This window comes from Nocardia amamiensis NBRC 102102, assembly GCF_001612745.1.
Lineage (GTDB): Bacteria > Actinomycetota > Actinomycetes > Mycobacteriales > Mycobacteriaceae > Nocardia > Nocardia amamiensis.
Map to the genome: position 1 here is coordinate 1 of NZ_BDBA01000029.1, position 55195 is coordinate 55195.

Sequence of the window (55195 nt, forward strand, 5' to 3'; positions counted from 1 at the left end):
CGTCGATCGCGCCGAGCAGAGCGCCGGTGAGGGCGGCGGCGTGCAGGTCGTCGACGTCGTCGGGGTAAGCCGTCTGCAGTGCGGCGGCCAAACGCTGTTGCAGAGCGGCGGTGCGCACCAGCGCCGCGGCGCGCAACGCGGGTACGTCGGCGATCAGACGGGCCCGCATGCCGGAAAGTTCGTGGTCGAGCGGAAAGCTCCAGGCGGGGGCGGTGCTCAGTTCGCGGATTACCCGCAGCAGCAGGTCGGCGGGTCGTTCCTGTGGGGTGCGGCTGTCGAACGCCCTGTCCAACAGCTCGTCGTAGAGGTCGTCGTCAGCGAAGATCACCTCGTCTTTGGCGGTGAAGTAGTTGAAGAATGTCGCGTAGGACACCTCGGCCGCGGCGGCGATCTCCGCGACAGTCGTCTGGTCGTAGCCCTTCTCGTCGAACAAACGCAGCGCCGCTTCCACCAGGGCCTGTTTCGTGCGCCTCTTCTTCTGTTCGCGCAAACCTGGCTGCTTGCCCATGGTGACCATTGTTACACACCATCTAAACTTAGATACTGTCTAACTTTCTGCTACGGTCGCGGCATGGCCGAAGTAACACAGTGCTGCGTCGTCGGCGGCGGTCCCGCCGGGATGATGATGGGTCTGCTGCTGGCCCGCGCCGGTATCGAGGTGACGGTGCTGGAGAAGCACCATGATTTCCTCCGGGACTTCCGTGGCGACACGGTGCACCCCGCGACGCTGCGTCTGCTCGACGAACTGGGGTTGGGTGAGCGCTTCGCCGAACTCCCCGCCCGGCGGCTCGAGCAAATGCGCATCCAGATCGGCGATGCGACCGTGGTGATGGCCGACTTCCGCCGAATCCCCGGGCCACACAAATACATCGCCATGGTCCCCCAGTGGGACTTCCTCGATCTGCTCGCCGACGCCGCGAGCCGTGAGCCCTCGTTCACCCTGCGCATGGGCAGCACGGTCACCGGGCTGCGGACCGACGACGCGGGACGCACGGTCGGTGTGCGCTACCGCGACGGCACGGGCGCCGACCGCGAACTCACGGCCACACTCACCATCGGCTGCGACGGCCGGTGGTCGCGCGTCCGCCGCGAAGCAGGGCTCCCGACCATCGTGTTCGAGACACCGATGGACGTGTGGCAAGTCCGCATTCCCAAGAGCGACAGCGCCCGGGACGGGGAGGTGTTCGGCCGGTTCGGCGACGGGCAGGTCGCGGTCACCATGGACCGGGGCGACTACTACCAGACCTCCTACCTGATCGAAAAAGGCGCCGACACCCGACTACGCGCCGAGGACATCGCCGTCTTTCGCGCACGCTTGGCCGCGCTGTTCGACTGGCCGCCACGCCAAGTGGAATCGATACGATCCTGGGACGAGGTGAAGCTCTTGCGGGTCGAGATGAACCGGCTGCGCCGCTGGTACGGCGACGGTGTGTTGTGCATCGGCGACGCCGCCCACGCGATGTCGCCGGTCGGCGGCGTCGGCGTCAACCTCGCCGTGCAAGACGCCGTCGCGGCCGCGCGGATCCTCGCCGAACCGCTGCGCCGCGGGCGGATCACCCGCCGCGAGCTGGCCAGGGTGCAGCGGCGCAGGTCGCTGCCCACAGTGGTGGCGCAGCGGTCGCAACACGGCGAACACGAGATGCTGCTGCGACCGGCCTTGGCCGGAGTGCTCGACGAGCATCGTCTCCCGGTCCCACTGCGCGCCTTGCGGCGCGCCCCATTCCTGCGTGGGTTCACCGCCCAGGTCGGCGGTGTCGGCCTCCGCCCGGAGCATGCGCCCGCCTTCGCGCGGCGATCACCGGCGCAGGTGTGAGCGGATCCCACGGCACCGACGAATGCCACTGTGTCACAGACGATTTGCGGCGCAGCGCGGACGGTGGCGCACGCCGCGACCGGACCACGCACAGTGACGCCGCCACAAACACGCGTGACGGTAGCGCTGTCGATTACCTGCGAGGTAATCGCCCGGCCGGGCGGGCGTTCGTAGGATCGGGGGAGTGAGTACCCCAACGGCTGGTGACCTGCTGCGGCATTGGCGACTGGAACGCCGACTGAGCCAGCTGGAGCTGGCCGGGCGGGCCGAGACCTCGGCGCGACACCTGAGTTTCATCGAGACCGGACGCGCCACACCCAGCCGGACGATGATCGTGCACTTGTCCGAGCACTTGGAGATCCCCCTGCGCGAACGCAATCGCTTACTGCTCGCCGCTGGCTATGCACCCGCCTATGCCCAACCGGCTCTCGACACACCCGCCATGGACGCGGTCCGCGGCGCCATGCGCCAGATCCTCGCCGGTCACGAGCCGTATCCGGCGCTGGCCATCGACCAGAACTGGACCATGATCGACGCCAACGGCGGGGTGGCGGTGCTGATCGCGGGCATCGACCCCGCTCTGGCGACGCCACCGGTGAACGCGCTGCGGCTGAGCCTGCACCCTGACGGCATGGCGGGCCGCATCCGCAACCTCGCCGAATGGCGCGGCCATATCTTCGCGCGGCTGGCGCGACAGGCCGAGGTCACCGGCTCGAAGGACCTGGCGGATCTGCTCGAGGAGTTGCGGTCCTATCCGGGCGGCGAGGTGGAGCAGGCGCTCCCCGAACCCGATCAGGCGGTGGTCCCGCTGCGGATCGAGCACCAGGGGGATGAGCTGTCTCTGCTCAGCGTGACGACGGTTTTCGGTACCCCGATGAACGTCACCGTCGCCGAACTGGCCATCGAGTCGTTCTTCCCCGCCGACGAGGACACCATGAAGCGACTCACCGCGCGCGCCCGATGACCCGCATCGAGCGGCTGCGCGCCTTGCTCGGCGCACCGGTCCGCGCGATCACCGACCTCGGCGCGAGCCACGCCTGGACGCTGCACCGCGCCGAATTGGCCGATGGCCGCCGGGTTTTCGTCAAGGATTCGGCCGAGCCGACGCCGGTCTTCGCGTCCGAAGCGGCGGGGCTGGCCTGGCTGGGCCGGGCGGACACCGGCGCATTGGTGCCGCCGGTGCTGGCCGCCGATGACTGGATGCTGGTGCTGCCCTGGCTGGACGAGACCCGTCCCACCCCTGCGGCCGCCGACCGTTTCGGCCGCGAACTGGCCGCACTGCACGCCGACCGGCCCGAACTGTTCGGCGCGCTGTGGGCGGGCTGGATCGCGAGCCTCCCGCTGCCGAACGACCCGGCGAACGGTCCGTGGTCGCAGTGGTACGCCGAGCACCGCCTTGTGCCCTACCTGCCGCGCGCGGCCGCTCACCTCGGCGCCGACGGAATTCGCTTGGTGGAGCGCGTCATCGACCGCCTCGACGACCTCGCCGGTCCCGCCGAACCCCCGGCTCGCATCCACGGCGACCTGTGGTCGGGCAACATCCTATGGACCCGGGAACGCGCGATGCTCATCGATCCCGCCGCGCACGGCGGTCACCGCGAAACGGACCTGGCCATGCTCGCCCTCTTCGGCGCCCCGCACCTGGATCGCATCCGCGCCGCCTACCACGAGACCCATCCGCTCGCCGACGGATGGCAAGCCCGCACGCCGCTGCACCAGTTGCATCCCCTGCTGGTGCACGTTGCGTTGTTCGGCGCCGGTTATCGTGCGCAGACACTGGCCGCGGCCACCGCGGCGCTCGGGTCCTGACAGCTCAGCCGTTCACCCGCGCGATGACTGTGGGTGATAGCCGCCTCGGGCAACCGGCGATCATCGGCGCCCCCAGATGCGGCTCATCAGGCTCGGAAACCACCGGTAGGCGGCGACTACCGCCCGGTTGTAGCGCGGAAACACGATGAACTGCTTGTTCTTGCGCATGCCCTGCAGCACGTACTCGGCGGCCCGCTCGGAACTGATCATCCCGATCGGCATGCGGCGCGACGGCCCCCGATACGAATAGCCCGGCAGGTCGATCCCGGAATCGACGATGTCGGTCGCGACTCGGCCCGGTACGGCGACACTCACCTTCACCCCTACCGTGGCCGCCTCCGCGCGCAGCGAGGTACTCAATCCGACCACCGCGTGCTCGGTCATCGCGTACGCCGCCGACGGCGTCACCGGTGTCACTCCCGCGAGCGACGCCATGTTCACGATGTGCCCGAAACCCTGCGCCCGCATCACCGGGTAGGCGTGCCGAGTCCCGTGCACCACGCCCCACAGGTTCACATCCACGATCCGCTGCCACTGCGGCAACGGAATCCGGTCCGCGGCGCCGCCGAGGCGGATGCCCGCGTTGTTGAACAAGTAGTCGATGCGTCCCAGTTCGGTCGCTGCGCCGTGGATCAGCCTGCGCACCTGCTCGTCGTCAGAGACGTCGACGACCTGCGTGTGGATCCCGGTGTCCGCGGCAAGCGCCACCAGCCCGGCGGCGTCGATATCGGCAGCCACGACCGCGACGCCCTGCGCGGCCAGGCTGCGGCACAAGGCGGCGCCCAGACCGGACGCGGCGCCGGTGACCACCGCCACAGTATCCACGCCGTACAATTAAGCATCTGTGTTTAACATCGTCAATACTCATGTTTAGTACAGTGCGAATATGCCGAGCGACGATTCGCGCACCGCTTTGCTCGACGCCGGAGAACGCCTCATCGCCGAGCGCGGCGTCGACGTGCCGCTGCGCGACATCGCCGCTGCGGCGGGCCAGCGCAACAACTCGGCCGTGCACTACTACTTCGATTCCCGCAACGGACTGATCGAAGCGATCGTCCAGCGGCGGATGAACTGGCTGGAGCAGCGGCGCATGCAATTGCTGGCCGCCAACGAAGCCGACGGTGGCGCCAACGACCTGTCCACGCTCGTCGCCCAGCTCGCGACCCCGATCCTCGAACTGCTCGGCGAAGACCGGGTAACCCACCTGGGCCGGTTTCTGGAAGTGGTGCGAACCCATCCCGCAGTGGCGGACGCGCGCCGCCTCGCCGGAGCCGACCGCTCGGCGGTCCGGATCATCGCCACCCGGCTCGACGCGGCACTGCACGACCTGCCCCGCCGCCTGCGCAGACAGCGCCTGGAGACCATGGCCACGGTCATGTTCGCCTTGATCGCCGACTACGAGCGCACCCTCGAATCCGGCGTCCGCACCGCCCGCCCCGAGGATGCGGCGGAGATCGTGGACATGATCGTCGCCATGCTCACCGCGCCCGTCCGCGCCCACGCAGCGTCCGCGCAGGAGAACTGACAGCACCGTGAGCAGGACGCGGCCGCCGCTGCCCGCAGCCGACAGCGCGGCACAAGCGGCCGACAAGTCGCGGCGTGCGTGTGCCGCTCCGATACCCCTCACTCCGGCGATCCCTGGTAACGGCTGTGGCTCAACCCGCTGTTCGCTGCACCGGTATGCCGTACCCGTGAGCTCGGGTGAGCGGCCGATTGCCTTGTGCCCCGGTTGTTTCCGGAAATCTGAGGTGCAAACGGTCGATATAGCGACGCACGGCGGATAGTTCGGTCTGCAATTGCTGTCGCACGGCGGGATCACCGCGATGCGCGAATCCGATTTCCCGCGCCAGCGTTCGGGCTCGCACGGTGAGCAACTCCAGGAACACCCGCGCCTGCGCGAGGTTGGCGTCTTCTTCCATCCCGTAGGCCGATCTGTCGTCCGGTTCATATTGTGTCGCCCGGTGCTCCCCGCCCCGTGGTCCTCGGTCGATCGGGAGTAGGTCACGATGGTAGCCGAGCGGGCGCCCTGCGGTGCCGAAAACAAAACCGGCCCTTCGGCCCGTGTGGCGGATGCCGGCAGTACGGACACCTGCCGGGCGTATCGTGACGGTATGGGCGTCATCGGGGAACTGTTTCCGGGCAAGAAACTGACCCACGAGGGCAGTGAAGCCGGCGATGGGCAGGCACACATTCCCCGGTTCGACATCGATCTCGACACCGGGGTGGTGCGGGTGCCGCGTGCGGCCGATCCGGCCGTTGACAAGCGCCCGGACGACGGACCGCACAAAGCGTAGGTCCACGCCGTCGGTTTCTGTTCGCCGCGTTCGAACAGTCCGGCGCGATCCTTTGCCGTGGCCGCAGCAACTCGCTACCCACGATGGTGAGCGTGAGCACTCGCGGATCTGATCATGCGTACCTATACAGCGGCGAATGCCGCCCCGGCGCCGGAATCGGCACCGGGGCGGCAATATCACGCAGCTAGCGGGTGAGCACCGGCTCGGGGGCCGTCGAACGGTGCCCGGAGCTGTTGCCTTCCAGCGGGTTCGCCGGATTCCGAACCCAAGTCACATTCGCGACCAGGTCATCGTCGAACACCAGCTCATCCCACAGCAGCTGATCGCTCTTCGCTGCGGTGGGCTGCGGAGCCGGCTGCGGCTCCGCGGCGACGGCCTCGGGTTGCGCCGGCGCTTCGGGTTCCGGAGTGGCCCACCGCCACAACGCCTGCATCGGGCTGATGCCGTAGCGGCGGGTACCGTGGGCGAGCGCGGCCACCGCGGCGCCGGAGGTCAGCACGCCCACGGCCAAGGCCACCGGCGTCAAGTTGGCACTGCTGATCCGGCGCCCGTCCGCCCCCGGCCTGGACGCCTCCTTGCCTTCGAGAAGACGGAGTAGCCCGGAACCGAAGCCTTCGCCCTCATCGATCAGGATGCGCAGTTCGGCCCCTTTGCCGTCGAGGTACATCAGCGTGATGAGCACCAGAATCGCTACCGCCGCACTGGAACCTATCACCAGGCACGCGAGTGCCTTCGTGCGCAGCCGCGCATGCGCCACGACCGCGAACACGGTCGTGACCATCGCGGCGCTCGCCACCAAGCCCCAGCCACCGACGATATTCACCTCATGCAGTTTCGACACCGACCACGCGTCGAAGCCATCGGTGAACCCGTCGATCCGGCCGAACGCGTTGGAGCCCACTTTTCCACCAGCTCCGGAAGCCACGATCCACGGTTGGAACAACAGGGCGAAACTAACCGCGCTCGCGACGGCGGCACAGATAAAGCCCCAGCTCGATCGAAGACCCAGCCCCCGTCGTCGTGTCGCGCCGCGTGCCTGCTGATCGGCGCCGCGGCTGCGGCGGTCTCGCGCTTCGGACACTTGCCAGGGGGTTGGTTGAACCATTGCTCCAGTTTCGCCATGTCGCGTGAATTGCCCTGCCGCCCAAGGCGATAACGCACAAATAGCCCTGAGGGAGGAAAAATCGCGACTTCTCGATGAGGTGGAATTCGAATGGGCGCCATCGGCCATCGACAAAATCACCGTAAGCATCTCGCCCAAAGGGGGCAAGCGTGATCGATATCCCACGCGTTGTCGCAGCTCCCGGCGATGTGAGCAACGGATGTGATCCAACCCGTGGGTAACATTTCTCGACCGGCGATATCCCGACTTTTGCCACCCATTCCGCTTCCGGGCCGGTGAATTTCCGGTTCGTCGACGCTTCGCCAGGCACGGCCGATCGTCATTACTGTGACGGGCTTAACAGCACGGGTCTGGGACTTCGATCACTATTCCCGGCGCTGAGAAGACGCTGCGAGCAACGGTTTTCACGGCGACAGCAGCCGTCAAGAGGCCAAGCCTCAGTGCCCTTCCGCCGCCGCCCGGGCGTCCACGACCGTGCGGGCGATCTCCGCGAGACGCTCGAGCGGAACCTCGACCGCCCCCTCCTCATCGACCACCACCGCCGTGGGATAGATGTCGCGCAGCAGATCAGGGCCGCCCGTCGCGGTATCGTCCTCGGCGGCATCGAACAGCGCCTCCACCGCCATCCGCAGCGCCTCCTGCTCCTCGATGCCGCGACGGTAGGTCTTCTTCAGCGACGACTTCGCGAACACCGAACCCGAACCCACCGCGGTATAGCCGAAACGCTCCTCGAAACGACCCCCCGCCGCGTCGTACGACACGATCCGCCCCGCCCGCTCCGGATCGGCCACGTCCGCGTCGTAGCCAACCAGCAGCGGAATCACCGCCATATCCTGCAGGGCCGCAGGCAGATTGGCGCGCACCATCGCCGACAACTTCGTGGCCTTGCCGTCGAACGTCAGCGACGCCCCCTCGATCTTCTCGTAATGCTCGAGCTCGACCGCGAACAACCGGATCATCTCCAACGCCATCCCCACCGTGCCCGCGAAACCCGCCGCCGAATAGGTATCGGTGATGACGACCTTCTGCATATCGCGCGTCGCCACCATGTGCGCCATCGTGCCCCTGCGGTCACCGGCCAGCAGCACACCACCGCGATAACCGACCGCGACGATCGTCGTCCCGTGCGGCGCGATGTCCGCATCGCCCCCACCGCCCACACCGGGGTCCGGCAGCAGTTGCGGCGCGTACCGGCGCAGGCACTCCGAAAACGAGGCCGCCGGATACCGCAGGCCGAGCGGGAGGTGACTGTCGGACGTCATGGATCACCTTTCCGGATGGAGCGCGCACCACCCGCGAACGCGACAGGACTCCCGCCGACGTTACCGCAACCCCACCACCCCACGCCGCGCATCGAACATGGCCCACCCCACCAGGAGTGAAGACCCTTGGGGACCCATCACCCCTCGGCAAGCCCCTCTCCGGCGCAAGCGTCCGGCGCGTCGATCTCTATACAGGGGACCGGTGCGCGCGTCGGGCGATAGTTCGGTTCCACACCGCCCTGGCGGATCAGCCGGGTATACGCATCGACCGCGTCGGTCGGCCGGCGGTCCAACGCCGGATCGGTCAGCACATCGACCGTGTAGAGCCCGAACCGCGGCGCGTAGGAACCCCACTCGTAGTTGTCGGTGAGGCTCCAATAGTTGTAGCCGATCACGTTCATTCCGTCGGCCTTCGCGCGTTGTAACCAATACACCGTGTCCCGCAGGTGGTCCGCACGCGTATAGCCGTCCGGACGAACCTGCCCGTTCTCCGTCGGAAGACCGTTCTCCACCACATGCAACGGACGATCCGGAAACTGACGCGCGTAATGCCGCAAGGCGTAGTAGATACCCTCCGGATGCACCGGCAACTCCCACATCGGGACCCCGCCCACCGCACCGCCCTGCGCCGACTCCCCGGTCTGCGGCAGGGGAGCGAAATAGTAGTCGACCCCGATGAAGTCCAGCTTCGCCGAGATCCGATCGACAATCGGCTGATTGACCTCAGTCTCCGCACCCGCGACGTAGCCGAGATTGCTGGTCACCATCGCATCCGGCCGATACCGATGGATGGCGTCGTAGATCTCGTTGTGCGCCTGCGCGATCCGATCGACCATCGCAGGCGCCTCCTCGACGCTGATCCCGCCCGTACGCAACTCGGTGCCGACATACGCGGCAGGCTCGTTGAACGTCACCCACAACGGACCCCGGGAGGAATACCGCTCTACCACCTTGCGCATATTCGCCAGCCAGTCCTCGACCATCCCCGGATTGCGCCACCCGCCACGGTCCAACGCCCATCCCGGATACACCCAGTGATCCAAGGTCAGCATCGGCCGCATGCCCGCCGCCAGAATCCGTGCGATCACATTGTCGTAGAAGCCGAACGCCGCCTCGTCCCACGTGTCCGGCGTCGGCTGCAACCGCGCCCACTCGATGCCAACCCGGTAGACCCGCACACCCAGCCGCGCCGCCAGAGCGATATCGTTCATGTAGCGGCGGGTGAAGTCCACCGAGTCGCGGTACGGGTCGGCCGTCGCACCCGACGCGATGTAGCGCGACCAGTTGCTGTCCGGCGCATGACCTTCCGATTGGAACCCCGACGACGCCACGCCCCACAAAAAGTCCCCCTCGAACGGCGCCACCTCCCGAGGCGGATGAGCAGCGGAAACGCCGGACACCATGAGCATGGCCGCCGCGGTGGACAGCGCGGCCAACCCGCTCCGGGAACTGCGTGTACCCATCGCCGTAGGGTAACTGGATGGTTGCCGTGTTCTGATGCAGCCTTCCGCGTGTCGCCGGTCGCGAAACCGACACGATTCGCCCTCGATACGGCCGCGCCAACTCCACGCAGCCCCGGGGACATCCGCCCAGCCCTCGGGCCTGCCGACTCAACGTTCCATCGCGAAGCGCAACCGCGCTTCCCGCCACCGGCCGACGCTCGTCGTATCCGACCCCGCCGCAATACTTCTCACCCGTCCAAGCGACGCCGCGGGCAGCTCCAGCACCGAGGCTGCCACGCGGGTTCTCATGAACGAAGCCGAACCCTCCTCTCCTGCGCGTCCTCGCGAAACGCCGCACGCCATCACAGGAGCGCAGCAATTGACCGCGCACATCCGCCGCCGATCGACCAGACTTGCCGGGTGACCAGATACGCATTCGATGCCGACCGCACCGCCCTCGTCGCCACCTGGGCGACCGGACGAGGTGACCTCGCCCAAGCGGTGGCCGCACTGCCCCCGCAGGTGAGCACCGACCAGGCCACCGATCTGGCCTCGAACCTGACCACCCTGTCGCGGTTCCAGTGGCGCACCTACACCCATCCGGCCAGTGCCGCGGGCGACCCCGACGTCCCCAACAGCGAAGCGTGGCGGCGCGCCGAGGAACGAAGGAACTTCAAACAAGTCGAAGCCGCGCTGCGCAGCCCCAACCTGCCCACCGACGAAGGCCTCCTGGTCTCCTACAGCGGAGTCGTCGAATCCGCCCACCGCATCGGACGCACCCTGCACGAGATCGGCGACGACGCCCTGCGCGACACCCTCCTCGCCGAAGTGCGCGCGGAACAGGCAGCCATCGAATCCGCCGAACGCGGCGACCTCTCCGGCCGGGCCCGCCAAGCCGTCGAACTGTCCCGCCCCGACGTGTCCCCGGCCCAAGTCCACGCCGCCGACGCACTTCTGCGCGCCGACCCGCTCGGCACCATCGAGCTGTTCACCGAACTCGACCCGGCCTCGGCTTCGGTCGCCGCCGCACACTGGCTCTACGCCGCGGCCGAAGTCGCCGGCGAGGCCGCGAACGTACCCACCACCGACGTCGTCGCCGAAGCAGACGATATCGAAGCGCTCCAAGTCGAAACCCCCACCCTCGTCCTCGAACGACTCGCCGCGGGCGACACCCCCACCGAGGTCGTCCTCGACCTGATCGCCGAAGCCATGGCCGTGCACGAAGGCCGCGTCCCGGCACCATGGAGCCTCGTCGCCCGGGTAGCCGAAATCGAAACGCAGGCACACCGATTCGGCGTCGACGCCGACACACGCGAGGCGATGCTCACCGGCTTCCGCATCAGCCGCCTCGACCCCGCGCGCCCCGCGCTCGACCTCCTGGAAGACCTCCTCGACGGCATCCGCGGCTGCCTGCTGCTCTACGCCGCGCACACCGACGGTGACGACCCCGAAGCCCGGTTCGCCGCCGACGTCCGTCTCGAAGCCGACGCCGACCCCGAAGATCTCCTCTAGTTTGCTGAGCGGGGTATGTCACGCCATGCCCCGCTCCACCCGGCACGCCGTCGCTACGGCACCTGCGACACGGCCACCGCCGACTCGGTGAGACTGCCCAGATACAGCACGCCGTCCTGCTCGACCACACCGGTCACCATCGAGTAAGCCGTTCCTTCGACTTGCAGATCGCGCACGACCCTGCCGTCGAAATCGACCGCCATCACCCACACCGTTCGCGCCGGCTTCGGCTGCACCCACTCCGGCAACGTCCACACGACCCGCCGCAGGATGCCCGGCAACGGAAGAAGGCGGTCCAACAAGGGGTTTCGTGGCGAAGGAAGCGTGATCCACACCAGGCCGTCGCTGCCGAGACCCATATTGTCCGGGAATCCGGGCAAGTTCTCGATCAACCGGTCCCGCGTTCCCGCCTTCGGGCCGGTCAGCCAGGACCGCGTCACCCGGTAGCCACCGGTCTCGGCGACCAGCACGCAGGAACGGTCGGGCGCGAGGACCACGCCGTTGGCGAACTGGAGGTCATCGATCAGCGTCTCCACCGAGCCCGAGGGATCGCGGCGGAACAGGCGGCCCGTGCCGGAGTGTTCCAGGATGTCGCCCATGTACTCGGCAAGGGAGTATCGGCTCGACGACGCCGAGAAGTAGATCGTGCCGTCGGTATCGCGGACGACGTTGCTGGCGAACCGGAGAGGCTCACCGTCGACCTCGTCGACCAGCACCGTGAGCGTTCCGTCGGGGTCCAACTCCAGCAGTCCGGCCTCGAAATCGCAGATCAGCACGCGACCATCGGGGTCGGCGTGCAGACCCAGCGGACGGCCTCCGGTGTTCACGAGCTCGCGAACGTCACCGGTCGCCGGATCGATGCTGAGGATCGCGCCGTCGTCGGTGCCCGCCACGATCCTGCCGTCGGGGGAGAGGACCACGTCCTCTGGGCCGGTTCCGGGCAGCTCGATCCTTCTGACCTCGGGAAGGGGTGGAACGCTGCGGGTTTGACGGGCGCGAGCCGGCGCGGGAGGGGGCGTCCAGCGCTGCGGCTGCATGGTCGAGGCGAGCATGGGATCAGGCTAGCCGGGGGAGTGCGGAATTCCGCGAGGAAACGACGCCACCGGGGAGCGCGGTTCTGGTCGAGGCGAGCAGGCCGGAAGCGAAATGGGCCTTCGTTGATGATCGACGGCGCGGAGTGACAGATAAACATGCTCTTACGTAGATATTCGCATCTAACTATAGATCTATTCGGTCAAAGGCTCAGAACAGAAATTCACCACTTCCAATCAGCAAGGACTCCGGGGGTCTGAAATGTCGGGTTCCGTGGGCGGATCGCCCTCGGAGAACGCGTATGGGACCACGGCTGGTCCGCCTGCTAGCGGGATCGATTCGGCAAGGATCCGGTAGCGGCGGACATGGTGTTCCGATGCTGTACGTCAGGGCTGGTGGGTGAGGGTGTACCAAAGGATGGCGAGCGTGCCGATCGTGAAAAGCGGTGAAACGATCCAGGTTTCGACCTTGTTGCCGGTTCGATCGATGATCGGGAAGCTGACGCGGATGTCGAAGGGCCAGAACAGGCGGCAACCCCGGTCGGTGAGGCAGTCGCCGAGCAAGTGGGCCAACGCGCCCAATCCCACCGCGAAGGGCAGCCAGACCGGCTTGTCGGCGATCCAGTGCTGCATCGCGAAGGTGCCTCCCGCGGCGAGAACCACGATCGGCCCCCACGACTTGACGCCGTTGCCGGACGGGCACAGGTGCAGCGCGCGCACGGCCAAGGCCAGCAGGAAGAAAACGAGGCTCAGGGTGAACCAACGGCCGAGCCAATGCTCGCCAGCCCAGGTCCCGAACGCGACGGCCGCGACGAACGCGAGGGAATGTGTTGCGCGGCGATGGCCGCCTGAGATCCACGAAATGAGCTGGCATGCGGTATGCGTAATCGGACCCAACGCGTGCGCGATTGTGCCGTCGGGATGGTCCGCATCCGGGAGCAGCGCGGCTCCCGCAGTGAGAAACACCCCTAGCAGCAGATCGACCGTCCCGAGATGCCCTGTCGCATCCTGCAGAGCCGGATAGGTCAGTACCGTCACCGGCAGCACCGCTGCCGCTGCCGACCAAGCCAGCGCGCCGCTGGTCGCATGTGAATGTCCGAGCACCGCTCGAACATTAGTTCAGCTCCGGATCTGGACGCGAATAGCGTTGTCCGGTAGGGCAGATGGGCTCGATGAGGTGCTGAACCGAATCGTTGGGGCCGCAACTGCGCGCATTTCGCCAGTGAACCGGTCGCTGGTTGTTTCCCAGACGTGGGGAATCGGGCCTTCTGTCCGCGCTTACGCTGCATCGCATAGCGCGACCTGATCGATTGCCTCGCCGTCGATCCGAGCTTGGCGACGGTGCGTGGCAACTGGCTGGTTTCGGCCAGGTCGGCTCGAGTAGCGGTAGGCCACGTGTAGGAGGTTGCGGTGGGTAGGGGTCGCGGAGTCCATCTGTGCGGCAGTGTGCCGTTGGCGGATGCGCGAACGGTTTTCTCGGAAGCGGCGCGGCGGATCGGGACCCGGTTGACGCGCATTCCGGACGGGGAAACCGGTGTGCGGGACAACTGGGTGGTCTGGCAGTTGCCCAAGATGCAAGCGCATCCGGACCTGGAAACCGTTCCGCCGCCGAGCCCGGAATACGGGCCCAGCGAACGAGTGCAACCCAAGCCGGGCGTGGATGCGGCATCAATCGACTTCGGTCCCTTGGGGTACGCAGAGGCCGCGCTCGAGTCCTGGCACGTGTTCCGGCAGCTGCGCGAGGACGGCACGATCCCGGAGGGCACCCGATTCCAGGTGTGCCTGCCGACACCGATCGCGGTGATCGGGGCCTTCGTCGCGGGACCGCAGGGGGAGTTGGAGCGCAGATACGAGGCGCAACTGCTCGCCGAACTCGCCATCATCCTGGATGGCATTCCGAACGATGAGCTTGCGGTGCAATGGGATACCGCGGTCGAGTTCGCGATTTTCGAGGGTGTGTTCCCGTCCTGGTTCGGAACCGATTATCCGACCCAGCTCGAGGAAGTGGGGCAGCGGCTCGTCCGGCTGGGTGCCGCGGTACCCGAGCCGGTCGAAGTCGGCTATCACCTCTGCTACGGCGACTTCGGCCACCGCCACTTCGCCGAACCCGTCGACACCGGCCGGCTGGCCGCGGTAGCGGGACGCATCCTGGCCGGGCTGGACCGGCCCGTCCAGTGGATCCATCTGCCGGTTCCGCGCTCGCGTACCGATGCGGAATACTTCAAACCCCTTGCCGACCTTGCCCTTCCATTCGACACCGTCCTCTATCTCGGCCTGGTCCACGCTACCGACGGCCGAGCGGGGGCGTTGCAACGCATCGAAGCCGCCCGCACAGCCGTAACCAACTTCGGCATCGCCACCGAGTGCGGCATGGGCCGCCGCCCAGCGGACCAGATTCCCGCGTTGTTCGACCTGCACGCCGAGCTGGCCGAAACACTGTCCTGAACCGATGGTCTCGGTGCCGGACCATCATGTGGGGTTGGTCCGGTCGTCAGTTCCGGAGCGCCGCATTCGTCAAGTGACGATTTCGGGGCGGTACAGGACACCTCGAAAGCCCCTTTCCCGCATCGAATTCCTTCGCGCAACCGGACGGCTGAGCAGACAGAACATTCAGTCGGGGAGGAGGGGGACGGACAGGCCCTCGCCGCGGTTGAGGAGGGCGGCGCGGGTGACGGCGCTGGAGCCGAAGCGGTTGCGCAGGTCGTCGAGGGTCGCGTCGAGGGTGTTGCGGGCGCGGGCCTCGAAGGGCAGGGTCAGCTGGACGGTGTCGGCGTCGTCCAGGTTGGTCAGCGCGAGGCCGATCAGCGTCAGTCCGCGCTCCTGGATCATCGGCATGGCCGCGGACAGGAGGGTGCGGGCCGCGTGCAGGATCGTCTCGGTGTGGTCGGTGGCCTCGGCGAGGGTGTGTGAGCGGGTGGCTCGGGTGAAATCGTCGAAACGCAAGCGCAGCACCACGGTTCGGCACACTCGGTCGGCGGCGCGCAGGCGCCTGCCCAGCCGATCGGCCAGGCCGTGCAGGTAGGCCTCGATCTCGTCGGGCGGACGGTGGCGGCGGCCGAGAGCGCGCTGGGCGCCGATCGACCGGCGGCGCCTGCCGGTCTCTACGCGGCGCGGGTCGCGTGCCCAGGACAGCGCGTAGAGGTGGCGGGCAGCGGCGGGCCCGAGGATCGCCCGCAGCGGGCTCTCGCCCAGCTCGGCCAGTTGACCGACCCGCGTGATGCCGTGCTCGTGCAGCGTGCGGGCGGTGACATCGCCGACGCCCCAGAGTCTTTCGACCGGCAGCGGGTGCAGGAAGTCCAGTTCGCCGTCCGGTGGTACCAGCCGCAATCCGTCGGGTTTCGCGACGGCGCTTGCCACCTTGGCGAGGAACTTCGTGCGAGCGATGCCCACCGAAATGGGCAAGCCGACGCGCTCGCGAACCTCGGCGCGCAGTTTTGTCGCGATGGTTACCGGCTCACCCGCGATCCGTCGCAGCCCGCCGACGTCGAGGAACGCCTCATCGATGGAGATGCCCTCCACAGCGGGAGTCGTGTCGCGGAATATCTCGAAGACCGCTTTGCTCGCCTCGGCGTAGGCGGACATGCGCGGCGGCACCACGATCGCCTGCGGACACAACCGCCGCGCCTGACCGCCGTTCATCGGCGTGCGAACCCCGAAAGCCTTCGCCTCGTAGCTGGCCGCCAGCACCACACCGCCCCCGACGATCACCGGCCTGCCGCGCAATCTCGGGTCGTCGCGCTGCTCGACCGAGGCGTAGAACGAGTCGAGATCGGCATGCAGGATCGATGCCTCCGCACGCGCGAGGATCCGGGGCCTGCCGGATCGGGGGTCGCGCGTATCGGACACGAACATATGTTCGCATAGACATCTGACACGTCAAGATCCGCAGCCCTCGCTGGGGCGGCACGCCGCGTTGTCGCCATCGGCAAACACCTGCGACGCCGACGCCCTGATGGTCACAGCATGCGTGGACGAGGCGTTCGTATGGTGCAGATGTGGACCAGGCGCGCGCCGTCCGCGGCGCATGGATCTACTACTTACCTACGTAGTAATCGGCCTTGGCCGGTACCCTGTCCCCACGACAGGGCACAGCGCGGATGAGGGAGTCGGTATGGTGCGAGGATTCGGGGACTTAGAGGCGGTGATCATGGACCGCATCTGGGATCAGGACGCAGAGGACACAACGGTGCGCGAGATCTTCGACGAACTGTCGGCTCAGCGGGACATCGCCTACACCACGGTCATGTCGACCATGGACAACCTCCATCGCAAGGGCTGGCTGGCGCGCGAGCGCGCGGGCAAGGCCTATCGCTATTGGCCCACCCTCACCAGGGAGGAGCACAGCGCCCGGCTCATGCTGGAGGCGCTCGGCTCCGGCGGACGCTCGGACCTGGTGCTCAGTCATTTCGTCGATCGGATCAGCGCCGAGGAGTCGGCCGGGTTGCGTGCCGCACTGCGCAGACTGGCGGCCCGCAAAACACCAGAAGTACCGTGAGCCTGGTCATTGCGCTGATGCTGTACGGCAGCGCCGTGGCGACGCTCGGTCCGCCCGTGCTGCGCAGCCTGACCCATCGCGGCAACGCACCGCGCTTGGGCGTGCTCGCCTGGCTGGTCGCGATTTTCGGCGCGCTGTGCGCGTGGGGAATCGCGGCGATGCTGGTGACCGTCGAATTCGCCACCTACTGGGGACATCCGAAGGACGCGCTGCGTGCCTGCTTCGCGTTCCTGTGGACGCCGATGCACCTGCACGGCGCCGCGGCCACGCGGGCGGCCACCTTCGCGGCGGCGGCGCTGGTGGCAACCGGCACGGTCGCGCTGGTCGTGCGTGCGGCGCGGGTGGCGGTGCAGATGCGCAGGCGGACCAGTGTGCACGCGCGTGCGGTACGCCTCGTCGGCAGGCAGGTGCCGGGCATCGGCGCCGTCGTGCTGGATTCCCCTGAGCGCCAAGTGTATTGCGTGCCCGGTCCCGACACCATTGTGGTCACCACGGCCGCGCTCGATGCGTTGAGCGCGGATCAGCTCGCCGCGGTTTTGGCCCATGAACGCGCGCATCTGTCCGGCAGGCACGCGGCGTTGACCGCGGTGCTGCGGGCGATCGCCACCACTCTGCCCGGCCTGCGGATCTTCACCGGCGGCGCAGCGGAGATCGCCCGGCTGCTGGAGATGTGCGCCGACGACAAAGCCGCCGACGAGCACGGCTCACTCTCGCTGCTGGGCGGGCTGCTGGCGATCGTCGGCATCGCCGAGCCCGCACCTTCGGGCGCGCTGGCCGCCGCGGGCACGGCGGTGCTGGCACGGGCCGAGCGACTGGCCGACCCGGTCGGTGCGCTCCGGTGGGTCACGACGAGCACCGCGCTGGTCGGGGTGATCGCGCTGACGGTGACGGGGTCCGCGCTGACGGCGGCGGTCGTCGGCGGTTTCGGTGCGCTGTTGAGCTGAGTGGAAGAGGGACACGAGTGCGGGTCACCTGGGACCAAGTCTTCGCGTGGCGGCTGAGCCGTCAATACGTGGAGTCCCGTGCGGACGAGGGCGCGGCCGAGATCGCCGATCGGTTGTGCGGGCTGCAGGCGCAGGTCACCTCCGCCGCGGAACTGGCGGTGGCGCTGCGCAGTACGAAGCCGGAGCCGGGCGCGCTGGTTCGCGCCCTCGACGACGGCGTGCTGATGAAGACGTGGGCGATGCGCGGCACCCTGCACGCGCTCACCCCCGCGCTGACCGCCGCCTGCCTGTCACTCATCGGCTCGGCACGCACCTGGGAAAAGCCGTCCTGGCAGAAGCACTTCGGCGCCTCGCCCGCGGAGGTCGCCGCGCTGACCGAGGCGGTCGCCGAGGTGCTCGACGGTGCGGTGCTCACCCGCGAGGAACTCGTGGAGGCCCTGGTGGCCGATCCCGGCTTCGACCGGCTCGGTGCGGAATTGCGTTCGGGCTGGGGCGCATTGCTCAAACCGCTGGCCTGGCAGGGCGCGCTGTGTCACGGCCCCGCACGGGGCACCAAGGTGACGTTCGCCAACCCGGCGGGTCTGGTCCGCGACTGGCCGGGCTTACCGGAGCCGGACGCCGCGGCGCCCTTGGCGATTCTCGCCTACCTCGGTGCCTACGGCCCGGCGACCCCGGAGGCCTTCGACGCCTGGCTCAGCCGCAACAGCCTGCGCAAGACCACGGTGCGGCGGTGGTTCGCCGACTTGGGCGACCAGCTCACCGAGGTCGACGTGGAGGGCCGCCACGCATTCCTGCCGACCGACCAGGTGGACGCGCTCGCGGCCGCCGCGCCGGACACCTCGGTGCACCTGCTCGGCGCCTTCGATCAGTACGTGCTGGGGCCGGGGACCGGCGACACGGCGCTGCTGCCGCCCGCGCACCGGCCGAAAGTGAGCCGGACCGCGGGGTGGATCTCACCGATCGTCGTCGTGGGCGGACGCATCGCCGGCACCTGGGAACTCGCCGAAGACGCCGTCGAAATCGCCATGTTCGACGGCGCGCCGCTGCCGAGAACGGGGCTCGACGCGGCCGTCGCGCACATGGGGGTCGCGGCGGGACTCGAGTCGCTCACAGTGCGTGCGGTGTAGCCCCGGCTTCCAGCCGCCGCGCGTTCGCGACAAGGGTGCCGCCACCAGGCGACAGATCGAGGAAGGGCCGATCGGCCCAAGCGCCGGATAAGTTGCCATAAGGAGCGACAGTGACCGGCCCACCTCGAGGTGATTCAGATGGACAACCGGGCAGACTCCATCCAGATCATCGCCGCCGTATCGAGGGGGACAACAAATCGGTGCGCGCCCGGCCGCCACAGCGAAGCGGCGGTTCGGAGTCTTCACTACCTTTCATGGTGTCCGGAGTCGGGTTATGGCGCCGCGGTTGGCGTGCGGGTCGAGTGTTATCGCCGCTGCCCACGCGTGCGCGGCGATGACACGCTGATCGAACAGCTTGATCCAGGTGTCGGTGTCGGCGCGGGTGTCGTTCACCCAGGTGGGCGTTGGTCCGAGTTCCGGTAGGTGGGTGTAGGTGAGTGCCGTGTAGGCGCGTGCGCGGGCATCGAAAATGGTTGCCGCGCACATTTCGTCGGCTGCGTCTCGTTCGTGGAGATTCCCCGCTTTCGCTGCTTGTATCACGTCGTTGGGGATCCCCTCGAGGCCGGTGAACACCTCGCCGACTGTCCGGTAGGCGAGACCGAATCCCCAGAGCCGGCCGGTGAACCTGCGGATGAGCCATTCGGCCGAATCCAGGATGGGGGAGCGCTCGGCGTCAGGGTCGAGCACTATCGCGGTGTGGGCGGCTTCTTGTGCGGTGGGGTGGTCGGTGTTGGCGAATCCCCAGAAGTGAACGGTGTCGACGCTGGGGCCGGCGGTGTCGGCGCTGCGTTCGGCCATCATGGTCGTGAGTAGCGCGTCGATCACGGCGTCCGATGGGTAGCGGATCGTCGAGCCCGTCGTTGGTGGTCTCCGCGGCGCTTTCGGCTTGTGCCGAGGCCGGTTTCGTCGTTTGGACATTTCCCCTCTTCGATCGATTGGTGAACTCGCCCGGCACGTGCGGGGGCCGGGCTGGGGTCGGTAGGTCTGCAATTCGCGAGTGGCACACCATGGAGGGGCCTACTCGCGTTTTGCCGCAGCCGTGTGCCACTCGTCGGGCGGGCGTGGGCTGCTCGTGGAGAGCAGGGCGTCCCAGTACTGTGTTCGCACCGCGTCCCAGAGGCGAAAGTGGCGCGGGAACCATTCGCGCACCTGCGCCAGGTCCGGCAATGCGCGCTCGTCGAAGGCGACCAACCCGCACTGTCCCAGCGGGATCGGGACGGTGTTGCCGTCATTCCGTAGCCGGTAGGCAGGCGTGGTGTCGGCGTTGTCGCACAGGTACAGGATTTCGATGCGATGCCCCACCAGTCGCCAGCCAGTGTGGGTGGTTCCGATCGTGGTCTTGTGCAACCGTTGTCACCGCCCCGACGGTTCCGGTGGGGTAGCCAACTCCGCGAGCCTCTCTAGCACCTCCCGCAGTGTGCTCGCGGTCGGATGCCGGTCGGCGAAACCGGACTCGTCATCGGGCGGGAACCGAAGGCCCCGTGCGGCAGCACGTTCACGCGGACTCACCATCTGCGGTGTCAGCCTTCCCGCTGACACCAACGTCTGATACGCCGCCGCTTTCCACGCACACCACTGCACCCGGCAGGCCCGATGCGCCCGCATCTGCTCATGCGCCACAAGCACATCGGCGCGGGCGCAAACCTCGGGCAGTGTGAAAAGAACATCCCGGTTCATCGCCCCGTCGCGCTCTCGAGAGTTTGCGCCGACGCGGCAACCCACATCGCACGTTCGGCCCTGTGCTGCAAGGTGATTCGGGCATACCCCGGCAATCGTCGCGTCGGGAAGCGCGCTGCGCTGTGATCAGTCAATCGTGGGCGAAACACGGAGTCTCCAAAAGAGGTGTGACAGTGGTGGTCTGGCGGCAAGTTGAAGCAGGTCTTGCGTTTCGGAACTCGCGCCTGATGGGTTGCAGGCGGGGCGGGACGGTGCTGGCTCGGCTGCCAGGCGCACGTTCAGTGAAGCACCGATCAAGAGAGATTTGGAGTACTACAGATCGACTTGCTCTAAAGTGAAATCGCTACAAATCGACTGTTAAGACTCTTAGTGCAGCGAAGGACGGTAGCTTCGATGGCAACAGGCTCGACCCTTCCCCGGCGGATCTTGGCGCGGCGTCTGACCGAGATGCGGGAGCGGTCCAAGCTGTCCAGGACCAAGGCTGCCGCCGCGGTCGAGATGAACGGACAGACGTTGTGGCGCTTGGAATCCGGTCAGAACTCACAGATCAAGCGGATGGTGATCAACGCGCTGTGCGACCTGTACGGAGCAAGTGCCGATGATCGCGCACTGATGATCTGGCTGGCCGAGGAATCTCGGAAGACAGGATGGTGGCAGTCCTACAGCGATGCGATTTCGGCGGACGTCGAGTTATTCGTCGGGCTCGAGCAATCTGCCCGGCACATCACGTCCTTTCAGTTGACGCTGTTGCCAGGGCTCGTGCAGACGCACGCGTATCGACGTTCGATTGCGCGGACCTACCAGCCACCGCTGAGTGAAGACGAGATCGACCGTCGCATGGAGCTGCTGGCGAAACGGCAAGCCCGCCTTGAAGAGCCGCCTGACAAGTTTGCGCTCGAAGTGCTGCTCAGTGAGGCGGCGTTGGCTCATCACGTCGGCGGCGCTGTGGTAATGGCGGAGCAACTACGGTACCTTGCCGAGCTGGCGGAACTGCCGAGTGTATCCATCCGCATCATCCCGCTCGACGCTGGCAGCCACCTGGGGTTGCAGGTAGGCCCGTTTGTGCTGCTCGAGTTTCCGGAGCATACGAACCCGGTTCTGACCGAGCCGCCGGTGGTCTATGTCGAGGGCTACACTGGGGCTTTGTACCTGGACAAGGCTGATGAGATTGATCAGTATCGCACAGCGCGCTCAGCCATTCGAGCTGTTGCACTTGACGAGACCGAGTCCAGGAAGCTATTGCTGAAGATGGCGAAGGAGTACGGCACGTGATCGACCTGTCCAATGCGACATGGTTCAAGAGCAGCAGATCTAAAGACGCTGCCGCATGTGTTGAGGTTGCGTACCTCGACAGGGGCATGGTCGGTGTCCGTGATTCGAAGAACCCGGTCGGTCCTGCCCTGGTCTTCACGTCGAGCGCGTGGGATGCCTTTACCGCAGGCGTGACGGACGGAGAATTCGACCGGCGCGCCTGACGGGCGAACCGCACAGACAGCAGATTGCGGCCTCGAGTCCAGTCCGCCAGGGACAGGATCGGGGTCTTCGTCGCTTGACCCGAACTGCAGCGCGTGCCTGGGCACGATGGCACCGTCGTGCGCAAGTGAGATCAGTAGGTCGTCTGCTAGAGTTGGCTTATTCTGAGCCGTCGCAGGTGGAGAGGGTGGGGATGGGGCGCCGAATCACGTTGATGCTGCTTGGTTTTCTGCTTGCATCGAGTTCTGTTGGCTGCGGTACCACCACGAACGATTCGCCCACCACAACCACCTCCGCAGCCAAGGCCCTGTTCAACCCGTGCACGGAAATTCCCGATGATGCGTTGCGGGCGGCAAGGGTCGATCCGGCAACCGAGGAGACCGGCATTGGCGGGGTGCACCAGTCCGGATGGGAGATCTGCAGCTGGAAGGACCCGAGGGGTACGAGCTATTCCATCACGGTGTTTTCGACTGCGCGCACAGCGGCGGAATTCGAGAAGAAGCCCGGAAACGTTGAATTCCAGGACGTCACGGTTGCTGGCCGTGAAGGTCGGCAATTCAAGGTCGAAGGGGCATCAAAGGATCTGCAGTGCGATGTTCTGTTCCCTGCCTCTCAAGGCGTCGTACAGTTGCGGATTCACAACAGGGCGGCAATTCTGACGGGCCAGTCGGAGGACACTTGCGCGATCTTGTATCGCGTTGGCGAGGCGCTGGTACCTACTTTTCCGCACTGAGTGGGAGGCCAAAATGAATCAGGAAACTGCATCGCTGTGGTCCAGGCTGGTAGAGCAAGCGCGTAGCGGAGAGCTCTATCTTGATGACCAACAGGCTGCCTACCATTGTGCAAAGGCATGCGATCAACGCATTGCCGATCTCATGAGCATCTGGGAGATGGCGCAGAACACCCAAAATGTTTCCGGTTTCGGCGACTTCAAGATGGCGGATGACTTGCGCAAGAAGTTTCTGAAACAGGCCACCGGTGACGCTAATTCGATCGACAGCGTCATCCTCGAAGAGATCGAGACCGTGAAGAACATGCGTGAGGTCATGGCGATCTCGTTCAAGCGCATCACCGGTCAGGATATCGAGAACGCGGCACAGATCGCGAATTCCACCGATCAGATGGGCGGATGAGTGCCCGTTCTAGAGGATGGAGACCCTGAACCGGTCCTGCGCTGATGTTCGCGCTGAGCGTGTGGGATTTCTTCACCACGGGCATTCGGCATTACGGCCCGCGCCGGCCACGTCAAGTCGACACTGCTCCGAGAGCGAGACCGACAAGCAATCCCGGGATGTTTCGGTGGCCTTGACCGCGGCCCACTGCCGCATGCCCGGCCGTAGGCGCAGCTCGGCGACGGTGGCGGGCGTGACGTCGGCGAGCACGGGTGGGATCCCGTAGCCAGCAGAAATCCGGCAAACGAGAAGGGTAACTCGGCACCGGTACGGCGAAGGCTATCACTGAGCGGAAGTCCGGAAGCGCTGAGGGCGATGAGGAGGATTCCAGCGAGAGGAGGTCCCGCTATGAGCCAGATAGCCTCTCGCGCAACCAGACCCGTGTAGGGCAGCGAAATACAGACCATACCGACGACTACGGCTATGAAGGACTCGGGACCGAACCAGTCCTGCCGTACATACCTTCGACGGTAATCCGCTCATGCCGTCGCCAACCACACGAATACGACCAGCAAGCCAACTGTCGATACACCGGCCGTCGTGCCCAGAGCCCTAGCAGCGTTCGTACTGACGCACGTAGGGCTGCGACTCCGGTAAGACATTGTGCCCGGATATCTGGCAGCCGCCGACCAGGACCTCGAAAAAGGGGCCGTAGGAGTAGACGGGGCCGTTGGGTGTGTGGATCGTGTAGTCGACTGCCGCGCCGGAGCCAGCAAGGTAGGGAAGATGCAGATCGGCGAGTTGTGTGGTCTGCGCGGCGCTGAATTCCGTACCCACGGGAGGGAATACGGTGACGCTCAGTGTGCGGCCTTCGGAGGGCGGGTCGTAGACCGACACCCGAACGAAGAACGGGATGGGTTGATCGGTCAGGAACCACTGCCACAGGTCGAGTTCATCATTGGACGGGAAGCGAGGGGTGGGCTCTTGGTGGGGGGTGACGCGATCATGGGGCCATGGATACGACCGGGGCGCCGTTCCGAGTGATTGGTGAACCCGCGCTCCCGCTCATGAACGGTGGATACGGTCCAATGGTTGGATGCCAGTTCGGGGAAGTCCCGGATGATTCGGCGCATCGCCGCGGTGGCGCGGTGAGGTTCGCTCTCGGAGCCCGCTCGGATGTCGATGGCGTTGGTAATGCGGCTCGCGTCGCCGCCGCGCGAGGACCAGTGCACTTCGGTGCCGGCGGCCCATAGTCGCGCCCAGGTGTCTGCGGCGTTCGCTTCAGTGCTCACGTCACGGCCGAAAAGCCAGTACGCGGAATAGGAGTCCGCCATCCGGTCGATGGTGACCTCTGTCGGGTCGCCTTGGAAACGCCGCGGAAGCTGTTGAGCGCCCATGGCACTCACCACAGACGCGGCCTCGGCCGGTGTGGCGTCGTCCCCGAGCCGCACGTCGAGTTCGGCGTTGAAATGTCTGCCCTTGTAGTGCTCGAACCGGTGTGACGCGTCGGTCACCCCCGGAAGGGCCCGGATGGCAGTCTCGATCTTGCGTGACCAGCTGTCACGCTCGGCCTGGTCGCGTCCTTGTTCGATATAGCCACATCCGATCAGCAGGACTGCGGTACCTGCCATCGCCACAGCCAGCACGACTGCCAATCCCGCTATTGTTGCCAGCAGCGGCACTACGCGTTCGCGCAAGATGGCGCGCTGGGCACGCGCCGACAGCCGCCGATCGGAGTGCTGGGAGGTCCCTCGCTTCGGTGTGTCCGGATTGAAGCGGCCGGGGTCAACGACCTTGCGGCCGGTGCGTTCGGCATCCATGGTCCTCCTCGCGGCGCCTTCGTGTTCGTCTGAAACCTATAGCAGACCATCAGTTCCGGCGCTTTGCCGCATCGTTCCGCAGCGTAGTCGGCCGCGAACTGCGACCTACCGCACGCGAGCGTTGCTCGATACCGACGTGTGGAGCCGGGATGAACAACCGATCGCACGGCCGACTCGAGTGGGCTTGATGGCCTGCACGAATTGCCATACTCGTTGAAGGGGCGTGTTCGCTGCGATCTGGGCTACCGCGAAATGAAAGGCAATCCTGATGCTCCAACAGCAGATCCTTTCGACTTGATCGAGGCGGGCTGCTTGCGTGGGCGCGGCAAATCGGACCGACACCGCGGTGGATCCGGGGCTCGTAGGCGCCACGTGGTCGATGTTCGAGCTCAGCCTTGGCGGGCTTTGCGTTTCCGATATGCCTGCTGGCGGCAAGACGCTGAACAGTACATCCGTGGTCGTCCGGAGGCGGAGCGGTCTACCGGTGTCCCGCACGCGACGCAGACCTCATTATTGTCACCAGTTTCGTAACGCTGACGGATCAGTAGGTCGATGCCGTCCAGTAGCCGTGCGAGGCCGAACTCGAAAGGGTTCTCCGGTAGGTCGAAACCGCCCTCTTCCCACAGACGAGTGAGCGTGGGGTACTCGTCCAGTTGCTCGAACAGGGTGTCACGGCTGGCCCACCAGTCCTCGTCGCTGATTCCGCTGTGTCGTTCGGCCTCGGACGATTCTTGGAGTAGCAGCGCTTCGGAGTCGACGAACCGACCGACGAGGCCGACCACGGCGATCACCTCGGTAGGAAGCAGCCCCGTATCGGCGACTGCGTCCAGCATCTGCTCATAGCGCGCGACTGTGTGCGGTCCGGGCACGCGCCGGCCGCGCACCTGCGCCAGCCAGGGATGGCGCCGGCGCAGCTCCCAGGCATTTCTCGCGCACGCCTCCAGCCGTATCCGCCAGCTATTTCCTTCGGGCGGGGCTTGATCGGTCTGCGTCTCGCCCGCCACCGCATCGCACATCAGGTCGACGAGCTGTGCGCGTCCGGGCACGTGCCTGTAGAGCGACATGGTCGTGAAGCCCAGCCGTTCGGCCACCTTCCGCATCGACAATCCGGCCAGCCCCTCGGCATCGGCCAGCTCGATGCCCGCATGCACGATCCGATCGAGGCTCAGCCCCGGCCTCGACTCCGGTTTCGGTCGCGTGCCCCGTGCGTGCCACAGCATTTCCACTACATGGTCGGGATCTTCGGTTTCGCCTTGCGTCATAACACCCTCCTCCGTATAGGGTATACACCCTGTGTACGCCATAAACATCAAGAGGTGATCAAACCCATGACCGAACTGTTCGTCGACCCCCTCGGAGACGACTCCGCGCCGGGTACGCGTGACCGTCCCTTCGCCACCCTCGGCCGTGCGCAGGTCGCGGCCCGCACCCTTGCCGCCGAGGTCATCGTCCAGCTCAGAGACGGTACGCATGTGCTGAACGAACCTTGGGAACTCACTGCCGCCGACTCGGGAAGGGTCGTCTACCAGCCCTACGGGTACGGCACCGCCGCGCAGGAGAAGGCTGTCGTCAGCGGTGGCCGCCTCCTCACCGGATGGCGGGTGGAAAACGGCGTCTGGCTGGCTGAGGTGGGCGATCTGAACACCCGGCAGCTGTATGTGAACGGCCGCCGAGCCGAACGGGCGGGGGTCGAGGGCCTGCCCGGCCAGGTCACCATGACCCAGACCGGCTATGTCACAGACAGCCCCGAGCCACTGTCGTGGCGCAGCCCGGGCGATGTGGAGTTCGTGCATCGGGGCATCTACCCGTGGACGGAGGCACGCTGCGGCGTCGCCTCCGTCTCGGCCGGCGACGGCGGCACTGTGATTACCATGGCCCAACCCGCGTTCGGACGTGCACTGGCCCTGTACAACTCCACCTGGGAAGGCCAAACCTCCCGGGGCCCTGGCCTGCCGACCCACGTCGAAAACGACTCCGCCTTCCTCACCGAGCCCGGCACGTTCGTCCTGGACCGTTCACACCCAGGCCGTCATCTCGTGCGATACCTGCCCCGGCCGGGCGAACATCCAGATCGCACCCCGGTGGTCGCGCCCGTTCTGGAGACGTTGCTACGCGTCAGCGGTGTAAGTGGTGTCACGTTCCGGGGGTTGACGTTCGCCGACGCCACCTGGCTCCGACCGAGCGGCCCCGAAGGCTTCCTGCATTATCACGGAAGCGGCTTCTATACCGGTGGCACGGTACACACTGTTTCGCTCGGGGAGGGCGTCGGCTCGGTCACGGTGCCCGCCGAGTCCGCGACGATCCCCGCCTGCCTCGTGCTGGAGGAGGTATTCGGTGTACGGATCGAGGACTGCCATTTCACTCGATTGGGCGCCACGGGGCTGGGGATTTCCGGCGGTGCGGACGTCACGGTGCGCGCATGTGACTTCGACACGCTTTCGGCCGGGGCCCTGGTGGTTGAGGGCAGCAAGTCCACCCTCGTGGAGGACAACTGGGTCCACCGCGTCGGCCTGGAGTTCTCCGGCTCGCCCGGCATCGCACTGACCGGGACAGTCGGGTGCACGGTCGCACACAACCATATCGCCGACGTGCCCCACTGCGGCATCGTCGCCGGCCCCGGCCGAAAGACCGCCATCCTGCGCAACCTCACCACGGACACTATGCAGGTGCTGGCCGACGGCGGAGGCATCTACCTGGCCGGCGAACAAGGCGACTCCCACGGATCGGGCGCAAACATCCGGGGCAACGTGATCGAGGACACGCACACGCCCTACAACTTCGGCCTCTACACCGACTACGGCGCGACCTGGGTGACGGTCGAAGAGAACGTCGTCGTCCGCGCCGACAGCACCGCCATCCTGCATGTCTCGCCGCCGCTGGACAATGTCGTCTACCGAGGCAACTTCTGGGACATCGACCCGATCGGTGCGGACGCCCCACCCCCCGGCGTCACCTACGAAGACAACACCACGATCACCGACCGAGCCGAGCCCGAGGCCATGACCGCAGTACGCGCCCGAGCCGGACTCCTACGCAGGACCCCCACCGCCACGTCCGCCTGATTCGATACCGGGCCGGCCACCGCCGGCCTGGTACAGCGGGGGCAATGACACTCGGACACACCGGACGGGCGATCAAGCGCTGCCCGTCCACACCAATACACGATGCTGCAGCCCCCGCCGAAGGTTGCCCGCGAGAACACATGACGCTGTGGAACACGCCATTGCGAGCATGGCACCGACCGCCGCCTTGGGTGGCGCTACTGGTGCGTCAGTCCAGTCTTCGGCTCTGTCCCACGTCCGGTTACCACCGAATGTGGGACAGAGCCAGAACTGGGGGTGACGGTGCACCACTGCTGAAGCAGGGGTCGACGCCGCCATCGCGCACGTCGCGGTCGCGACTGGGCGAAAGGCGCTCACGGCGCGGTCGGCTCAGCCCTATCACGCTGGGCGACATAGTGTTCCAGCCCGTCGAGGAGCCGCTGTAGGCCGAAGCCGAAGTGGTCGAAATCGGGGGAGAACGCGTCGTCCGACAGGGCGGCCATGACGGGGTAGCGGCCGGTGGCCAAGGCCTGGCCCAGCACGGGGACCTGCGCCTGCCAGAATTCCGCGTCGGTCATGCCCGACTTGCGTTCGGCCTCTTGCTGGTACAGCTGGGTGCGGGCGACGCCGAGCACGTAGCCGGAGATCATGATGACCACCGAGACGAGTTCGCGATCGGGCAATCCCATCGGGCGGATCGCGCCGAGCACCTTCTCCATGCCGTCCATCGCGCCCGGTCCGAGCACTGGCCGCGACTGATCCACGCCCGTCAGCCACGGGTGGCGCCGATACAGTGCGAGTGATTCGTAGGCGAGGGTTTCCAACGCGGCCCGCCAACCGTCGACGGTTCCGACTGGGCCGTCGATGGGCCGCTGCACCTTGTCGAGCATCAGATCCAGCAGTTCGGCCTTGCCTGGCAGGTACCGGTACAGCGACATGGTGCCGGTGCCGAGCTCGGTCGCGACCCGGCGCATGGTCACCGCGGCCAGACCCTCGGCGTCGGCCAGTTCGATCGCCGCGTCGACGATCCGGTCCAGGGACAAACCGGGTTTCGGCCCTCGGCTCGGCCGGGGGCCCGAGCCCCAGAGCAGGTCGAGGGTGCGGGCGATGTCGCCGCCGCCGCTGGTCTCCACGCTGGCCATGAAGTCAGCTTATCCGCTTGGCAAGAAACTGGGTACGTTGTACCCTGATCTGGGTACGTTGTACTCAGTTTGGGTATGTCACGGGGAAGGTAAGTAGTGAACGATTTCGCGGTCCTCGCCGAAGGACTGGAAAAGAGATACGGGGACAAGCGGGCCCTGGACGGATTCGATCTCACCGTGCGCCGCGGCACGGTGCACGGGCTGCTCGGCCCCAACGGCGCGGGCAAGACCACCGCGGTGCGCATCCTCTCGACGCTGATCCGGCTGGATGGCGGTCACGCCAGCGTGGCCGGGTTGGACGTGGCGCACAACCCCCGCGAGGTACGGGCGCGCATCGGGCTGACCGGCCAATACGCGGCCGTCGACGAAGTACTCACCGGGCGGCAGAACCTGGAGATGTTCGGCAGGTTGTTCCATCTCGGCGGCCGGCGCGCCAAGCATCGGGCGACCGAGTTGCTGGAACGCTTCGACCTGACCGAGGCGGGGGATCGGGGTGTCGGCAAGTACAGCGGCGGCATGCGCCGCAGGCTCGACCTGGCGGCGTCGATGATCCTCGCACCGGATGTGCTGTTCCTCGACGAGCCCACCACAGGTCTGGACCCGCGCAGCCGCGGCGAGGTCTGGGAATCGGTGCGCGCCTTGGTCGCCGACGGCACCACGGTGCTGCTGACGACCCAGTACCTCGAGGAAGCGGACAAACTCGCGTCCCGGATCACCGTCATCGATCACGGGCGTGCCATCGCCGACGACACCCCGGACGGGTTGAAAAGCACTGTGGGCGGCGATCGTATCGAGGTCGTGGCCGCGGACGTCGCCGACCTGCCCGCGGTCGCCAAGGTGGTGGCGCGGGTGTGCGAGGGCGAGCCGGACACCGACGACGTGGAGCTGCGTGTGTCGGCGCCGGTCACCGATCGCGTCGCGGCGCTCACCGAAGTCGCGCGCACCCTGCAGGACGAGGGCATCGACGTGGAGGACATCGGGCTGCGCAGGCCCAGCCTCGACGACGTCTTCCTCCAATTGACCGGACATCGCACCACCACCGAGGAGGCGGCCTGATGAGTACGATCGACCTCACCCCGAGCCGCTCGCGGTCGCGTGCCTACTGGGCGGTCGCCGACTGCTGGAATATGGTGCGCCGCGGCCTGACCCACTACCAGCGCCAGCCCGTGAACATCGCCTGGCAACTGGGCTTCCCGATTCTGTCGGTGCTGCTGTACGGGTACGTGTTCGGCAGCGCGATGAGCGTGCCGGGTGGCGGCGACTACCGCAGCTTCCTGATGCCGGGCATGTTCGCGATGACGATGGCCTTCGGGTTCGTCAACACCGCGACGGTGGTCGTCTACGACGCCACCAACGGCGTCATCGACCGATTCCGCTCGATGCCGATGGCGTCGTCGGCGGTGGTGTCCGGACGCGGCGTGACCGATCTGATCGTCGCCTGCGCCGAGCTGACCATCCTGATGCTGACCGCCTTGGCGATCGGCTGGCGCCCCGGGGGCGGCGTGTTGCGCGGCCTGGCGGCATTCGGTCTGTTGCTATTGCTGCGTTTCGCGCTGATCTGGGTGGGCGTGTGGCTCGGGTTGCTCGTGCCCAATCCGGAGGCCGCAGGCGGACTGTTCGCGGTCGCCTTCCCGCTCACCATGATCTCGAGCATTTTCGTTGCGCCGCAATTGATGCCGGACTGGCTGGGCGTCATCGCGGCATGGAACCCGATCTCGTCCACGGTGGCGGCGACCCGCGAGTTGTTCGGGACACCGGTGGGCAGCGGCGACTCCTGGGTGGAACAGCACTCGCTGTTGATGGCGGTGGTGTGGCCGTTGATTCTCACCGCGATCTTCCTGCCGCTGGCCGTGCGGCGATTCCAGCGATTGAGCCGCTGATCCGCGGTCGCGTGTAACCCGTTCGGCGCCCGGCATCTCACGTATGCCGGGCGCCGTGCTATTGCTCAGGTCACTTCGCGTTCGTGACTCGCGGGTTGCTGTCCAGGCTGGATTTCTGAATCTTGCCGGCCGGAGTGAGCGGCAGCTCGGCTCGGATCATGATCTCTTTCGGGATCTTGTAGTCGGCGATTCGTGTGGAACAGAAGGCTTTGAGATCCTCTTCGGTGGTCTCGGCCTCTGCAGCGAGAACGACGTAGTAGCGGCCGATCTCGCCCAGAACGGGGTCGGGAACGCCGACTCCGGCTGCCATGATGACGTCGGGGTGTGATGTCAGTACGTTTTCCACTTCGATCGGGTAGACGTTGAACCCACCTTGCACGAATATCTCTTTGGCCCGCCCACGCAGCACGATGGAGCCCTGTGCGGACATGCAGGCCATATCACCGGTGTGCAGCCAGCCTTCGTCGATCACGCGGGCGGTTTCGTGCGGCATGTTGCGGTAACCGGCCATGAGCGACGGGGAACGGACCATGAGTTCGCCGGTTTGCCCGATCGGAACTTCCATTCCGGCGGTGTCGGCGATTTTGATCTCCACACCTGCGAGCGGCCGCCCTATCGAGCGCGCGAGGGTATCGCGGTCGTCGTCCCATGAGGTCATGACGACCGCTCCGGAGGTCTCACTCAGCCCGTAGAGGTTCATCACGGTGGCATTCGGAAATATTGTGGTGAGCCGCTCCAGCAAGGCGGGTTCCGCGTTGGCGCCACCAGTGACGACCAACCGCACCTTCGAGGCGTCGACCAGGTCGAGTTCCGAGCGGTGGAGCAGCAACGTATGCATCGTGGGCACCCCGACCCAGAGGGTGAGGCCGGCAGTCCGGAACAGAGCTGCGATCTCCCGAGGATCAAAGGTCTCCAGCAGGATCACGCGGGCGTGTGCGACGAGTGCGGCCAGCACGCAACACGTTATTCCGCTGACGTGGTTGAGCGGGACGGCAGCCGGGAGCACGTCGTGGTTGTGCAGCCGCATGTGCTGTGCCTGGGCTTGTGCCGCGGCCAGCTGACTGCCGTGGGTGAGGGTTGCACCCTTGGGTTTTCCGGTTGTCCCAGAGGTGTAGATGATCATGACCGGGTCGTGCGGGGAGACTGCCGCCTTCGCTGCGGCGAGTCGCCGGTTGTCCGTTGACGCGTCCAGCAGCTCATCGAAGGTCGAGTCGCCTCCTTCGCCGAAAGTCACCACCGTTTCCAGCTGTGGAAGGCCGGGACGAAGCTTTGCGATGATCGACAGGAAGTCGGTGCTCTCATAGGACGGCACGGTGATCACCATGCGTGCACCCGAATCGCTGATGATATGAGCGAGTTCGGTTTCCCGATAGCGCACACTCAGGCCCACCAGGACCGCGCCGATCTTGGCCGCCGCGAAGTACACGGCGACCCAGTCCGGTGTCGTCGTGCCGAGAACGGCAACGCGGTCGCCGGGCCTGATCCCGTTGCGAAGCAGTCCTGCCGCGATCCGATCGGACCGCTCCTGCATCTCGCCGAAGGACAATTCCCGATCCTTGAAGACCCATCCCACGGATGACGAGGCAGCGTCCGCGGCGCTCGCGAGTAGATCGTGAATCCGTTGCATGGTCATCTCCTCTCGTACACGCCCGGCCGCAGGTGGCTGCGGAGGAAGGTGATCTGGTCGGCGACGATCCGTTCGACGTGCGGCGGATGGTAGACGGTGAAGTGGTCCGCGTCGTAGTGCTCGAGGACGGCCCCGGGCGCAGTCGCGGCGACTCGTTCCACAATCGCAGTGTCGATGAGGTTCTCGCGGTCGGCTGCGCAGATCAGCAACGGGCATCGCACGCGAGAAGCCGCAGCGGCGGCGTTGTAGAACAGCATGCCCAATCCCGAAGCGGCCGTGATCCGGTTGTCGAACCGGTAGCCCGGCGGCGTCACCGACTGCCAGCCCTCCAGCGCCCCTGGCTGATTGACGAACGCCAACTCACCGGGCTTGCCGACCAGCGGAACGTACCGCCGTGGCAGATGCAGCGTGGCGCGAACGAGATCGGACAGTATCGGCAGGGTGAACCGGAGAAGGTGCCGCGCTCCCGCTCGGGCGACGACGGCCCGCCCACTGAGGACGGGACATTGCACGACCGCCGCGGACAGCTCGGGGTGGCGTGCCGCGGCAGCGACCACGTGGCTGGCGCCGAGAGACGTTCCCCACAGCGCAACACGGGTCGAGTCGAGTTCAGGACGGGATCGGACGAAGTCGAGGGCGGAGTCGATATCGCGGGCGTAACGGCGCTGGCTGACCAGCTGCCGCGGCTGACCACCCGATTCGCCGAGGTGACGGAAGTCGAAGGCCACCACGGCCAGTCCGGCCTCGGAGAACCACTTCTCGTATTGGCCGAGCATCATCTCGTGCGTCGCGCCGCCGCCGTGCACCAGCACGACCACCGGATGCGGGCCTGGCCCATCCGGCAGGGTCAGCCACGCCGCACACTCGTCACGAATCGACAGCGATCCGGAAACCGAATTCCGTGCCGGCTTGGACATCGTCCTCGCGGGTTTGGGCTGGCAGGCGAACCACCGGCCATGAGGGTCGGCCCGGCCCGCCGCTGGGGTTATCGGCCCGTTCTGCCTTAACCGGGGTATTCCGCGTGGATGTCGCCGCCGAACAATTTCCAGAAGAAGGCGTTCATCTTCGCGGCGGCAGGTGCGTGCCGGGTCAGTATCGCGGCCACAACTGGCGACACGCCGTCTGGGATGTGACCAGCGGCGCACTGGAGTACGTACTCGTTGCGGGCGACGGGGCCGCCGCTGGTTGGCATCGGTATTCCGCAGACGTCGGTCACCAGCCAGTTGACCAGTCGCATGGCGGCATAGTCGGCGTCATGAGAGGCGTGGCGTTCGGCGAAGTCGCGCTCGGCGGCCGACAGGTCGAAATGCGGCGAGGTGGCGAGCCCGAAGTCGCTGAGATAGATCCGCTCCCCGTCGGTGCGCATGTTGCCGAAGTGTCCGTCCATGTGCAGCAACTCCCGATCGCGCAGGAACGTCACGATCTCTGAAAACTGTCGCTCGACTGTGGCGGCCTTCCCAGCCGGGTCCTCTCGCAGCCAGTCCGCTATCGGGTGTGGGATGTATTCGCAGAACAGCACAAGGCTGAACTGTGCGGCGGCCAGCGCTTCGAGACGGGTCCGCACGGCCGGGCAGCCGCCCTGGGTGGCGACCACCGTGTCGATGTCGGCGTGTTCGGCTGCGACCGCCGAGCGGCCGGATAGCACCCGCCAGTGGTAGAGCACCGGGAACGACTGTGTCTCACCGGCAAGAACAGCGTCGGTGACGATGATGTTCGCGGCCAGCTCTCGCCATGCGTTGAAGCTCGGGCCGCCGATGCCATACTGGCAGAACACCGGCAGGTCGAACAGGTTCGCTGTGGAGCCCGGGTTGGCGAGTTCCCGGTCGGTCAGTGGGATCCGCTTGGTGAACACCGGCACGCTGTCGACGTCGATGAGCGCCGTACCGCCACCCACACCCACGCTGGTGACTCGACCGGTGTCGACGAGCTCAGCGAGCTCGAAATCGCTGTGGGAAGCCAGAAATGCCGAGAGTCTTCGGTGGCGGTCGCTCCTGGAGGCTGCCATCGCACGATTCTGCCACCGTTGCGTGCGCGAAATTCCCCACAGCGCGCCCATGGGCCGGCGTGCGGTGGGCGCTGGTGCGGATCGGCGACCAGCGCCAACGTCGAGCCGGGACGGCCGCGCTGCCCACCCGGCTTGCTCCACCCTTTCGCCCCAACGACTTCGGCGACGGTTTGGTGAACGACGAGTCCGACGAGGGTGGCTTGGAGGAGCTGATCACGCCGTACCAACAACCTGATCAGTTCCATCTCACAAACGATCTCGTACGGATTTCGAATACGGCTCGTGGTGAGTCTGGCGTATGCAGCGCTTTGCGCGGCTGGGCGAGATGGGACTTGTTCAGTTGGCCCGGTAGCGCGAGGCGAGTTCGGGGCTCTGTCCGCCGAACGCGGCGAGGTCGGCTTTGAAGACGGCGTCGAGGAGGCCGGCGTCTTCCAGACCGGGGGCGCAGACGACTTCGCCGAGTTCGAGGCCGCGTAGTCCGGCGGTGACGACCTCATCGGCGGTCATGCGGGGCACGGCGCTCAGGTCGAGGCCTTGGCGCTGGTGGAATTCGGTGGCGACGATGCCGGGGCAGAGGACCTCGACCTGGATGCCGGTGCCTTCCAGTTCGGCGCTGAGCGTCTGGGACATGGCGACGAGGTGGGCCAGGGTGCCGGCGTAGACGGCACGGCGGGGCAGGACGGAACCGTCGGCGGGGGCGCTGAAGGCGATCATCCCGGCCACGTTGATGATCTGTCCTGCACCGCGTTCCTGCATGCCGGTGACGGCGGCGCGGGTGAGCATGGTGGGGGCGACGACCTTGACGTTGACGAGTTCGCGCGCCTTGTCGGCGGGCAGTTGGGCCAGCGGCATGTAGTGGGCGACGCCGGCATTGTTGACGAGCATGGTCAGCGGCTCGCCGGCGCAGATCTCGGCAACGGTGTCGATGCCGGTGTCGGTGGACAGGTCGGCTGCGACAGTGCGGACCGTGACGTCGGGGTGGTCGGCGGCGAACTCGTCGAGGCGGTCCTTGCGGCGGCCGGTGATGATCAGGTCGTTGCCGTCCGCAGCGAGGCGTTCGGCGAATGCCTTGCCGATGCCGGAGGTGGCGCCGGTGACGAGGGCGAGCTTGCTCATGCGTGCTGTTCCTTTCGGGTGTCGGCCGAAATGGCCGGAGTAAATGTGTGTTCGGTGCGGACTGCTCGGCGACGGCCTCAGGCGTTGAGGCGGTCCAGCAGCCGCGCAAGTCCACGCGCTCCGGCTAGGCCACGCTCGGTGACGGCGGTGGAGTCGATGTCGGCTTCGCGCATGGCCTGGTCGAACAGCTCCATGTCCAGCACTTCCAGACCGGTGAGGTGTTCGACGATGTCGGGCCGCACGATGGCACGCAGCAGGAACAGTGCTGCGCTGGCGGCGCTGCCCAGCTCGAGGACCTCCACCAGCCGGCCAGGGTTCAGCCCCAGCTCCGCGGCCAGTTCGACGACCTCCCCGATGGCAGCCTGGTTCATCATCAGCAGCGCGTTGTTGAACAGCTTCGCCGTCTGCCCCTCCCCGGCCGCACCGAGGTGCACCACGTGGCGGGAGAAGGACTCGAACACGGGCCTGCAGCGCTCGGCCGCGGACTGCGGACCGCCGACCATCGTGGTCAGTCGGCGCTCCTGCGCGGCCGGACGGCCACCGCTGACCGGCGCGTCCAACACCTCCACACCGGCCTTCGCGCACAGCTCGGTAAGCCGCACGGCGTTGCTGGGCAGGCCGGTGCCGTGGTTGACGACGACCGTGCCGGGACGCAGGCCTTCGAGCAGCTGGCCGGCCAGCTGCAGGACGTCGTCGTCGGTACGGACGCACAAGCCGACGAGGTCGCAGGCAGCCGCCAGCTCACCGACCGTGTCGTGCCGCCGGTGGGCGACGTTGCCGAGGCCGTCCAGGGAGACGGGGCGCCGGGCCCAGACGTGCAGGGGGAACCCTGCTTCGGCGATCGCGGTGGCCATGGGCAGGCCCTGGTCACCCAGCCCGATGAACCCCACGACGGGCCTTGCGGGTGTTCGTGCTTCTGTCATGCCTCCACGGTCGGCGTGAGACGCGCGATCAGGTAGTAGACCCGTTTTCCTGGGAATGGCGGTACCAGGACAGGCATCTCGTTGCTCGTCACAATCAACGGCATGGCGACCACACCACTCGGCGCGGCCTTGCACCGCTGGCGCGATCACGTCTCGCCCCAGGCCGTCGGCCTACCCGTGGGGGGACGGAGGCGCGCTGCCGGGCTGCGCCGCGAGGAAGTGTCCCAGCTGGCCGGCATCTCCGCCGACTACCTCATCCGGCTCGAACAGGGACGCGCCACCAATCCTTCACCCCAGGTCGTCGAAGCCCTGGCCCGCGCGCTGCGACTTACCCAGGAGGAACGCGCCCACCTCTTCCACCTGGCCGGTCTCGCACCACCAGGCCCCGGCATGGTTCCGCGGCACATCACCCCCGGCGTGCACCGCATGCTGGATCGGCTGACCGGCACGCCTGTCGCCGTCTTCGACGCCGCCTGGACCCAGCTACTCGCCAACCCCCTCTACACGGCACTCATAGGGGAATGGCACGGCAACGACCTCAACGCGGTCTGGCGCAACTTCCTCAACCCCCACAGCCGCGTACGCCACACCCCCGAATCCAAAGGCGCGCTCCAGACAGCGCAAGTCGCCGACCTGTCCCGTACCGCCAGCCGCTACCCCGATGACGAGAACCTGCACTCTCTCATCGCCGAACTACGCCGCCGCAGCGCCCACTTCGACAACCTCTGGGAATCGAGCGCCGTCGGCCAGCACCTAGCCGCCCGCAAAACCATCGACCACCCCCACGTCGGCGCCCTGACCCTGGACTGCGACGTCCTCAGCGTCGCAGGCAGCGACCTGCGCATCATGGTCTACACAGCCCAACCCGGCACCGAAGACGCCGACCGCCTGGCGGTCCTGAGTGTCATAGGGACGCAGATGTGACACCCGTCCCTACTGTCTTCCACGGTCCAGGCTGATCTGCGCCACCAGTGCGCGGTGGTCCGCGCCTGGTAGGTCTACCGTGTCCACCGCTACTGTGCGACCGCCGGCGATGAGGATGTGGTCGATTCCGACCAGGGGCGGCCACCGCTTGTCGGTCGGATAGGTGACCAGATGCCCGGCACCCGCCTGCTCGGCGGCGTCGTCGAAACGCCCTGACAACATCGCGCGGAACTGGGAATGATCGTAGGTCGCATTGAAGTCGCCACCGGCGATCACCGGCCGGCTCGACGGCGATCGTTCGAGAATTTCGCGCAGACGGGACAACTCGTCGGCCCAGACCTGCGTACCGAACACCGGCGGCACCGGATGGAACGCGTAAACCGTGACCGGTCCGACGTCCGGGATACTCGCTATCGCCGAGAGCTGGTTCAGCACGAACCCGTCGTACTCAACGGTTTCCGACAGCGGGTAGCTGCTCCAGATTCCTGTACCAGCCGCGGTCCTTCCGGGGGAGAGATACCGGTACGGCAGCAACTGGTCGAGTCCCGCCCCGCCGAGATCCTCGATGGCCGCCGGCGTGAGTTCATTGACGGTGAGCAGTCCGACTTTTCGCGTGCGCACCTCGTCGACCAGTGTCCGGGGATCGGCTCCGTCGAACAGAAGATTGGCCTGCATCACTACCACTGCGCGCCCATCCTCATTGCCCGAGCGACCGACATACAGCGGAGCTTGAGTCCACACCGCGGCGGCAACGACAACGACGGCCACCCCCGCACCGCTCCAGCGCCGCATGGCCACGAACGCCACCGCCCCGACAACCGCGGAACCCATCAGGTACGGCGCAACCGAAGCCGCCAAGACCAACACGCGGGACCGCGACCCACTGAAGTACAACGCGACCCCGACGGCTCCTGCCAGCGTCGCAATCCATGCGAGCAGGTCGACACCAACCCGGACCAACTTCGACATCACACCCGACAGACAAACACACGAGCTAGGCAACGCATACCGGCCGGGTTCTCACGAGTGGCGCACCACGGAGGGGGCTACTCGCGTTGTGCCGCAACCGTGTGCCACTCGTCGGGCAGATGCGGATGCGGCCCCGCGGCCGGTGCATTTGCGCGCTGGAATGCCGGGTGCAGCGTCGTGACTAAGGCTGGCGCGGCCAATTATGCTGCGGGGCTTGCATGTTCGATGCAGACATCGCGGTGTGGTTGTCCGATGCCCGTGAATAGCGGCGCGAGTTCGGATCCCACACCATGGCTGCGGCCGCACCGCCGAGCAGGACCACGATAATGGCCACGATTACCACCCACAGCAATACCACCGGTACTTCGCTCCCGATCATCCCCGTCCGCACCATATGGCTTGTTATCCTCAGGCGGACAATGCTTTTCGTATTTGTCAGCATTCTTTACAGGCGGGGCGGACGGCGCGACCCGAGGCGCAGATTCTGTGCTGTCACAGCACAACGGAGCCTCGAGGTTTGGGATACGTCGGGTAACGCACACTCGTGATCGTCACGAGCCGTTCGTTCGAAAGGCTTACGCTCGTTGCCGTCTCATTCCTCGATGTTGTCGGTTTGGTCGGTGGGCGGCCGAACGGTGGCGTGAGCGTCGGCGCCGTAGCGAAGTCCGTCGATGAGCAGATCGACCATGCGCTGAGCGTGGCGGTCGTCCTCAGCGGGAAGGCACAGGTTGCCCACTGCCCGCAGTAGATCGTTGGGGTCGACGTCGGCGCGGACCTCGCCGCTGGCCGCCGCGGCCTCGAGTAGCGATCCGAGGGCGGGTCGCAGGCGCTGGTCGAAGTAGGCGGGCAGCGGCGAGAAGGCGGGGTCTCCGGAGTGCAGTGCCGCGGCGAGTCCGCGTTTGGTCGCCACGAACTCGGCGTACCGCCGCAGCCACCGCGCCAGCGCCTCGCCGGGTTCGTGCTCGGCCGCCAGGGTGGCGGCGGCGTCGGCGCAGGCGTCGATCTCGTGTCGGAACACGGCCACGACCAGGTCGGAGCGCTGCGGGAAGTGGCGGTAGACGGTGCCGAGGCCGACGCCCGCCCTGGCGGCGATCTCCCGCACCGGAGCATCGACGCCGGAGTCGGCGAACACCGCCTTCGCGGCCTCGCGCACCGCATCGATGTTGCGTTGCGCGTCGGCGCGCACGCGACGTGCCGTACCGCCTGATGCCGTCGATGGCCCCGGATTGTCGTTGTGCTCGATCGGCTTCTGGCCCATGCGGTTCCTCCTCTTGCATAACTGGAACGATGTTCCGTATAGTTCTGGAACACAGTTCCAATTGTATGGATGGTACGGCACCGCGGCGGTGCCGTACCGCGCACGCGCACCTTCGGGAGATCAGTTATGCAGTACCGCACGTTGGGCCGAACAGGGATCAAGGTCAGTCCCTACTGCCTGGGCGCCATGATGTTCGGGGCCGTCGGCAACCCCGACCACGACGAGTCGATCCGGATCATCCACAAGGCTTTGGACGCGGGGATCAACTTCATCGACACCGCCGACATGTACTCACACGGCGAGTCCGAAGAGATCGTCGGCAAGGCACTCGAGGGCCGACGGGACAATGTCGTACTCGCGACCAAGGCGCACCTTCCCATGGGGGAATATCCCAACCAGCAGGGCAATTCACGGCGCTGGCTCGTTCGCGAACTCGACGACTCGCTGCGCAGGCTGCGGACCGATCACGTCGACCTGTTCCAGATCCACCGGCCCGCGCCGGACACCGACGTGGAAGAGACCCTCTCCGCTCTCACCGACCTGATCCGCGCGGGCAAGGTCCGGGCCATCGGCACCTCCTCCTTTCCCGCGACGGACATCGTCGAGGCGCAGTGGATCGCCGAACGTCGCGGCCTGCAGCGTTTCCGAACTGAGCAGCCGCCCTACTCGATCCTCGACCGCGGCATCGAACGTGAGGTGCTGCCGGTCTGTCAGCGCTACGGGATGGGCACGCTGGTCTACAGCCCGCTGGGCGGCGGCCTGCTGACCGGCCGGTACCGCAAGGGGCTGCAGACGACAGCCACCGGGCGAGCTTCGGGTTCGAGCACCTGGGCGATGAGCGTCGGCTCGATGCTGTCGAGCAACTAGTCCCGCTCGCGCAGCAGGCGGGTCTGCCGATGACTCACCTGGCCATCGCATTCGCGATCGCCCACGCCGGGGTGACCTCGGCGATCATCGGACCGCGCACCATGCAACACCTCGACGACCTGCTCGCGGGCACCGAAGTCACCCTCGACGACGAGATCCTCGATGCGATCGACGAGATCGTCCTACCCGGCACCGACGTCGGCAGACTCGACATGGCCTACGTACCACCGGCCATCTCGAACGTGAGCCTGCGGCGCCGCCCGGCCGGCGAGCGCACCGCCGCCTGAGGCGGTGCCGGTCGCGGGCGGGTAATGCGAGTACCCATCGCCAGGATGTCATCGTGACCCGGGTCTGCGCTGATCACAGGCCTGATTTCTCGTGCTGACGGGTGTCCCGAAGGCGAGTTGTGGTGGTTGGCCGAGCACTCGAGACTGATTGGTATGGACCATCTCAGGTACGCCGGATATGTACCGGCCGAATACCGTTCGTTGTCCTTGCCTGCGCCGACCAGCATGTGGTGGCCCTGGCGGGGACGGCGTGTACACATCGCGCGCGCCGAGGTGCCCGACGCGCGGGTACGCGTGCTGATGATTCACGGTGCGGGCGGCCATGCCGGTCTACTGTGGCCATTCGCCGCCGTGGCCGCGCACGAGGGCGTCGAAGCGATGGCAGTGGATCTGCCGCTCTACGGCGACACGGTCGAACCGCGGCCCGCGGCGGTGCGATATCGCGACTGGGTGGATCTGCTGACCCAATTCGTCTGCGCTGAAACCGAATCCGACGATCGTCCGCTGGTGCTGTTCGGCGCAAGCATGGGCGGAATGCTCGCCTATGAGGCAGCGGCACGCACCCGCGCGGTCGCGCACGTCGTAGCGACCTGCTTGCTGGATCCGGTCGACCCCGATGCCCGGCGCGCTGCCGCCCGCTGGTCGGCGACCGGCGGGATCGCTCCCGCCTTGCTCGCCGCCGTCGAGCCGGTCCTGGGCGGGATTCGGGTCCCGATCCGCTGGATGGTGGACATGAAGAATATGAGTCTCGACCCGAAGCTGTCCCGGTTGTGCGCGATGGACCCCAGAGGCGGTGGGGTCAGCGTTCCACTCGGCCTGCTCGCCGACTTCCTGCGTTTCCGGCACACGCCGCCGGAGGATTTCACCGCCGCACCGGTGACCCTGGTGCATCCGGCCGCGGACCGCTGGACAGCGCCGCAGCTGAGCATCCGGTTCCTCGATCGGATCGCCGCACCTACGCGGTCGGTGTTGTTGGCAGGCTGCGGTCACTTTCCGATCGAGGAGCCCGGCATCATCCAGCTCGCCACGCAGCTGCGCGACGTGCTGGAAACGGTTGCGAAAACCGCTGGTCGACCGTCACGTTCCGGCATCGGGGACGAGTCGCAGAGCCAGCGCCACGAGATGCTCGGTGGTGAGGGTGTGCCGAGGTGACACCCTGTGCACCTGGGCGTCGACCGTATGCACGAGTATTCGCGCGGTCAGTTCGGCGTTCTCGCCGCCGCGCCCGCACCGGTCGAGGTGGAAGGCAACCTCATCGACGAGGTAGTCCTCGAATGCCCGCAGCATGTGCAGGTCTGCCGGCGCCTGCGGCGCGAGTCTGTGCATGAGCGCGTGCAATGCGGGCCGGTCCCGGTGGAGTTCTACCACGGCGTCGAGGATTACCCGCAAGGTCTCCTCGAGCGGTGGCGTGGCGGTGCGTAACTCCGCGAACACCCTGCCGAGTCGGGTACCGGCTTCCGCAACATGCCGTTCGGCCAGGACACGCAATAGAGCATGCTTGTTCGGGAAGTACTGATACAGCGTCCCGATCGAGACCCCGGCTCGTTCGGCAATACGATTGGTGGTTGCGGCCAGCCCTTCCCGGGAGAACATCTGCGCGGCCGCTTCCAGCAACGTATCCACCATTTCACGGGACCGTTGCTGCCGCGGAGTACGTCGCGGACCATCAACCATGTCACCAGCACAGTAGCAGCGAGAAGGTGACCTGCGGCCCGGTCGCGGGATGAGCGGGCCGGTTCGGCGCCCGGCATTTCATGCATGCCGGGCGCCGAACGGGTCAGCAGAGGGGTTGTACCGAGCCGGCGAACTGGCCCGTGAGCAGGCACCACAGATTGCGCCATGGGGAATTCGGGCCGGGTGCGGACTGGCTTGCCGAGCCGGATTCGGCCGCGTGCGCCGCCGGGATCGCGGTTGTGTGAGCGGTGCCGAGCAGAGCGGCCGCGATCGCGAGAGCGACGGTGGTGCGTTTGACGTACATTCGTACCTACCTAGGGTCGGGTTGGTGCGGTCAGTATCGTCGGCCGATGCTGGGTCCGGGCAGCCCCGAACTCCGCTGGCAGCAGATCAGGTGGCGGCTGGTTCGGTGACCGGATCCCGTTGCGTCACAGGGGATTGCGGCATTCGGGCGGCCATACCGACCAGGCCCGCGAGCGCGGCGACCGCTGCTGTCACGTACCATCCGCGCTGAAAGGCGGCGAGCGTCGCCTCCGGCCCCGCGGGCGAGCCGAGCGCCGCGACCAGAACGGCCACGCCGACGGCGAGGCCGATCTGCCGCGCCATGCTCAGCACTGCGGACCCGGTGGCGAATCGCTGAGGTGGCAATCCGCTGGTCCCCGCCGCGAAGGCGGTCGGTAGCGTCAGCCCGACGCCGATGCCGCTGACCACCATGCCGCCGAGCAGTCCGCCGACGTAGTCGGGTTGCAAAGTGATCGCCTGCGCCCACCACAGCATGGCCGCCCCGAAGATGATGCCGCCTGCCGCGATGACCGGCCCGGCGCCGATCCGGCCGATCAGGCGCCCCGCCAGAACTGCCACCACCGGCACCATCAGCGGCCCCGGCGCGATCGCCAAGCCGGTGCGCAGCGCCGACCAACCCCAGACGTTCTGCGCCCACAACACCACCGAAAGCAGCATCGCGCCGAACGCGACATTGAAGAACACCGCGTTGCCGGTCATCAGTGCGAAGTTGGGGGCGCGCAACAGCGCCGGGTCGACCACCGGGCTGTGGTGGCGGGCCGAGGAGACGACGAACGCGACCGTCAGAAGCGCCGCGGCGGCGAAGGCGGCCAGTACCCCGGCCGCCGACCAACCCCAGTCCTCGCCCTTGACCAGTCCCAGCACGAGGGCGGCGATCGCACCGACCAGCAGCGTCGCACCGGCCAGATCGGGCAGCCTTCCTCCGTCACCGGGCGGGTCGGGCAGCATCCGCAGTCCGGCCACCACCGCGACCAGCCCGATCGGCACGTTCACCAGAAACACCCAGCGCCAGCCGAATTCGACCAGGACACCGCCCAGCACAGGCCCGAGTGCCGCGCCGAGCCCACCGAACGCGACCCACAGTCGCACCGCGGCGGCGCGCCGCTGCGGCGGGCTCGCGGCCAGCACCAAGCCGAGCGACGCCGGGGTCAGCAGGGCGCCGCCGACCGCCTGGATCACGCGGAACACCACTAGCGACCCGACGTCCCACGCGGTCGCGCACAGCGCCGATCCGATGACGAACACCGCGAGTCCGAGCAGAAATGTGGTGCGGATGCTGCTGCGATCACCGAGTCGCCCCGCGGGGACGAGCAGCGCGGCGAACACGATCGCGTAGGCGTTGAGCACCCAGGACAGTCCGGCGAGCTCCGCTGCGGCGAAGTCGGCCGCCATGTCCGGCAGCGCGACGTTGACGATGAACAGGTCCAGGCTCGATAGCAGCACGCCGACCGAAACGATGGCGAGCACGATTCGGAAGTCGGCGGCGGGCCGGCTCGCGGCCGTGGCAGGGGAATGCACGATTGTCTCCGTTCAGCCGAGTACGCGGCGGGTCTGCCGGGCCGAGGCGAGCAACTGCCCGTCCTGGTTCCAGATCGAGATGTCGTCCACCGACCAACCGCTCCCGGTCGAGGCGTTCGCGGCGCGCACCAGCACGGGCTGACCTCCGGCGGGCTCACGGTGCAGGTACATCGACTGCGCCACGGTCGGGACCGCGACGGGTGCGCGCAGGGTGGGGAACACGGCGGGCGGCAGCGCGTCGGCGAGGATGGCGAGCGTCGCCGCATTCGTCGGCAGTTCGGGCACCAGGCTGATCCACGCGCACATCATGCGTTCGTCCGCCCCGGTGAGCGGCAGCGGTCCCGCGCAGGGGCGAATGTCGAAATGAGCTCCTACCGGCACGATTTCCGGTGGGAGGTTGAACTTCGCACATGCTTCGGGGCGGGGTACCTCCGGTGCGGGCTCTCCTGCGTAATCATCGACGCCTGTCGACACCGTGCGTCCGAGCGTGATGGAAGCCGCGGCGATCGGACTGCCATCTTGGTCGGCTCGCATCTCCAGGGCGGCGGTGCTGCGGCCGACCGTGTGCTCCCTCGCACGGAAAGTCAGCGCGCCTTCCGTGGGACGGCCGAGAAAACGCAGGTCTACCGCCCGCACCGGCAGCGGATCGGTAGCCGCTTCGTGCGCCGCTTCTATGAGCAACGCGGCGATCACGCCGCCGTGTGGTCCGGTCCAGCCGCGCCAGGTGCGGTCGACGCGCGCCTGCCACCCGTCGCCGGTCCGGGTCAGCGCGAATTCCTCGGCGAGCGTGCGCCCAGTGAGTTGCATCATGCAACGAACCATAGGATAGTGAGTTCTATGAAGCAACTGACTATGCTGACGGGTATGCGCAGGACGAGCTTCGAGGACATGAACTGCTCGCTGGCCCAGTGTCTCGAGGTGGTCGGGGAGTGGTGGACGCTGCTGATCGTGCGCGACGCGCTGTTCGGCGTGACGCGCTTCGACGACTTCCGCGCCCGCTTGGGTATCGCGCGCAATGTGCTGACCCAGCGGCTCGAGCATCTGGTCGATCACGATGTGCTGACCCGAGAGCCCTACCAGGACAACCCTGTTCGCTACGACTACCGCCTGACTCCGAAAGGGCGTTCGCTGTGGCTGGTGGTCACGGCCATGCGCCAATGGGGCGACGAATGGGCGGCCCCGGACGGTCCCCCCGTGCAGACACGGCACACCGGTTGCGGACACCTGGTAACCATCGAGCCGGTGTGCTCCGAGTGCGGAGAGCGCGTCGGCACCCGAGACCTGCGCCCGGTCCTCGGACCGGGCGCCAAGGACCCGTCCCTCCTCCCGTCCGGCTGATCGCTGCCCGCGCGGCACGGCGGGCGATCCGGCGTTAGGCTGCGGCGGTGGCGGACGGGCGAGTGCGGCAGTTGATCGACACGGTGGCGTGGGTGCGGATCGAGGGCGGACGGATCCTGTGCGCCAGACCGCGCGGCAAGGACGTCTTTTACATCCCCGGCGGCAAACGCGAGGGTGGCGAGACCGATATCCAGACGCTGCTGCGCGAGATCGAAGAGGAGCTCACCGTCGCGCTGCTGCCGGAGACCGTGGCGCACGTGGGCACCTATGAAGCCGTGCACGGCCCTGCGGACGCCGCGGTGGTGCGGATGAGTTGCTACACCGCCGACTATCGCGGGACGCTCGCCGCAAGCAGCGAGATCGAGGAGGTCGCGTGGTTCGGCTACGCCGACCGCGCTCTTGTTCCGCCGGTCGACCAGTTGCTGTTCGACGATCTGGTGAACGTCGGTCTGCTGCGGTGAATCGCGGGCCGAACAGCGCTACCGTCGGCGCTATGGCGTGGCTTCGGGCACTTCTGCGGTATGCGGGATATGCGCTGTGGGCATTGCCGCTGGCGGGACGACGGATTCCGACCCGGTTGCGGGTGCCGCGGCGGATGCTGGGTGAATCCGTTCTACCGCACAAATTCTCGCTAGCCCGGTCGGTACTGCATTCGCTGCTCAGTGGCGGCGTCGGCCTGCTGGCCTGGTTCCTGGCATTTCTCGCGGTGATCGCCGCGATCCGGGGCATCTGCTATCCGCTTGTCGCGAGCGGCAACCTCGAAGGATCCTGGGGCGGGCCGACATTGGCCGGCGCCTGGGCGGTGCACGCCCTGCTCGGCGTCGGCCTGCTGCCGGTGTGGCTGCTGGTCCTGGCTGGGCTCGGCGCGTTCCAAGTGCGCCTGACCCGCGGCCTGCTCGGCCGGAACGGGCCGTGGTGGCCCGCTCCGATCGCGGTGGCATTGGCCGCGGGAGGTGCGCTGCTGTTCTTCGCCTGGCTGCGCCAAGTGTGAGCGTTCACGCGCAGGAATCCTCTGGCAGCAGAAGTTGCAGGAGCGGTCTACTCAGGTGGTGGCATGCGCGCGCTGCGCGCGTTGGATCAGATGCTCGACGAGAGTGAGCAGCACGGTCTTGCAGGAGTTGCGGTCGCGGGCGTCGCACAGCATGACCGGGGTGACCGCGTCGAGGTCGAGCGCGTCGCGCACCTCATCGATCGTGTAGTGCGGCGCCCCGTCGAAGCAGTTGACCCCGACCATGAACGGCAGGCCGCGGCGTTCGAAGAAGTCCACGGCGGCGAAGGAATTGCCCAGCCTGCGGGTGTCCGCGAGCACCACGGCGCCGAGCGCGCCCCGCGCGAGTTCGTCCCACAGGAACCAGAAGCGGTCCTGGCCGGGGGTGCCGAACAAGTAGAGCACCAGGTTGCGGTCGATGGTGAGCCTGCCGAAGTCCAGCGCGACCGTGGTCGTGGACTTCTGCTCGACGCCGGAGAGGTCGTCGATGCCGGTGCTCATCTCGGTGATCAGCTCTTCGGTGCGCAGGGGCGCACATTCGCTGATCGCCGAGACCATGGTGGTCTTGCCCACGCCGAACCCGCCGGCGACGAGAATCTTGACCGAGGCGGCCAGCTGCGGCGTGCCGCTCGGGTCAAATTTTACGGATTCCATCCAGTACCGCTCGCAATATCTTGAGGTCATCGGGGCCGGCCTCCGTCGGAACGGGGGCGCGGAAGATCAATTGCCCATCGCCGATCAGATCACCGACGAGGATCTTGGTCACCGCGAGCGGCAACCGCAACTGTGCGGACACTTCGGCAACGGTCTGTGAAACCCGGCATAGCCGAAGAATATCCAGATACTCCGGTTCGAAACGTCGCTGGGCGGGCGCTGAGTGGTCGACGACCACGGACGTGAGCATGTCCAGTTCGGGTCCGGAGTTGGCGGTACGTCCCCGCGTGAGCGCATAGGGACGAACCAGCGGACCTGCCGCTTCGTCGAACCAGGGCTCACGCGGGTTGGTCATGGCAGGTTGGGCTCGACCTGTCCGACGAGGTCCTGCCGCGGTGTGGTGGATAGGTAGCTGCCGACGCGCTGGACGGTCAAGTTCATCTCGTAGGCGACCATGCCGAGGTTCGCCGACTCGGTCGCTTGCAAAGCCAGGCACGCGTTGTCGCCCGCGGAGGTGACGAACAGCACCGCGCGGTCGAGTTCGATGACGGCCTGGCGGACGCCGCCGCCGTCGAACCGGTTGCCCGCGCTGCGGGCCAGCCCGTAGAGCGCCGAGGACATCGCGCCGAAGTGTTCGGCGTCCTCGCGGCTCATGCCGCCGGAGCGGCCCAGTAGTAGACCATCGGTGGACAGCACCACCGCGTGGCGCACGCCCGCCAGCCGGTCGACGAGATCATCCAGCAGCCAATTGAGATCACCTGCGGCAGAAACGGACACCCCTAGCCTTCCTGTTCATCCGAAATGACGGCGCGACGGCCCTGCCGCGTCCCGTTCTCGATGGCGGACATCAGATCGCGGGCCTGTTCGGCGGAGCGTGCGGGCTGCGCGGACGCGGCCAGCTCCTGGACCGGTTGCGCCAGTTGCGGTGCGAGATTGGTCTGTCGATTTCGCCGGGGCAGCGCGGGGCGGCCGTCCGGGCCGGGCTCGGACGGCGCCTCGGTGAACGGCCGTGGTCCGTAGCGCGACGGACTCGCCGGTGCGCTGGTCGCCACCGGCGATGCGCCGGTCGGCGTGGGATCCGCCGCACCCGTTGGCGCGGCGCCGTTGTGCTTACCCGGATCGGTGAGCTCCGCCGGTGTCGGCGGCGCGTCGGTCTCGCCGGTGATGAGCGCGGTCGGAATGATCACGATCGCCTTGATCCCGCCGTAGTCGGAATCCGATAGCCGCACCGCGATGCCATGACGCGCGGCCAGCTGGGCGACCACGAACAACCCCAGCCGCGAGTCGGCAGACAAGGCGGCCACCCCGAAGTCGGGTGGGTTGCGCAGCATCTCGTTCGTCTTGACGACCTCGGCCTCGGACATGCCCATGCCCTGGTCGGCGATCTCGACCACCACGCCCTTGCCGACTACGTTGCCGGTCACTTCGACACGCGATTGCGGCGGGGAGAACGAGGTGGCGTTGTCCACCAGTTCGGCGAGCAGGTGGATGAGGTCGGCGACCACGGCGCCGAGCACCTGAGTCTCCGGCAGCCGGGTCACCCGGACTCTGGCGTAGTCGAGAGTCTCGCCGACCGCGCTGCGCACCACGTCCCTCAGCGGAACGGGGTTGCGCCACTGCCTGCCCGGCTTGCCGCCGCCGAGAATGGTGAGATTTTCCGCGTTGCGCCGCCCCCGGGTGGCCAGATGGTCGAGGCGGAAGAGCGTGTCGAGCAGGGCAGGGTCTTCCTGCCGCTGTTCGGCCTCGTCGAGGATCTCCAGCTGCCGGTGCACCACGATCTGGCTGCGGTGCGCGATGTTCAGGAACACCGCCTTCACACCCTCGCGGGTGCGGGCTTCGGCGACCGCGGCGCCAACGGCCGCGGAGTGTGCGTGCTGGAACGCCTTGGCGACCTGGCCGATCTCGTCATGTCCGTAGTCCAGGTCGGGGGATTCGGCTGCGGGATCGACGGTTTCGCCGTCGCGCAGTCTGCGCATCATGTCCGGCAGTCGCTCGTCGGCCAGCGCGAGTGTCTCGCCGCGCAGCCGCTTCAGCCGGCGGATGACGCGGTTGGCGATGACCACCGCGACGAGAAACGCCAGCCCGCTCACCAAGAGCACGCCGCCGCCCGCGACGGCGGATCTGGTCGCCGCGGCAGCCGCCTTGTCCTCGGCGAGTTTCTGCGAGGCCCGGTTGTGCCCGGTCCAGGCGTCGACGAGGCCGCGGCTGACTTCGGCTGCGGCACTCTGCCATTCCTGCGTATTCAACGGCAACGGGGCCGGGCCCGCAGGACGCGCGCCGGTACCGGACGTGCTCGGGCTGGCCGAACCGGTCGGGGCCGGGGCGGGCGCCATGGCGCGCTGGGCGATGGCGTTCTCCATCGCGGTCAGCTGCTGCCAGGCCGTCCCCGCGGTCAGCGCTTGGAGATGCCGCTGCTCCGCGCCCTCGAGTTCGGCGCTGAGCGCAGCGATCTCGGTGTGGTAGAAGCCGATCTGCCGGAGGTATTCCTCCACGGGGATGACCGGGGGGTTGGTGGGGTCGCTGAATATCGCCCCGAGCGCGTTGCTGCGCGCCATCGCCTCAGTGGCGTTGAACAACCGCATGCCGGTGGCGATTCGCAGGGCGATCTCGCTGTCCGGTGCGGTCTGCTCGGCGACTTTGGTGCCCACCGAGATGACGTCGAGCAGCCTGTTGAAGAACAGGTAGGCGTCCGCGGGCGGCAGCGCGGCCGCGTCGACCCCGGAACGCACCGCCGTCATGTGCTGCAGGAGCGTGGTGAAGCCGGCGACGTTGTCGCCCAGCTTCGAGTCGTCGACCTCGCGGATGCCCTCGCCGGCCGCGACGAGACCACGCAGGGCCGCGTCCAAGCGCGTCCGCGCGGGGCCGAGGGCGGGTGCGGCGGTGCCGTCGCCGGAGAGCTGGGCGAGCGTGAGGTGGCGTTCCAGTTGGACCGCTTCCATCATTTCCCTGGTCGAGGGGATGGCCTTCTGGTTCTCCGCGGCCCAGTCCTTCGCCTTCGTTCCCTCGGCCACCAGATAGCTCGCAGCGCCCACGCCGACGACAAGCAGAGTCAGGCTCGGGATGAGCGCGATCGCCAGAATCCGGGTCCGGACCCCGAGCCTCGCTCTGAACATCGGCACAACGTAATTCACGAACCCGGTAAACCGAGCCTCCTGTCCCGATGAGCGAGACTCGATTTGACCGAGGCCGGTCCGCTGTGGTTCTTGCCGATGAAAATTATTGCCTCCGTGCATAACTGGAGAGGATGGTAGTGGACCTGTGGCTGCGTGTCGCCGCAGCCACGGTGGCCGATACGGAAGCGGCGGGTCCGGCGACTTCATGGCGGCGGGTGCGCGGCGTAGATTGTGTGTATCCCGGAGTTACTCACAAGTAGGAGGCGACGATGCCCGCCCCGAAAGCCGACGTATTCGACCGCCTGAGCGCGCTGGCCGCGATCGAGGCGTCCACCGAACGGCAGCACAAGACGATCGCTGAGACGTTTACCGGCAACCCGCTCGGCAGCGTGCCGGTGGGCGCCGCGTCCGATGTCACGGCCGCATTCGACAAGGCCCGCGTGGCGCAGGAGCGCTGGGCGGCGCGGCCGGTGGCCGAACGCGCCGCGGTGCTGGAGCGCTACCGCGCACTGGTCGTTCGGCACCGCGAGTTCCTGATGGACGTGGTCCAGGCCGAGACGGGCAAAGCGCGCTGGGCGGCCCAGGAAGAAATCATCGGCCTGATGTTCGCGGCCCGCTACTTCGCCAAGGTCGCACCCCGCTTGCTGGGCGCCCACCGGGTGTCGGGCGCCTTCCCGGTGCTCAACCGCGCGTCCGTTCGTTCCCTGCCCAAGGGCGTGGTCGGCGTCATCGCGCCGTGGAACTACCCCCTGCTGCTCTCGATCGGCGATTCCATTCCGGCGCTCATCGCGGGCAACGCCGTGGTGGTCAAACCCGACAGCCAGACCCCGTTCTCCACACTGGCCGGCGCGGAATTGCTCTACCAGGCGGGTCTGCCGCGCGAGCTGCTCGCGGTCGTGCCCGGCCCGGGCGCCGTGGTCGGCACCGCGATCGTCGACGCCTGCGACTACCTGATGTTCACCGGTTCCTCGCAAACCGGCCGCCACCTGGCCGAGCAGTGCGGCCGCAGGCTGATCGGCTTCTCCGCCGAACTCGGCGGCAAGAATCCGATGATCGTCGCCAAGGGCGCCGACCTGGACAAGGCCGCCACGGCCGCCGTGCGCGCGTGCTTCTCCAATGCCGGACAGCTCTGCATCTCCATCGAGCGGCTCTACGTCGAGCGGGACGTCGCGGAGGCGTTCACCGAGAAATTCGTCGCCGCGGTGAACGCCGCGAAACTCGGTGCGGCCTACGACTATTCGACCGACATCGGCAGCCTCATCTCCGAAGCGCAGGTGGAGACGGTGTCCAAGCACGTCGCGGACGCCACCGCCAAGGGAGCGAAGGTGCTGACCGGCGGCAACGCCCGCCCGGATCTGGGTCCGCTGTTCTTCGAGCCGACGGTGCTGGCCGAGGTGACCGACGAGATGGAGTGCGGCCGGAACGAGACTTTCGGGCCGCTGGTATCGATCTATCCCGTCGACAGCGTCGACGAGGCTGTGCGGCTGGCCAATGACACCGAGTACGGCCTCAATGCCTCGGTCTGGGCGGCGAGCAAGTCCGAGGGTGAGCGCATCGCGGCGCGGTTGCACGCGGGCACCGTGTGCGTGGACGAAGGCTACGCACCGGCCTGGGGCACCACCGCGGCTCCGATGGGCGGCATGGGCATCTCCGGTGTCGGCCGCCGCCATGGCCCCGATGGCCTGCTGAAGTTCACCGAACCGCAGTCCATCGTGGTGACCAGGTTCCTGAATCTCGATGCGCCGAAGCTCTTCCCGAACCGCATGTGGCAGCCGTTCCTGATGATCATCGCCCGCATCCTGCGCTACCTGCCCGGACGCTGACGCACGATGTCCGCCCGGGTGGTCGTGCCCACCCGGGCGGACACCCCGCCGGCTCGCTGACGCAGCTCAAGCCAACCGGTCGGCTCCGGTGCGCGGCGGCCCGCCGTCCGCCAGCGCTGCTGCTTCCTCGTCGGTGAGCAGCCGTGTCCTGATGACGAAGTGGGCGTCCTCGGGCGGGCAGCCGCCGGGTCCGTCGACCACGTCCAGGGTCAGATGGGTGTGCTTCCAGCGTTCGTATTGCTCTGCGCCCACCCAGAATTCGGTGTGCCACGGCAGGTTGCCCACCAGCACGTCCGCGCCGCCGATCCGAGCCTGGCGGATGGGCAGGCACCTCGGCGAGTTCCCGTCGCGGTATCCGCCGGACTGGTGGAACAGCACCGCGCCGTGCTGTTCGATCATGCGGCGCAACACGATCCTGGCCCGATCGGTGATATCCACCCGGCGGACTCGCCGCGCCAGCGCCGCGCCGTCCGTCGGGCGGCGATGGCGTGGGCGTAGGGGGTCGGATAGCCGACGCTGCCGTAGGCCCGTCCCCGCTCTGGTGTAGGTCATGATTCCTCGCAGATCTCTCGGATCGGGCCCACTATGGTCGGCCGAGGTTGGCGCGAGGTTGGTGCTAGTCGCGCAAGGCGGTATGCAGCCGGGCGGCAACCACCGCACGGCGGACGTCGTCGCGCGGCAGCAACCGCAATGCGTGCTCGTGCACCTCGACATCGGCCGGGACGCGCTCGCCGAACGCCACCGCGTGCTCGGCGCGGTCACTGGCGAGCACTGCGGTCCGCACGCCCACGTCGAGATAGTGGCGCCACTGCAGCACGCCGGGGGTCTCCGATCCGGGCAACAGCGGACCGCGATACAGCCAAACCGCCGAGGTGGTATCGCCCGCCCTGATGGCAGCGAGCAGGTCGACGGCGTCGCAGGCCACGGGGCCGGTCAAAACGTAACGGCGATTGCTGATTTCGCCGCCGGTGGCACGGCGCAGATGCGAGACGTCGGCCTTCAGGGTGCTCGTAGAGACCGAGCGATCGCCATAGATGGCGTCGTGCAACTGCTCGGGGGTGAAGCCGTCCGGCTGGAGTGCCAGCAGCGCGAGGATCTCCAGTTGCCGGGGCGGCAGCCGCAGCGGTCTACCGTCGCGCGAGAGGCGGGCGGTGCCGAGGCATTCCAGCCGCACGCCCGGTGCCGGTGCGGGCTCGGCGGAACGCAGCATCGTCTCCGCCGCCGTGGCCAGCGCGCGGACCGAGGTGAGCACCGCGGGGTGGGACCGGTCCCAGGAACTGGACAGATCCAGCACGCCGAGCACCCTGCCGTCGGGCCCGTGGATCGGTGCGCAGTAGCAGACCCAGCCGTGCAGCGCGGCCACCAGATGCTCGGCGGAGAACACCGACGCCGCGCGCTCGCTGTGCAGCGAGAGCGCCACACCGTTGGTGCCCATATGGCTTTCGTCCCAGCATCCGCCGGGCGCGAAGTTCACCTGCTCGGCTTGCCTGCGCAGTGTGCGATCACCGCAGGACCACAGGACGGTGCCGGCGGGGTCGGTGACCACGGCCAGGTAGCCGGAATCCTCGGTGAGGGCGTGCAGTTCGCCCGCCAGCGTCGTCACGGGTCCCCGCAGTGCGGACGCGGCCCACCGGTCTGCGACATCGTCCACTCCGGGCGCGACCGTGCGACTGGGATCGACGGTGCGCAGTGAACGCCGCCAGGATTGCGCCACGTCAGTGCGAAGCACCGTGTTCGGGGGTGCGGGCGGGGGTGTGGTGTGTGGAGCCGTCGCCCAGCGCTCCCATTCTCGTTCGAGTTCGGTCCGCTGCTCTGTCAGGGTGCGGAACTGCGCCACGTGGAAGACCCATCGTCGTCGTGTGAGCTCATATTCGCTCTCTCATTGTGGCGGACGCCGGTGAGGAGCGTTACAGAGTGACACAGACCGGTCGGTCGCTACGGGTTTCGGGCAGCACGCGCCCCGGCTTAGGCTTGCTGTCCATGGCGACCGTTTCGCGGCGGGCGCGTCTCGCCGATGTGCACGAGGTGGCCTCCGGCATGCCGCACGTGACACGCATCGAGGGACCGCGGGGCAACCCGATCTATCAGGTCGGGGGGAAGTCGTTCGTGTTCTTCCGGAATCCGCGTCCGGATGCGGTGGATCCGGTGACCGGCGAGCGGTACACCGACGTCATCGTGGTGTGGGTGCCGTCGGAGTCGGACAAGCAGGCACTGGTGCAGGACCCGGACTCGCCGTTCTTCACCACCCGGCACTTCGACGGGCATCCCTCGGTGCTGGTGCGCGCCGGCCGGATCGGCGAGCTGAGCCGTCAGGAGCTCACCGAGGTGATCCAGGATGCCTGGCTGGCCCGGGCCTCGCGCAAGCGGGCGGCGGACTGGCTCGCCGCCCATCCGCCGCGCTGACCCGCGCCGGTCACTTGCGGATGAAAATGCCTGCTACATCGGCGTTCTTGATCGGGGTGTCGGTATTGGCCTGAGCGCCGCACAGCAGGTCGACCGAGACCATCGTGGCGTCCACCACGGTGCCCGCCGGCTCGCGGTCGTCTTTGCTCTGCTGTTTGACGAACTTGGTGATCGTCGTGCGCTTGGTGTCCTGATCCTGCTTGACGTACTCGCTGCACGAGGTGTCGCCGCCGCGGTTGAGCGCGCGCTCGATATCGGTGCAGCCCGCAAGCACCATGGCGACCACCGCGATCCCCAGGCCGGCTCGTCCGGTCCGTGACAGCGTGGCGTTCATGGGCTCCTCCTGAAGGGTTCGGCCGCGGCGACATCCGCCGCGATCGCAGTACACCCTAAGGCCCTGCCGCGCCC

The 55195-nt window shown here is 67.2% G+C and carries 59 protein-coding genes and 1 pseudogene; 25 read left to right on the forward strand and 35 right to left on the reverse strand.

The window, feature by feature from the left end:
- A partial coding sequence (locus NA4_RS40165; RefSeq protein ID WP_169810994.1) for a TetR/AcrR family transcriptional regulator occupies window positions 1-508 on the reverse strand: 508 nt, incomplete at its 3' end.
- Window positions 509-571: 63 nt separating this feature from the next.
- On the opposite strand from NA4_RS40165, the gene NA4_RS07810 reads away from it, so the two are divergent.
- From NA4_RS07810 to NA4_RS07820, 3 genes are all read left to right on the forward strand, one after another.
- Entirely contained in the window at window positions 572-1813 is a 1242-nt protein-coding gene (locus NA4_RS07810) for an FAD-dependent oxidoreductase (protein ID WP_084496900.1), read from the forward strand.
- A 175-nt stretch (window positions 1814-1988) separates the two neighbouring features.
- A complete protein-coding gene (locus NA4_RS07815) occupies window positions 1989-2777 on the forward strand; it encodes a helix-turn-helix domain-containing protein (protein WP_373862768.1) in 789 nt (262 codons plus the stop codon).
- The gene (locus NA4_RS07820) at window positions 2774-3622 is read left to right on the forward strand and encodes a fructosamine kinase family protein (protein ID WP_067466262.1); all 849 of its coding nucleotides are present in this window, start codon (window positions 2774-2776) and stop codon (window positions 3620-3622) included. Before NA4_RS07815 ends, NA4_RS07820 begins: the two co-directional genes overlap by 4 nt.
- A 60-nt stretch (window positions 3623-3682) precedes the next feature.
- Here NA4_RS07820 and NA4_RS07825 read toward each other — a convergent pair whose 3' ends face one another.
- Complete coding sequence (locus NA4_RS07825) at window positions 3683-4447, reverse strand: SDR family NAD(P)-dependent oxidoreductase (protein ID WP_169810995.1); 765 nt, start codon at window positions 4445-4447, stop codon at window positions 3683-3685.
- A 61-nt stretch (window positions 4448-4508) separates the two neighbouring features.
- Between NA4_RS07825 and NA4_RS07830 the strand changes: the two genes are divergently transcribed.
- A complete protein-coding gene (locus NA4_RS07830) occupies window positions 4509-5147 on the forward strand; it encodes a TetR family transcriptional regulator (RefSeq protein ID WP_067466268.1) in 639 nt (212 codons plus the stop codon).
- 130 nt (window positions 5148-5277) lie between these two features.
- Here the strand turns inward: NA4_RS07830 and NA4_RS07835 are convergent, their stop codons facing one another.
- On the reverse strand, window positions 5278-5541 hold the full coding sequence (locus NA4_RS07835) for a hypothetical protein (RefSeq protein ID WP_067466271.1): 264 nt from the start codon (window positions 5539-5541) through the stop codon (window positions 5278-5280).
- A 192-nt stretch (window positions 5542-5733) separates the two neighbouring features.
- Here NA4_RS07835 and NA4_RS07840 point away from each other — a divergent pair, with 192 nt between their 5' ends.
- Window positions 5734-5916 (forward strand): hypothetical protein, encoded by a 183-nt coding sequence (locus tag NA4_RS07840; protein ID WP_067466515.1) that lies wholly within the window; start codon window positions 5734-5736, stop codon window positions 5914-5916.
- Between the two features lie 184 nt (window positions 5917-6100).
- Here the strand turns inward: NA4_RS07840 and NA4_RS07845 are convergent, their stop codons facing one another.
- The 3 genes from NA4_RS07845 to NA4_RS07855 all read right to left on the reverse strand — a co-directional run bounded on the left by NA4_RS07845 (window position 6101) and on the right by NA4_RS07855 (window position 9764).
- The gene (locus NA4_RS07845) at window positions 6101-7177 is read right to left on the reverse strand and encodes a hypothetical protein (RefSeq protein ID WP_157128886.1); all 1077 of its coding nucleotides are present in this window, start codon (window positions 7175-7177) and stop codon (window positions 6101-6103) included.
- Between the two features lie 299 nt (window positions 7178-7476).
- Window positions 7477-8301 (reverse strand): proteasome subunit beta, encoded by an 825-nt coding sequence (gene prcB / locus NA4_RS07850; protein WP_067466278.1) that lies wholly within the window; start codon window positions 8299-8301, stop codon window positions 7477-7479.
- 137 nt (window positions 8302-8438) lie between these two features.
- Window positions 8439-9764, reverse strand: a complete 1326-nt coding sequence (locus NA4_RS07855) for a family 1 glycosylhydrolase (protein WP_084496887.1) — start codon at window positions 9762-9764, stop codon at window positions 8439-8441.
- A gap of 399 nt (window positions 9765-10163) precedes the next feature.
- On the opposite strand from NA4_RS07855, the gene NA4_RS07860 reads away from it, so the two are divergent.
- The gene (locus tag NA4_RS07860; RefSeq protein WP_218022261.1) at window positions 10164-11255 is read left to right on the forward strand and encodes a hypothetical protein; all 1092 of its coding nucleotides are present in this window, start codon (window positions 10164-10166) and stop codon (window positions 11253-11255) included.
- Between the two features lie 53 nt (window positions 11256-11308).
- Here NA4_RS07860 and NA4_RS07865 read toward each other — a convergent pair whose 3' ends face one another.
- Complete coding sequence (locus NA4_RS07865) at window positions 11309-12307, reverse strand: SMP-30/gluconolactonase/LRE family protein (protein ID WP_245671183.1); 999 nt, start codon at window positions 12305-12307, stop codon at window positions 11309-11311.
- 366 nt (window positions 12308-12673) lie between these two features.
- Window positions 12674-13390, reverse strand: a complete 717-nt coding sequence (locus tag NA4_RS07870) for a metal-dependent hydrolase (protein ID WP_067466285.1) — start codon at window positions 13388-13390, stop codon at window positions 12674-12676.
- Between the two features lie 306 nt (window positions 13391-13696).
- Here NA4_RS07870 and NA4_RS07875 point away from each other — a divergent pair, with 306 nt between their 5' ends.
- Window positions 13697-14731 (forward strand): uroporphyrinogen decarboxylase/cobalamine-independent methonine synthase family protein, encoded by a 1035-nt coding sequence (locus NA4_RS07875; protein ID WP_067466288.1) that lies wholly within the window; start codon window positions 13697-13699, stop codon window positions 14729-14731.
- 165 nt (window positions 14732-14896) lie between these two features.
- Here the strand turns inward: NA4_RS07875 and dinB are convergent, their stop codons facing one another.
- Window positions 14897-16138, reverse strand: coding sequence for a DNA polymerase IV (dinB, locus tag NA4_RS07880; protein WP_067466291.1), 1242 nt, complete (start codon window positions 16136-16138; stop codon window positions 14897-14899).
- Between the two features lie 259 nt (window positions 16139-16397).
- Between dinB and NA4_RS07885 the strand changes: the two genes are divergently transcribed.
- The 3 genes from NA4_RS07885 to NA4_RS07895 are packed head-to-tail and all read left to right on the forward strand — an operon-like array spanning window position 16398 to window position 18852.
- On the forward strand, window positions 16398-16781 hold the full coding sequence (locus NA4_RS07885) for a BlaI/MecI/CopY family transcriptional regulator (RefSeq protein WP_040778742.1): 384 nt from the start codon (window positions 16398-16400) through the stop codon (window positions 16779-16781).
- Complete coding sequence (locus NA4_RS07890; protein ID WP_067466294.1) at window positions 16778-17725, forward strand: M56 family metallopeptidase; 948 nt, start codon at window positions 16778-16780, stop codon at window positions 17723-17725. The genes NA4_RS07885 and NA4_RS07890 overlap by 4 nt, the downstream gene beginning before the upstream one ends.
- 17 nt (window positions 17726-17742) lie before the next feature.
- Window positions 17743-18852, forward strand: a complete 1110-nt coding sequence (locus NA4_RS07895; RefSeq protein WP_067466297.1) for a winged helix DNA-binding domain-containing protein — start codon at window positions 17743-17745, stop codon at window positions 18850-18852.
- 252 nt (window positions 18853-19104) lie between these two features.
- Here the strand turns inward: NA4_RS07895 and NA4_RS07900 are convergent, their stop codons facing one another.
- Window positions 19105-19770, reverse strand: coding sequence for a hypothetical protein (locus NA4_RS07900; protein ID WP_157128887.1), 666 nt, complete (start codon window positions 19768-19770; stop codon window positions 19105-19107).
- 99 nt (window positions 19771-19869) lie between these two features.
- Window positions 19870-20199 carry a hypothetical protein gene (locus NA4_RS07905; protein ID WP_067466301.1) on the reverse strand — a complete coding sequence of 110 codons (330 nt, stop codon included), beginning with the start codon at window positions 20197-20199 and terminating at the stop codon, window positions 19870-19872.
- Between the two features lie 723 nt (window positions 20200-20922).
- On the opposite strand from NA4_RS07905, the gene NA4_RS07910 reads away from it, so the two are divergent.
- From NA4_RS07910 to NA4_RS07925, 4 genes are all read left to right on the forward strand, one after another.
- Window positions 20923-21801, forward strand: coding sequence for a helix-turn-helix domain-containing protein (locus NA4_RS07910; protein ID WP_067466524.1), 879 nt, complete (start codon window positions 20923-20925; stop codon window positions 21799-21801).
- Complete coding sequence (locus NA4_RS07915; RefSeq protein ID WP_084496890.1) at window positions 21798-22004, forward strand: DUF397 domain-containing protein; 207 nt, start codon at window positions 21798-21800, stop codon at window positions 22002-22004. Before NA4_RS07910 ends, NA4_RS07915 begins: the two co-directional genes overlap by 4 nt.
- A gap of 191 nt (window positions 22005-22195) precedes the next feature.
- Window positions 22196-22735, forward strand: a complete 540-nt coding sequence (locus tag NA4_RS07920; protein ID WP_245671188.1) for a DUF3558 domain-containing protein — start codon at window positions 22196-22198, stop codon at window positions 22733-22735.
- 13 nt (window positions 22736-22748) lie between these two features.
- Entirely contained in the window at window positions 22749-23135 is a 387-nt protein-coding gene (locus NA4_RS07925; RefSeq protein WP_157128890.1) for a hypothetical protein, read from the forward strand.
- Window positions 23136-23207: 72 nt separating this feature from the next.
- On the opposite strand, the gene NA4_RS40170 is transcribed toward NA4_RS07925, so the two are convergent.
- From NA4_RS40170 to NA4_RS07940, 4 genes are all read right to left on the reverse strand, one after another.
- Window positions 23208-23384, reverse strand: a complete 177-nt coding sequence (locus NA4_RS40170; RefSeq protein ID WP_245671185.1) for a TOBE domain-containing protein — start codon at window positions 23382-23384, stop codon at window positions 23208-23210.
- 342 nt (window positions 23385-23726) lie between these two features.
- On the reverse strand, window positions 23727-23951 hold the full coding sequence (locus NA4_RS07930; protein WP_157128891.1) for a hypothetical protein: 225 nt from the start codon (window positions 23949-23951) through the stop codon (window positions 23727-23729).
- 89 nt (window positions 23952-24040) lie between these two features.
- A complete protein-coding gene (locus NA4_RS07935; protein WP_067466312.1) occupies window positions 24041-24934 on the reverse strand; it encodes a hypothetical protein in 894 nt (297 codons plus the stop codon).
- 389 nt (window positions 24935-25323) lie between these two features.
- Window positions 25324-26196, reverse strand: a complete 873-nt coding sequence (locus tag NA4_RS07940; RefSeq protein WP_067466315.1) for a TetR/AcrR family transcriptional regulator — start codon at window positions 26194-26196, stop codon at window positions 25324-25326.
- Window positions 26197-26262: 66 nt separating this feature from the next.
- On the opposite strand from NA4_RS07940, the gene NA4_RS07945 reads away from it, so the two are divergent.
- Window positions 26263-27996: a right-handed parallel beta-helix repeat-containing protein gene (locus tag NA4_RS07945; RefSeq protein WP_067466318.1), complete on the forward strand. Its 1734-nt coding sequence runs from the start codon at window positions 26263-26265 to the stop codon at window positions 27994-27996.
- A gap of 353 nt (window positions 27997-28349) precedes the next feature.
- Here the strand turns inward: NA4_RS07945 and NA4_RS07950 are convergent, their stop codons facing one another.
- Window positions 28350-29117 carry a TetR/AcrR family transcriptional regulator gene (locus tag NA4_RS07950; protein ID WP_067466321.1) on the reverse strand — a complete coding sequence of 256 codons (768 nt, stop codon included), beginning with the start codon at window positions 29115-29117 and terminating at the stop codon, window positions 28350-28352.
- Window positions 29118-29213: 96 nt separating this feature from the next.
- Here NA4_RS07950 and NA4_RS07955 point away from each other — a divergent pair, with 96 nt between their 5' ends.
- Entirely contained in the window at window positions 29214-30173 is a 960-nt protein-coding gene (locus tag NA4_RS07955; RefSeq protein WP_067466324.1) for an ATP-binding cassette domain-containing protein, read from the forward strand.
- Window positions 30173-30997, forward strand: coding sequence for an ABC transporter permease (locus NA4_RS07960; RefSeq protein WP_067466327.1), 825 nt, complete (start codon window positions 30173-30175; stop codon window positions 30995-30997). Before NA4_RS07955 ends, NA4_RS07960 begins: the two co-directional genes overlap by 1 nt.
- A 70-nt stretch (window positions 30998-31067) precedes the next feature.
- On the opposite strand, the gene NA4_RS07965 is transcribed toward NA4_RS07960, so the two are convergent.
- The 5 genes from NA4_RS07965 to NA4_RS07985 form a co-directional block, all read right to left on the reverse strand.
- Entirely contained in the window at window positions 31068-32624 is a 1557-nt protein-coding gene (locus NA4_RS07965) for a class I adenylate-forming enzyme family protein (protein ID WP_218022263.1), read from the reverse strand.
- 2 nt (window positions 32625-32626) lie between these two features.
- On the reverse strand, window positions 32627-33541 hold the full coding sequence (locus NA4_RS07970; RefSeq protein WP_067466335.1) for an alpha/beta hydrolase: 915 nt from the start codon (window positions 33539-33541) through the stop codon (window positions 32627-32629).
- Window positions 33542-33627: 86 nt separating this feature from the next.
- On the reverse strand, window positions 33628-34629 hold the full coding sequence (locus NA4_RS07975) for a serine/threonine protein phosphatase (protein WP_067466530.1): 1002 nt from the start codon (window positions 34627-34629) through the stop codon (window positions 33628-33630).
- A gap of 336 nt (window positions 34630-34965) precedes the next feature.
- Window positions 34966-35745 (reverse strand): SDR family NAD(P)-dependent oxidoreductase, encoded by a 780-nt coding sequence (locus tag NA4_RS07980; RefSeq protein WP_067466338.1) that lies wholly within the window; start codon window positions 35743-35745, stop codon window positions 34966-34968.
- Window positions 35746-35822: 77 nt separating this feature from the next.
- Complete coding sequence (locus NA4_RS07985; protein WP_067466345.1) at window positions 35823-36668, reverse strand: NAD(P)-dependent oxidoreductase; 846 nt, start codon at window positions 36666-36668, stop codon at window positions 35823-35825.
- Window positions 36669-36770: 102 nt separating this feature from the next.
- On the opposite strand from NA4_RS07985, the gene NA4_RS07990 reads away from it, so the two are divergent.
- On the forward strand, window positions 36771-37592 hold the full coding sequence (locus tag NA4_RS07990) for a helix-turn-helix transcriptional regulator (RefSeq protein ID WP_067466348.1): 822 nt from the start codon (window positions 36771-36773) through the stop codon (window positions 37590-37592).
- A gap of 9 nt (window positions 37593-37601) precedes the next feature.
- Here the strand turns inward: NA4_RS07990 and NA4_RS07995 are convergent, their stop codons facing one another.
- The 3 genes from NA4_RS07995 to NA4_RS08005 all read right to left on the reverse strand — a co-directional run bounded on the left by NA4_RS07995 (window position 37602) and on the right by NA4_RS08005 (window position 39819).
- The gene (locus tag NA4_RS07995; RefSeq protein WP_067466350.1) at window positions 37602-38561 is read right to left on the reverse strand and encodes an endonuclease/exonuclease/phosphatase family protein; all 960 of its coding nucleotides are present in this window, start codon (window positions 38559-38561) and stop codon (window positions 37602-37604) included.
- 181 nt (window positions 38562-38742) lie between these two features.
- The gene (locus NA4_RS08000; RefSeq protein ID WP_157128892.1) at window positions 38743-38940 is read right to left on the reverse strand and encodes a hypothetical protein; all 198 of its coding nucleotides are present in this window, start codon (window positions 38938-38940) and stop codon (window positions 38743-38745) included.
- A 213-nt stretch (window positions 38941-39153) separates the two neighbouring features.
- Entirely contained in the window at window positions 39154-39819 is a 666-nt protein-coding gene (locus NA4_RS08005) for a TetR/AcrR family transcriptional regulator (RefSeq protein WP_084496891.1), read from the reverse strand.
- Between the two features lie 126 nt (window positions 39820-39945).
- Here NA4_RS08005 and NA4_RS08010 point away from each other — a divergent pair.
- Window positions 39946-40973 (forward strand): annotated as a pseudogene (locus NA4_RS08010) (aldo/keto reductase).
- A 153-nt stretch (window positions 40974-41126) separates the two neighbouring features.
- Window positions 41127-42125, forward strand: coding sequence for an alpha/beta hydrolase (locus tag NA4_RS08015; RefSeq protein WP_067466355.1), 999 nt, complete (start codon window positions 41127-41129; stop codon window positions 42123-42125).
- On the opposite strand, the gene NA4_RS38800 is transcribed toward NA4_RS08015, so the two are convergent.
- From NA4_RS38800 to NA4_RS08035, 4 genes are all read right to left on the reverse strand, one after another.
- Window positions 42051-42599 carry a TetR/AcrR family transcriptional regulator gene (locus NA4_RS38800; RefSeq protein ID WP_245671186.1) on the reverse strand — a complete coding sequence of 183 codons (549 nt, stop codon included), beginning with the start codon at window positions 42597-42599 and terminating at the stop codon, window positions 42051-42053. The two genes, NA4_RS08015 and NA4_RS38800, sit on opposite strands and share 75 nt — an antisense overlap.
- A 151-nt stretch (window positions 42600-42750) precedes the next feature.
- The gene (locus tag NA4_RS08025) at window positions 42751-42951 is read right to left on the reverse strand and encodes a hypothetical protein (RefSeq protein WP_067466361.1); all 201 of its coding nucleotides are present in this window, start codon (window positions 42949-42951) and stop codon (window positions 42751-42753) included.
- An 86-nt stretch (window positions 42952-43037) separates the two neighbouring features.
- Window positions 43038-44468, reverse strand: coding sequence for an MFS transporter (locus NA4_RS08030; RefSeq protein WP_067466364.1), 1431 nt, complete (start codon window positions 44466-44468; stop codon window positions 43038-43040).
- Between the two features lie 12 nt (window positions 44469-44480).
- A complete protein-coding gene (locus NA4_RS08035; RefSeq protein WP_067466367.1) occupies window positions 44481-45278 on the reverse strand; it encodes a thioesterase family protein in 798 nt (265 codons plus the stop codon).
- Window positions 45279-45332: 54 nt separating this feature from the next.
- Between NA4_RS08035 and NA4_RS08040 the strand changes: the two genes are divergently transcribed.
- From NA4_RS08040 to NA4_RS08050, 3 genes are read left to right on the forward strand one after another with little or no spacing between them, the layout of a single operon-like run.
- The gene (locus NA4_RS08040; RefSeq protein ID WP_067466536.1) at window positions 45333-45806 is read left to right on the forward strand and encodes a winged helix-turn-helix transcriptional regulator; all 474 of its coding nucleotides are present in this window, start codon (window positions 45333-45335) and stop codon (window positions 45804-45806) included.
- A 47-nt stretch (window positions 45807-45853) separates the two neighbouring features.
- Window positions 45854-46267 (forward strand): NUDIX hydrolase, encoded by a 414-nt coding sequence (locus NA4_RS08045; protein WP_084496894.1) that lies wholly within the window; start codon window positions 45854-45856, stop codon window positions 46265-46267.
- A gap of 32 nt (window positions 46268-46299) precedes the next feature.
- Window positions 46300-46797 carry a hypothetical protein gene (locus tag NA4_RS08050; protein WP_067466539.1) on the forward strand — a complete coding sequence of 166 codons (498 nt, stop codon included), beginning with the start codon at window positions 46300-46302 and terminating at the stop codon, window positions 46795-46797.
- A gap of 51 nt (window positions 46798-46848) precedes the next feature.
- Here the strand turns inward: NA4_RS08050 and NA4_RS08055 are convergent, their stop codons facing one another.
- From NA4_RS08055 to NA4_RS08070, 4 genes are read right to left on the reverse strand one after another with little or no spacing between them, the layout of a single operon-like run.
- Complete coding sequence (locus NA4_RS08055) at window positions 46849-47448, reverse strand: GTP-binding protein (RefSeq protein ID WP_067466379.1); 600 nt, start codon at window positions 47446-47448, stop codon at window positions 46849-46851.
- Window positions 47429-47803, reverse strand: a complete 375-nt coding sequence (locus NA4_RS08060) for a DUF742 domain-containing protein (RefSeq protein WP_067466382.1) — start codon at window positions 47801-47803, stop codon at window positions 47429-47431. The genes NA4_RS08055 and NA4_RS08060 overlap by 20 nt, the downstream gene beginning before the upstream one ends.
- Window positions 47800-48225, reverse strand: coding sequence for a roadblock/LC7 domain-containing protein (locus NA4_RS08065; RefSeq protein ID WP_067466386.1), 426 nt, complete (start codon window positions 48223-48225; stop codon window positions 47800-47802). The genes NA4_RS08060 and NA4_RS08065 overlap by 4 nt, the downstream gene beginning before the upstream one ends.
- Window positions 48226-48227: 2 nt before the next feature.
- Window positions 48228-50561 (reverse strand): sensor histidine kinase, encoded by a 2334-nt coding sequence (locus NA4_RS08070; RefSeq protein ID WP_067466389.1) that lies wholly within the window; start codon window positions 50559-50561, stop codon window positions 48228-48230.
- A gap of 269 nt (window positions 50562-50830) precedes the next feature.
- Between NA4_RS08070 and NA4_RS08075 the strand changes: the two genes are divergently transcribed.
- A complete protein-coding gene (locus NA4_RS08075; RefSeq protein WP_067466392.1) occupies window positions 50831-52384 on the forward strand; it encodes a succinic semialdehyde dehydrogenase in 1554 nt (517 codons plus the stop codon).
- A 66-nt stretch (window positions 52385-52450) separates the two neighbouring features.
- On the opposite strand, the gene NA4_RS08080 is transcribed toward NA4_RS08075, so the two are convergent.
- Together NA4_RS08080 and NA4_RS08085 are read right to left on the reverse strand one after the other, a co-directional pair.
- A complete protein-coding gene (locus NA4_RS08080) occupies window positions 52451-52936 on the reverse strand; it encodes a DUF779 domain-containing protein (RefSeq protein ID WP_084496895.1) in 486 nt (161 codons plus the stop codon).
- A gap of 64 nt (window positions 52937-53000) precedes the next feature.
- The gene (locus NA4_RS08085; protein WP_067466396.1) at window positions 53001-54221 is read right to left on the reverse strand and encodes a sigma-54-dependent transcriptional regulator family protein; all 1221 of its coding nucleotides are present in this window, start codon (window positions 54219-54221) and stop codon (window positions 53001-53003) included.
- A 143-nt stretch (window positions 54222-54364) separates the two neighbouring features.
- Between NA4_RS08085 and NA4_RS08090 the strand changes: the two genes are divergently transcribed.
- Window positions 54365-54787, forward strand: coding sequence for an MmcQ/YjbR family DNA-binding protein (locus tag NA4_RS08090; RefSeq protein ID WP_067466399.1), 423 nt, complete (start codon window positions 54365-54367; stop codon window positions 54785-54787).
- Window positions 54788-54797: 10 nt separating this feature from the next.
- On the opposite strand, the gene NA4_RS08095 is transcribed toward NA4_RS08090, so the two are convergent.
- Window positions 54798-55121, reverse strand: coding sequence for a hypothetical protein (locus tag NA4_RS08095; RefSeq protein WP_067466402.1), 324 nt, complete (start codon window positions 55119-55121; stop codon window positions 54798-54800).
- Window positions 55122-55195 lie beyond the last annotated feature (74 nt).

Bases quoted from the DNA above. Each gene is read 5' to 3' on its own strand.
- NA4_RS07810 (WP_084496900.1), top strand. From the start codon at position 572: ATGGCCGAAGTAACACAGTGCTGCGTCGTCGGCGGCGGTCCCGCCGGG.
- NA4_RS07820 (WP_067466262.1), top strand. From the start codon at position 2,774: ATGACCCGCATCGAGCGGCTGCGCGCCTTGCTCGGCGCACCGGTCCGC.
- NA4_RS07830 (WP_067466268.1), top strand. From the start codon at position 4,509: ATGCCGAGCGACGATTCGCGCACCGCTTTGCTCGACGCCGGAGAACGC.
- NA4_RS07835 (WP_067466271.1), bottom strand. From the start codon at position 5,541: ATGGAAGAAGACGCCAACCTCGCGCAGGCGCGGGTGTTCCTGGAGTTG.
- NA4_RS07840 (WP_067466515.1), top strand. From the start codon at position 5,734: ATGGGCGTCATCGGGGAACTGTTTCCGGGCAAGAAACTGACCCACGAG.
- prcB (WP_067466278.1), bottom strand. From the start codon at position 8,301: ATGACGTCCGACAGTCACCTCCCGCTCGGCCTGCGGTATCCGGCGGCC.
- NA4_RS07855 (WP_084496887.1), bottom strand. From the start codon at position 9,764: ATGGGTACACGCAGTTCCCGGAGCGGGTTGGCCGCGCTGTCCACCGCG.
- NA4_RS07865 (WP_245671183.1), bottom strand. From the start codon at position 12,307: ATGCTCGCCTCGACCATGCAGCCGCAGCGCTGGACGCCCCCTCCCGCG.
- dinB (WP_067466291.1), bottom strand. From the start codon at position 16,138: ATGTTCGTGTCCGATACGCGCGACCCCCGATCCGGCAGGCCCCGGATC.
- NA4_RS07885 (WP_040778742.1), top strand. From the start codon at position 16,398: ATGGTGCGAGGATTCGGGGACTTAGAGGCGGTGATCATGGACCGCATC.
- NA4_RS07900 (WP_157128887.1), bottom strand. From the start codon at position 19,770: ATGTCCAAACGACGAAACCGGCCTCGGCACAAGCCGAAAGCGCCGCGG.
- NA4_RS07910 (WP_067466524.1), top strand. From the start codon at position 20,923: ATGGCAACAGGCTCGACCCTTCCCCGGCGGATCTTGGCGCGGCGTCTG.
- NA4_RS07920 (WP_245671188.1), top strand. From the start codon at position 22,196: ATGGGGCGCCGAATCACGTTGATGCTGCTTGGTTTTCTGCTTGCATCG.
- NA4_RS07925 (WP_157128890.1), top strand. From the start codon at position 22,749: ATGAATCAGGAAACTGCATCGCTGTGGTCCAGGCTGGTAGAGCAAGCG.
- NA4_RS07935 (WP_067466312.1), bottom strand. From the start codon at position 24,934: ATGGATGCCGAACGCACCGGCCGCAAGGTCGTTGACCCCGGCCGCTTC.
- NA4_RS07940 (WP_067466315.1), bottom strand. From the start codon at position 26,196: ATGACGCAAGGCGAAACCGAAGATCCCGACCATGTAGTGGAAATGCTG.
- NA4_RS07945 (WP_067466318.1), top strand. From the start codon at position 26,263: ATGACCGAACTGTTCGTCGACCCCCTCGGAGACGACTCCGCGCCGGGT.
- NA4_RS07950 (WP_067466321.1), bottom strand. From the start codon at position 29,117: ATGGCCAGCGTGGAGACCAGCGGCGGCGGCGACATCGCCCGCACCCTC.
- NA4_RS07960 (WP_067466327.1), top strand. From the start codon at position 30,173: ATGAGTACGATCGACCTCACCCCGAGCCGCTCGCGGTCGCGTGCCTAC.
- NA4_RS07965 (WP_218022263.1), bottom strand. From the start codon at position 32,624: ATGCAACGGATTCACGATCTACTCGCGAGCGCCGCGGACGCTGCCTCG.
- NA4_RS07970 (WP_067466335.1), bottom strand. From the start codon at position 33,541: ATGTCCAAGCCGGCACGGAATTCGGTTTCCGGATCGCTGTCGATTCGT.
- NA4_RS07975 (WP_067466530.1), bottom strand. From the start codon at position 34,629: ATGGCAGCCTCCAGGAGCGACCGCCACCGAAGACTCTCGGCATTTCTG.
- NA4_RS07980 (WP_067466338.1), bottom strand. From the start codon at position 35,745: ATGAGCAAGCTCGCCCTCGTCACCGGCGCCACCTCCGGCATCGGCAAG.
- NA4_RS07985 (WP_067466345.1), bottom strand. From the start codon at position 36,668: ATGACAGAAGCACGAACACCCGCAAGGCCCGTCGTGGGGTTCATCGGG.
- NA4_RS07990 (WP_067466348.1), top strand. From the start codon at position 36,771: ATGGCGACCACACCACTCGGCGCGGCCTTGCACCGCTGGCGCGATCAC.
- NA4_RS07995 (WP_067466350.1), bottom strand. From the start codon at position 38,561: ATGTCGAAGTTGGTCCGGGTTGGTGTCGACCTGCTCGCATGGATTGCG.
- NA4_RS08000 (WP_157128892.1), bottom strand. From the start codon at position 38,940: ATGATCGGGAGCGAAGTACCGGTGGTATTGCTGTGGGTGGTAATCGTG.
- NA4_RS08005 (WP_084496891.1), bottom strand. From the start codon at position 39,819: ATGGGCCAGAAGCCGATCGAGCACAACGACAATCCGGGGCCATCGACG.
- NA4_RS08015 (WP_067466355.1), top strand. From the start codon at position 41,127: ATGGACCATCTCAGGTACGCCGGATATGTACCGGCCGAATACCGTTCG.
- NA4_RS38800 (WP_245671186.1), bottom strand. From the start codon at position 42,599: ATGGTGGATACGTTGCTGGAAGCGGCCGCGCAGATGTTCTCCCGGGAA.
- NA4_RS08025 (WP_067466361.1), bottom strand. From the start codon at position 42,951: ATGTACGTCAAACGCACCACCGTCGCTCTCGCGATCGCGGCCGCTCTG.
- NA4_RS08035 (WP_067466367.1), bottom strand. From the start codon at position 45,278: ATGATGCAACTCACTGGGCGCACGCTCGCCGAGGAATTCGCGCTGACC.
- NA4_RS08040 (WP_067466536.1), top strand. From the start codon at position 45,333: ATGCGCAGGACGAGCTTCGAGGACATGAACTGCTCGCTGGCCCAGTGT.
- NA4_RS08050 (WP_067466539.1), top strand. From the start codon at position 46,300: ATGGCGTGGCTTCGGGCACTTCTGCGGTATGCGGGATATGCGCTGTGG.
- NA4_RS08055 (WP_067466379.1), bottom strand. From the start codon at position 47,448: ATGGAATCCGTAAAATTTGACCCGAGCGGCACGCCGCAGCTGGCCGCC.
- NA4_RS08060 (WP_067466382.1), bottom strand. From the start codon at position 47,803: ATGACCAACCCGCGTGAGCCCTGGTTCGACGAAGCGGCAGGTCCGCTG.
- NA4_RS08070 (WP_067466389.1), bottom strand. From the start codon at position 50,561: ATGTTCAGAGCGAGGCTCGGGGTCCGGACCCGGATTCTGGCGATCGCG.
- NA4_RS08075 (WP_067466392.1), top strand. From the start codon at position 50,831: ATGCCCGCCCCGAAAGCCGACGTATTCGACCGCCTGAGCGCGCTGGCC.
- NA4_RS08080 (WP_084496895.1), bottom strand. From the start codon at position 52,936: ATGACCTACACCAGAGCGGGGACGGGCCTACGGCAGCGTCGGCTATCC.
- NA4_RS08090 (WP_067466399.1), top strand. From the start codon at position 54,365: ATGGCGACCGTTTCGCGGCGGGCGCGTCTCGCCGATGTGCACGAGGTG.
- NA4_RS08095 (WP_067466402.1), bottom strand. From the start codon at position 55,121: ATGAACGCCACGCTGTCACGGACCGGACGAGCCGGCCTGGGGATCGCG.